This is a genomic window from Burkholderia reimsis (assembly GCF_003294055.1).
Lineage (GTDB): Bacteria > Pseudomonadota > Gammaproteobacteria > Burkholderiales > Burkholderiaceae > Burkholderia > Burkholderia cepacia.
The window spans coordinates 57,672-112,182 of record NZ_QMFZ01000020.1 but is presented as its reverse complement, the minus strand read 5'-3'; the positions used below and the strand labels follow the sequence as shown (position 1 = coordinate 112,182).

General features: G+C 67.3%; 60 protein-coding genes and 1 riboswitch (1 of these 61 running past the window's edge). Of the genes, 31 read left to right on the top strand and 29 right to left on the bottom strand.

The window, feature by feature from the left end; genetic code table 11:
• From DPV79_RS22700 to DPV79_RS22680, 5 genes are all read right to left on the bottom strand, one after another.
• Positions 1-115: the beginning of an acetaldehyde dehydrogenase (acetylating) gene (locus DPV79_RS22700; RefSeq protein WP_113046527.1), read on the bottom strand. The gene continues 785 nt to the left of window position 1, outside the view; only the first 115 of its 900 coding nucleotides appear in the window; the start codon lies at positions 113-115; the stop codon falls past the left edge of the window.
• Positions 116-128: 13 nt separating this feature from the next.
• Entirely contained in the window at positions 129-911 is a 783-nt protein-coding gene (dmpE, locus tag DPV79_RS22695; RefSeq protein WP_021159451.1) for a 2-oxopent-4-enoate hydratase, read from the bottom strand.
• Positions 912-1,013: 102 nt separating this feature from the next.
• Complete coding sequence (locus DPV79_RS22690) at positions 1,014-2,396, bottom strand: DUF1329 domain-containing protein (RefSeq protein ID WP_113046525.1); 1,383 nt, start codon at positions 2,394-2,396, stop codon at positions 1,014-1,016.
• 38 nt (positions 2,397-2,434) lie between these two features.
• Entirely contained in the window at positions 2,435-4,000 is a 1,566-nt protein-coding gene (locus tag DPV79_RS22685; protein ID WP_113046524.1) for a DUF1302 domain-containing protein, read from the bottom strand.
• Between the two features lie 153 nt (positions 4,001-4,153).
• A complete protein-coding gene (locus DPV79_RS22680; RefSeq protein WP_113046522.1) occupies positions 4,154-4,933 on the bottom strand; it encodes an SDR family oxidoreductase in 780 nt (259 codons plus the stop codon).
• A 139-nt stretch (positions 4,934-5,072) separates the two neighbouring features.
• Here DPV79_RS22680 and DPV79_RS22675 point away from each other — a divergent pair, with 139 nt between their 5' ends.
• The 6 genes from DPV79_RS22675 (at position 5,073) to DPV79_RS22650 (ending at position 9,379) form a co-directional block, all read left to right on the top strand.
• Complete coding sequence (locus tag DPV79_RS22675) at positions 5,073-5,909, top strand: alpha/beta fold hydrolase (RefSeq protein WP_059683683.1); 837 nt, start codon at positions 5,073-5,075, stop codon at positions 5,907-5,909.
• A gap of 66 nt (positions 5,910-5,975) precedes the next feature.
• The gene (locus DPV79_RS22670) at positions 5,976-6,764 is read left to right on the top strand and encodes an SDR family NAD(P)-dependent oxidoreductase (protein WP_021159456.1); all 789 of its coding nucleotides are present in this window, start codon (positions 5,976-5,978) and stop codon (positions 6,762-6,764) included.
• 32 nt (positions 6,765-6,796) lie between these two features.
• Entirely contained in the window at positions 6,797-7,546 is a 750-nt protein-coding gene (locus DPV79_RS22665) for an electron transfer flavoprotein subunit beta/FixA family protein (RefSeq protein WP_059484851.1), read from the top strand.
• 16 nt (positions 7,547-7,562) lie between these two features.
• Positions 7,563-8,507 carry an electron transfer flavoprotein subunit alpha/FixB family protein gene (locus DPV79_RS22660; protein ID WP_113046520.1) on the top strand — a complete coding sequence of 315 codons (945 nt, stop codon included), beginning with the start codon at positions 7,563-7,565 and terminating at the stop codon, positions 8,505-8,507.
• A 2-nt stretch (positions 8,508-8,509) separates the two neighbouring features.
• On the top strand, positions 8,510-9,037 hold the full coding sequence (locus DPV79_RS22655) for an acyltransferase (RefSeq protein WP_059484853.1): 528 nt from the start codon (positions 8,510-8,512) through the stop codon (positions 9,035-9,037).
• A gap of 93 nt (positions 9,038-9,130) precedes the next feature.
• Complete coding sequence (locus tag DPV79_RS22650) at positions 9,131-9,379, top strand: hypothetical protein (RefSeq protein ID WP_113046519.1); 249 nt, start codon at positions 9,131-9,133, stop codon at positions 9,377-9,379.
• 35 nt (positions 9,380-9,414) lie between these two features.
• On the opposite strand, the gene DPV79_RS42740 is transcribed toward DPV79_RS22650, so the two are convergent.
• Complete coding sequence (locus tag DPV79_RS42740) at positions 9,415-9,675, bottom strand: hypothetical protein (protein ID WP_165843549.1); 261 nt, start codon at positions 9,673-9,675, stop codon at positions 9,415-9,417.
• Between DPV79_RS42740 and DPV79_RS22640 the strand changes: the two genes are divergently transcribed.
• From DPV79_RS22640 to DPV79_RS22620, 5 genes are all read left to right on the top strand, one after another.
• Entirely contained in the window at positions 9,608-9,907 is a 300-nt protein-coding gene (locus tag DPV79_RS22640; RefSeq protein WP_021164379.1) for a hypothetical protein, read from the top strand. The genes DPV79_RS42740 and DPV79_RS22640 overlap by 68 nt on opposite strands.
• A gap of 178 nt (positions 9,908-10,085) precedes the next feature.
• Entirely contained in the window at positions 10,086-10,730 is a 645-nt protein-coding gene (locus DPV79_RS22635; RefSeq protein WP_059588880.1) for a DUF1326 domain-containing protein, read from the top strand.
• Positions 10,727-11,518: a DUF2182 domain-containing protein gene (locus tag DPV79_RS22630; protein ID WP_113046517.1), complete on the top strand. Its 792-nt coding sequence runs from the start codon at positions 10,727-10,729 to the stop codon at positions 11,516-11,518. The genes DPV79_RS22635 and DPV79_RS22630 overlap by 4 nt, the downstream gene beginning before the upstream one ends.
• Positions 11,519-11,584: 66 nt before the next feature.
• Entirely contained in the window at positions 11,585-11,932 is a 348-nt protein-coding gene (locus DPV79_RS22625; RefSeq protein ID WP_113046516.1) for a copper-binding protein, read from the top strand.
• A 281-nt stretch (positions 11,933-12,213) separates the two neighbouring features.
• Positions 12,214-13,635, top strand: coding sequence for a collagen-like triple helix repeat-containing protein (locus DPV79_RS22620; RefSeq protein ID WP_208866740.1), 1,422 nt, complete (start codon positions 12,214-12,216; stop codon positions 13,633-13,635).
• A 121-nt stretch (positions 13,636-13,756) separates the two neighbouring features.
• On the opposite strand, the gene DPV79_RS22615 is transcribed toward DPV79_RS22620, so the two are convergent.
• Complete coding sequence (locus tag DPV79_RS22615) at positions 13,757-14,218, bottom strand: Lrp/AsnC family transcriptional regulator (protein WP_027791696.1); 462 nt, start codon at positions 14,216-14,218, stop codon at positions 13,757-13,759.
• Between the two features lie 116 nt (positions 14,219-14,334).
• On the opposite strand from DPV79_RS22615, the gene DPV79_RS22610 reads away from it, so the two are divergent.
• The gene (locus tag DPV79_RS22610) at positions 14,335-14,967 is read left to right on the top strand and encodes a LysE family translocator (RefSeq protein ID WP_059707437.1); all 633 of its coding nucleotides are present in this window, start codon (positions 14,335-14,337) and stop codon (positions 14,965-14,967) included.
• Here DPV79_RS22610 and DPV79_RS22605 read toward each other — a convergent pair.
• From DPV79_RS22605 to DPV79_RS22575, 7 genes are all read right to left on the bottom strand, one after another.
• Entirely contained in the window at positions 14,964-15,389 is a 426-nt protein-coding gene (locus DPV79_RS22605; protein ID WP_059588872.1) for a DUF6331 family protein, read from the bottom strand. The two genes, DPV79_RS22610 and DPV79_RS22605, sit on opposite strands and share 4 nt — an antisense overlap.
• A 19-nt stretch (positions 15,390-15,408) precedes the next feature.
• Positions 15,409-16,404: an alpha/beta hydrolase gene (locus DPV79_RS22600; protein WP_113046515.1), complete on the bottom strand. Its 996-nt coding sequence runs from the start codon at positions 16,402-16,404 to the stop codon at positions 15,409-15,411.
• Positions 16,405-16,426: 22 nt separating this feature from the next.
• Positions 16,427-16,999 (bottom strand): TetR/AcrR family transcriptional regulator, encoded by a 573-nt coding sequence (locus DPV79_RS22595; protein WP_021164256.1) that lies wholly within the window; start codon positions 16,997-16,999, stop codon positions 16,427-16,429.
• Positions 17,000-17,401: 402 nt separating this feature from the next.
• Positions 17,402-18,247 carry a GNAT family N-acetyltransferase gene (locus tag DPV79_RS22590; protein ID WP_113046514.1) on the bottom strand — a complete coding sequence of 282 codons (846 nt, stop codon included), beginning with the start codon at positions 18,245-18,247 and terminating at the stop codon, positions 17,402-17,404.
• Between the two features lie 205 nt (positions 18,248-18,452).
• A complete protein-coding gene (locus DPV79_RS22585) occupies positions 18,453-19,022 on the bottom strand; it encodes a YdeI/OmpD-associated family protein (protein ID WP_111940004.1) in 570 nt (189 codons plus the stop codon).
• A 235-nt stretch (positions 19,023-19,257) separates the two neighbouring features.
• On the bottom strand, positions 19,258-21,186 hold the full coding sequence (locus DPV79_RS22580) for a TonB-dependent receptor domain-containing protein (RefSeq protein WP_059677557.1): 1,929 nt from the start codon (positions 21,184-21,186) through the stop codon (positions 19,258-19,260).
• A gap of 342 nt (positions 21,187-21,528) precedes the next feature.
• Positions 21,529-21,721, bottom strand: a riboswitch (cobalamin riboswitch).
• Positions 21,722-21,810: 89 nt separating this feature from the next.
• Entirely contained in the window at positions 21,811-22,869 is a 1,059-nt protein-coding gene (locus DPV79_RS22575) for a helix-turn-helix domain-containing protein (protein WP_113046513.1), read from the bottom strand.
• Between the two features lie 177 nt (positions 22,870-23,046).
• On the opposite strand from DPV79_RS22575, the gene DPV79_RS22570 reads away from it, so the two are divergent.
• Genes DPV79_RS22570 through DPV79_RS22550 form a run of 5 tightly spaced genes read left to right on the top strand, consistent with a single transcriptional unit; the run spans position 23,047 to position 26,823 of the window.
• Complete coding sequence (locus DPV79_RS22570) at positions 23,047-23,391, top strand: hypothetical protein (protein WP_060277331.1); 345 nt, start codon at positions 23,047-23,049, stop codon at positions 23,389-23,391.
• Positions 23,381-24,049, top strand: coding sequence for a Dabb family protein (locus DPV79_RS22565; RefSeq protein WP_113046512.1), 669 nt, complete (start codon positions 23,381-23,383; stop codon positions 24,047-24,049). Before DPV79_RS22570 ends, DPV79_RS22565 begins: the two co-directional genes overlap by 11 nt.
• Before the next feature lie 44 nt (positions 24,050-24,093).
• A complete protein-coding gene (locus DPV79_RS22560) occupies positions 24,094-25,086 on the top strand; it encodes an NADP-dependent oxidoreductase (protein WP_113046511.1) in 993 nt (330 codons plus the stop codon).
• Between the two features lie 31 nt (positions 25,087-25,117).
• Positions 25,118-25,993 carry an SDR family NAD(P)-dependent oxidoreductase gene (locus tag DPV79_RS22555; protein WP_113046510.1) on the top strand — a complete coding sequence of 292 codons (876 nt, stop codon included), beginning with the start codon at positions 25,118-25,120 and terminating at the stop codon, positions 25,991-25,993.
• A gap of 5 nt (positions 25,994-25,998) precedes the next feature.
• On the top strand, positions 25,999-26,823 hold the full coding sequence (locus DPV79_RS22550; protein WP_113046509.1) for an SDR family NAD(P)-dependent oxidoreductase: 825 nt from the start codon (positions 25,999-26,001) through the stop codon (positions 26,821-26,823).
• A gap of 33 nt (positions 26,824-26,856) precedes the next feature.
• Here DPV79_RS22550 and DPV79_RS22545 read toward each other — a convergent pair whose 3' ends face one another.
• From DPV79_RS22545 to DPV79_RS43665, 5 genes are all read right to left on the bottom strand, one after another.
• The gene (locus DPV79_RS22545) at positions 26,857-27,105 is read right to left on the bottom strand and encodes a hypothetical protein (RefSeq protein WP_113046508.1); all 249 of its coding nucleotides are present in this window, start codon (positions 27,103-27,105) and stop codon (positions 26,857-26,859) included.
• Positions 27,106-27,232: 127 nt separating this feature from the next.
• The gene (locus tag DPV79_RS22540) at positions 27,233-28,207 is read right to left on the bottom strand and encodes a threo-3-hydroxy-L-aspartate ammonia-lyase (protein ID WP_059484867.1); all 975 of its coding nucleotides are present in this window, start codon (positions 28,205-28,207) and stop codon (positions 27,233-27,235) included.
• A 66-nt stretch (positions 28,208-28,273) separates the two neighbouring features.
• Positions 28,274-28,912, bottom strand: a complete 639-nt coding sequence (locus DPV79_RS22535; RefSeq protein ID WP_021162168.1) for a helix-turn-helix transcriptional regulator — start codon at positions 28,910-28,912, stop codon at positions 28,274-28,276.
• Positions 28,913-28,995: 83 nt separating this feature from the next.
• Positions 28,996-29,499, bottom strand: coding sequence for a YbaK/prolyl-tRNA synthetase associated domain-containing protein (locus tag DPV79_RS22530; protein WP_021162167.1), 504 nt, complete (start codon positions 29,497-29,499; stop codon positions 28,996-28,998).
• A gap of 317 nt (positions 29,500-29,816) precedes the next feature.
• Positions 29,817-29,951, bottom strand: coding sequence for a hypothetical protein (locus DPV79_RS43665; RefSeq protein WP_256626316.1), 135 nt, complete (start codon positions 29,949-29,951; stop codon positions 29,817-29,819).
• A gap of 131 nt (positions 29,952-30,082) precedes the next feature.
• Between DPV79_RS43665 and DPV79_RS22520 the strand changes: the two genes are divergently transcribed.
• The 3 genes from DPV79_RS22520 (at position 30,083) to DPV79_RS22510 (ending at position 32,696) form a co-directional block, all read left to right on the top strand.
• Positions 30,083-30,484: a TetR family transcriptional regulator C-terminal domain-containing protein gene (locus DPV79_RS22520; RefSeq protein ID WP_059683644.1), complete on the top strand. Its 402-nt coding sequence runs from the start codon at positions 30,083-30,085 to the stop codon at positions 30,482-30,484.
• A gap of 141 nt (positions 30,485-30,625) precedes the next feature.
• A complete protein-coding gene (locus tag DPV79_RS22515) occupies positions 30,626-31,495 on the top strand; it encodes a hypothetical protein (RefSeq protein WP_113046507.1) in 870 nt (289 codons plus the stop codon).
• A gap of 175 nt (positions 31,496-31,670) precedes the next feature.
• A complete protein-coding gene (locus DPV79_RS22510; RefSeq protein ID WP_244321799.1) occupies positions 31,671-32,696 on the top strand; it encodes an alpha/beta hydrolase in 1,026 nt (341 codons plus the stop codon).
• 128 nt (positions 32,697-32,824) lie between these two features.
• Here DPV79_RS22510 and DPV79_RS22505 read toward each other — a convergent pair whose 3' ends face one another.
• Positions 32,825-33,244, bottom strand: coding sequence for an NUDIX hydrolase (locus DPV79_RS22505; RefSeq protein WP_113046506.1), 420 nt, complete (start codon positions 33,242-33,244; stop codon positions 32,825-32,827).
• Between the two features lie 156 nt (positions 33,245-33,400).
• On the opposite strand from DPV79_RS22505, the gene DPV79_RS22500 reads away from it, so the two are divergent.
• Complete coding sequence (locus DPV79_RS22500; RefSeq protein WP_113046505.1) at positions 33,401-34,165, top strand: alpha/beta fold hydrolase; 765 nt, start codon at positions 33,401-33,403, stop codon at positions 34,163-34,165.
• Positions 34,166-34,289: 124 nt separating this feature from the next.
• The gene (locus tag DPV79_RS22495; protein WP_060061700.1) at positions 34,290-34,655 is read left to right on the top strand and encodes a hypothetical protein; all 366 of its coding nucleotides are present in this window, start codon (positions 34,290-34,292) and stop codon (positions 34,653-34,655) included.
• 83 nt (positions 34,656-34,738) lie between these two features.
• Here the strand turns inward: DPV79_RS22495 and DPV79_RS22490 are convergent, their stop codons facing one another.
• Complete coding sequence (locus tag DPV79_RS22490) at positions 34,739-35,455, bottom strand: EthD domain-containing protein (RefSeq protein ID WP_113046504.1); 717 nt, start codon at positions 35,453-35,455, stop codon at positions 34,739-34,741.
• A gap of 51 nt (positions 35,456-35,506) precedes the next feature.
• On the bottom strand, positions 35,507-36,019 hold the full coding sequence (locus tag DPV79_RS22485; RefSeq protein ID WP_021162156.1) for a nuclear transport factor 2 family protein: 513 nt from the start codon (positions 36,017-36,019) through the stop codon (positions 35,507-35,509).
• A 212-nt stretch (positions 36,020-36,231) separates the two neighbouring features.
• Between DPV79_RS22485 and DPV79_RS22480 the strand changes: the two genes are divergently transcribed.
• From DPV79_RS22480 to DPV79_RS22455, 5 genes are all read left to right on the top strand, one after another.
• Entirely contained in the window at positions 36,232-36,732 is a 501-nt protein-coding gene (locus DPV79_RS22480) for a nuclear transport factor 2 family protein (protein WP_113046503.1), read from the top strand.
• Between the two features lie 50 nt (positions 36,733-36,782).
• Positions 36,783-37,649, top strand: a complete 867-nt coding sequence (locus DPV79_RS22475; RefSeq protein ID WP_113046502.1) for an SDR family NAD(P)-dependent oxidoreductase — start codon at positions 36,783-36,785, stop codon at positions 37,647-37,649.
• 9 nt (positions 37,650-37,658) lie between these two features.
• A complete protein-coding gene (locus tag DPV79_RS22470) occupies positions 37,659-38,414 on the top strand; it encodes an SDR family NAD(P)-dependent oxidoreductase (RefSeq protein WP_113046501.1) in 756 nt (251 codons plus the stop codon).
• A 115-nt stretch (positions 38,415-38,529) separates the two neighbouring features.
• Positions 38,530-39,306 carry a glucose 1-dehydrogenase gene (locus DPV79_RS22465; protein WP_048025179.1) on the top strand — a complete coding sequence of 259 codons (777 nt, stop codon included), beginning with the start codon at positions 38,530-38,532 and terminating at the stop codon, positions 39,304-39,306.
• A gap of 526 nt (positions 39,307-39,832) precedes the next feature.
• Positions 39,833-41,698: a phosphoenolpyruvate carboxykinase (GTP) gene (locus DPV79_RS22455; RefSeq protein WP_113046500.1), complete on the top strand. Its 1,866-nt coding sequence runs from the start codon at positions 39,833-39,835 to the stop codon at positions 41,696-41,698.
• 97 nt (positions 41,699-41,795) lie between these two features.
• On the opposite strand, the gene DPV79_RS22450 is transcribed toward DPV79_RS22455, so the two are convergent.
• Genes DPV79_RS22450 through DPV79_RS22430 form a run of 5 tightly spaced genes read right to left on the bottom strand, consistent with a single transcriptional unit; the run spans position 41,796 to position 45,713 of the window.
• On the bottom strand, positions 41,796-42,704 hold the full coding sequence (locus DPV79_RS22450) for an NAD-dependent epimerase/dehydratase family protein (protein ID WP_060319411.1): 909 nt from the start codon (positions 42,702-42,704) through the stop codon (positions 41,796-41,798).
• 58 nt (positions 42,705-42,762) lie between these two features.
• Complete coding sequence (locus tag DPV79_RS22445; protein ID WP_113046499.1) at positions 42,763-43,599, bottom strand: SDR family NAD(P)-dependent oxidoreductase; 837 nt, start codon at positions 43,597-43,599, stop codon at positions 42,763-42,765.
• 37 nt (positions 43,600-43,636) lie between these two features.
• Positions 43,637-44,395, bottom strand: a complete 759-nt coding sequence (locus DPV79_RS22440) for an SDR family oxidoreductase (protein WP_027791663.1) — start codon at positions 44,393-44,395, stop codon at positions 43,637-43,639.
• Between the two features lie 40 nt (positions 44,396-44,435).
• The gene (locus DPV79_RS22435) at positions 44,436-45,293 is read right to left on the bottom strand and encodes an SDR family NAD(P)-dependent oxidoreductase (protein WP_113046498.1); all 858 of its coding nucleotides are present in this window, start codon (positions 45,291-45,293) and stop codon (positions 44,436-44,438) included.
• Between the two features lie 3 nt (positions 45,294-45,296).
• Complete coding sequence (locus tag DPV79_RS22430) at positions 45,297-45,713, bottom strand: nuclear transport factor 2 family protein (RefSeq protein ID WP_113046497.1); 417 nt, start codon at positions 45,711-45,713, stop codon at positions 45,297-45,299.
• Positions 45,714-46,173: 460 nt separating this feature from the next.
• Here DPV79_RS22430 and DPV79_RS22425 point away from each other — a divergent pair, with 460 nt between their 5' ends.
• Positions 46,174-46,383: a hypothetical protein gene (locus tag DPV79_RS22425; protein WP_027791660.1), complete on the top strand. Its 210-nt coding sequence runs from the start codon at positions 46,174-46,176 to the stop codon at positions 46,381-46,383.
• 291 nt (positions 46,384-46,674) lie between these two features.
• Positions 46,675-48,171: an FAD-dependent oxidoreductase gene (locus DPV79_RS22420; protein ID WP_113046496.1), complete on the top strand. Its 1,497-nt coding sequence runs from the start codon at positions 46,675-46,677 to the stop codon at positions 48,169-48,171.
• A 129-nt stretch (positions 48,172-48,300) separates the two neighbouring features.
• Here the strand turns inward: DPV79_RS22420 and DPV79_RS22415 are convergent, their stop codons facing one another.
• Positions 48,301-49,959: an acid phosphatase gene (locus tag DPV79_RS22415; protein WP_059588828.1), complete on the bottom strand. Its 1,659-nt coding sequence runs from the start codon at positions 49,957-49,959 to the stop codon at positions 48,301-48,303.
• A gap of 481 nt (positions 49,960-50,440) precedes the next feature.
• Between DPV79_RS22415 and ftsH the strand changes: the two genes are divergently transcribed.
• Together ftsH and DPV79_RS22400 are read left to right on the top strand one after the other, a co-directional pair.
• Complete coding sequence (ftsH, locus tag DPV79_RS22405) at positions 50,441-52,423, top strand: ATP-dependent zinc metalloprotease FtsH (protein WP_113046495.1); 1,983 nt, start codon at positions 50,441-50,443, stop codon at positions 52,421-52,423.
• An 82-nt stretch (positions 52,424-52,505) separates the two neighbouring features.
• Positions 52,506-52,973 carry an OsmC family protein gene (locus DPV79_RS22400; RefSeq protein ID WP_113046494.1) on the top strand — a complete coding sequence of 156 codons (468 nt, stop codon included), beginning with the start codon at positions 52,506-52,508 and terminating at the stop codon, positions 52,971-52,973.
• Between the two features lie 7 nt (positions 52,974-52,980).
• On the opposite strand, the gene otsA is transcribed toward DPV79_RS22400, so the two are convergent.
• Positions 52,981-54,387, bottom strand: a complete 1,407-nt coding sequence (otsA, locus tag DPV79_RS22395; RefSeq protein ID WP_113046493.1) for an alpha,alpha-trehalose-phosphate synthase (UDP-forming) — start codon at positions 54,385-54,387, stop codon at positions 52,981-52,983.
• Positions 54,388-54,511 lie beyond the last annotated feature (124 nt).

Genomic DNA, 54,511 nt, shown 5'->3' with positions numbered 1-54,511 from the left:
CCGGATCGATGCCGACCATCCACACGGGTTCGAGCACCGGCGAGCGGCGCAGCTTGACCAACAGGTCGGTGCCGATGTTGCCGGGCCCGATCAGTGCGCATTTGATTTTCTTCATCAGGATGGTTCCTTTAGATAAAGCGGACGTCGCAACTGCCGATGCCGGAGATATGCATCGACAGTGCGTCGCCGGCCGTGACCGGAATCAGTTTCGCCAGCGAGCCGGACAGCACGATCTCGCCGGCGAGCAGCGGTACGTCGTACGCGGCGAGCGTGTTCGCGAGCCACGCGACCGCGTCGGCGGGATGGCCGAGCGCCGCGTCGCCGCGGCCTTGCGCGACGGGCTCGCCGTTCTTCTCGATCGTCATTTCGCACGCGGCGAGATCGAGCGTGCGCGGGTCGACGCGCGTTTCGCCGAGCACGTACACGCCGCACGACGCGTTGTCGGCGACGGTGTCCTCGATGCGGATCGCCCAGTCGCGGATGCGCGAGTCGACGATCTCGAAGCAGGGCGCGACGGCGGCCGTCGCGGCGATCACGTCGGTGCGGTCGATGCCGGGGCCGCGCAGGTCGCGCGCGAGGATGAACGCGATCTCGCCCTCGGCGCGCGGGGCGATCAGCGAATCGGCGGCGATCGCTTCGCCGGCCGCGTAGTGCATGCCCGACAGCAGGATGCCGAAATCGGGCTGGCGCACGTTCAGCATGTCCTGCACGGCCTGGCTCGTCACGCCGATCTTCTTGCCGACGACCGCCTCGCCGTGTTCGACGCGGCGTTCGATGAAGCGCTGCTGGATGCGGTACGCGTCGTCGAGCGACAGGCGGCGCGCCCGGCCCGACAGCGGCGCGACCGGTGCGCGCGCGTGCCATGCGGCGTACAGCTCGTCGCCGAGCGTCGTATGCAGGCGGGAAGACATGAAAGGGCCCTCGAATGGAAATGGCCGCCGTCACGGGCGGCGTGGTGCGCCGGAGCGGGGCTCCGGCGCGTGGGTCACGGGCATGCCGCGTCGGTCGGTCGATCAGTTGCCCGAGCTGCGGATCGCGTCAGGCGAGAAATACGCCTCGTTGAACTGCGGGCTGTTGTCGAGCTTCGGCATCGGGCCTTCGTTCGTCAGGCGGTCGGCCATGTACGCGCCGGAGATCAGGTCGTGGAAGAACACCGCGCTCGGGTAGAACACCTTCGCGTCGTAGGCGTACAGCGACGTCGCGACGTTGGTGCGCCACAGCTGGCCGCGCGCGTCGTAGTTGTCCGCGAGCAGCGATTGCCACGAATCCTCGTCGATGTACAGCACGCGCTTCGCGTACTGGTGACGGTAACCGCTCTTCAGCGTGGCCTGCAGCACCCACACGCGATGCAGCTCGTAGCGGATGTAGCTCGGGTTCTCGTGGCCCTTGGTCAGCAGTTCGCCGTACTTCACCGCGCTGTCCATCACCTTGTAGTTGTTGTACGGCACGTAGATCTCGCGCTTGCCGACGATCTTCCAGTCGTAGCGATCGCCGGGGCCGTTGTACAGGCGGTCGTCGTCGACCGTGCGGAAGCCGCCCGGGCCCTGCGGCTGGTCGTAGCCGTATTCGGGCGCCTGACGCACGCGCCGCGTGCCGGGGTTGTACATCCACGTGCGCGACGAGTTGTCCGCGCCGGCCTTGTCCCAGTTCGTGAAGCCGACGATCAGCGAGCCGCGGTCGGACAGCGGCAGCTCCGTCGCGTTGCGGTAGTACGTGCGGTTGTTCAGGTCGCTCTTCACGTCGTACTTGCCGACGTTGCGCGGCGAGTAGATGTCGTAGCGCACCTTGCCCCACGCGATGTTGCCGTCGGAGTAGACGACCGCCTGGTCGTAGGTGGCCTGCTCGGTACCGATCGACGACGAGAAGCGCTGGTTCCACAGCAATTCGGCGGCGGTCTTCGGGATCGGATAGGGCACCGTCGGCGGCGCGTTCGTGAGGCCGTTCGCGTCGGGCGTCATCGTCGAGTCCGGCGCATAAGTGCGAATGTCTTTGTAGACGGAATCCGGGTAGCGGAAGTCGCGGTGGGTCGGGTAGACGTTGATCTTGAACGTGGCCGGATAGCGCTTGAACATCGCCTTCTGGCCGTCGGTCAGGTGCTCCGCGTACTGCGCCATGTTCTCCGCGGTGATCGTCGCGACCGGCTTCTCGCTTGCGTACGGATCGGGGTAACGGCTGCCGCGCTTGTACTGCACGTCCGGCGGCGTGCCGAGCCACTTGCCCGACCACTCGGGCACGCCGCTGTCCTTGCTCGCGGCGCGCACGGCGCCCATCGGGGTCAACTGGCCGTCGAGCGCCTTCAGGTCGTCCGGCGTGACCTTCGGGTACGACGCCGTCGCGGCGAGTGCGCACGCGGCGATCACCGACGCGCGCAGGAGGGGGAGACGAATTCGCTTCATGACAAATCCTCTTGCTGAGTGACGAGCGGCCGGGCCGCTCAGAAGTGATAGGTCGCCGTGGCCAGCACGTAGTCGCGATCCGCGAGCGGGCGCGTGACCGGGTTCGGCGAGCCGAGGAACTTCGCGTAGACGAGCGACAGCTCCAGGTTGCTCAGGCGCGTGAACGTCACGCCGGCCGTCACGCGGTGGTCGCCCTGGCCCGTCAGCGAGCCGAGCGCGCCGGCGAGCGGCGACGTGCCCGTCAGGTCGTGCGTGTAGGTCAGCGGCACGTCGAGATCCCAGCCGTTGAACACGTTCTTGTAGCTGAGCGTCCACGCGATCTCCATCGCGAGCGCGTTGCGCGAATTCGCGAGCGTGGTCGACCCGCCTTGCTCCGAGATGCTGCCCGCGTGCACGTACGTGAGTTCGCCGATCAGCGACTGCGAATTCGCGAGGAAGCTCGGCCCGATCGAGTAGATGCCGGACAGGTTGGTCTGCAGCACGTTCGCGCGCGTCGACTGCGGGCCCATCGCGGTATTGACGAGCACGGCCGCGCCCTGGCGGTACGACACTTCGCCCGCGACGTTCACGGGGCCGACCTGCGTCGAGAAGCTCGCACCGGTCAGCTTGATGTTGTTGAAGTAGGTCTGCTGGTACTGGAGCGTCGGGAAGTACGTCGTGACGACACTCGGGTTCATGTCGTTGTAGTGCAGGTGATACACGCCCAGCTCCGTGTCGCCGAACACGCGGAAGCGCGCGCCGATCCCCCACTGGTTTCGGGCGCTCGGCTTGTCGTCGGCGCCGCGCGGAATGATCATCCCGCCCGGGCCGATGATGAACTGCGCGCCCGGGCCAACGACGTCCGAATAGCTCCAGTAGGTGCCCGGCGCGGTGAGGCGGTTCTCCTTGAACGCGAACTGGTAGTACGCGAGCAGGCTGAAGTTCGGCGTGATCTGCCATTGCGTCGAGATCTGCGGCACCGGCAGCAGGATGTCCTTCACCTCGGCGCCGGCCATGTACGACTTGGTCGCGTCGGCGGGGCCCTGCGCGCCCGCGATGTTCGGGAAGAACAGGCTTTCGCCCCACGCGACCACTTGATCGCCGACCTTCACGTTCAGGCTCGTCGAGCCGATGTGGAACGTGTTGTACGCATACGCGGCGAGCAGCGTCGTGTGGCCGCCCGACCAGTAGCGCGCATCGCTCGTGAAATTGTTGTACTGGCCCGACTGGTTCACGGTGCCCGGCGCGTCGTTGTAGTTCGGGCGGTGGTACGCCTGGTCGTAGAACGTGTCGGCCCGCACGAACACACCCCAGTCGTCGTGCTTCAGGTTCACTTCGCCGAGCAGGCTGACCTGGTTCTCGATCAGCTTGTTCTTCGCAAAGTTGCGATCGCCGTCGTCGCCGTTGATGTTCGCCGGCGTGAGGAGATTGCCGCTCGGTGCGCGGGTGCGCATGCCGAGGCCGTAACTGAGCGTGAACGTGTAGTCCAGCGTCGTGTCGGCGCCCAGCTCGATCGTGCTGCCGGCGTGCGCGTTGGGAACGGCGCACGTCAGCAGCGCGGCGGCCAGCGTCGACAGCGTGGCGGTTGCCCGCTTGTCGGTACGGCGCGAAATCCGTTGATGCATGGTGTCTCCTCTTGGGGGTATCGACGACGGTCGACTATGTGTTGTCGTGAGAGGCAGAGTAGGGAGATCGCGGTAGCAGGGAATCGTCAAAATGAACTAGATGACTTCCCTAGGACTGGCAACGATCGCGCGATGCCGCGTGCGCGACGCGTGTCATCGCGCGTTGGCCTGTGCCGCCGACAGGAACGCGGGCCGTTCGCCGCCGCCGTCGAGCCGCAGGTTCGCGCCCGACGTGTACGACGCGTCGGGCGACGCGAGAAAGAGGCATGCGGAGGCAACGTCGTCGGGTGTCGCGAGGCGGCCGGCGGGAATCGTCGCGCGGATCGCGTCGAGCGCATCGTCGTCGCCATAGTGGCCTTGGGTGGCCGATTCCGTCTGCACGAGGCTCGGGCTGATCGCACACACGCGCACCCGCGGCGCCCACTCGACCGCGAGCGACGTGACCGCATTGACGAGGCCCGCTTTCGCGGCGCCGTACGCGGCCGTGCCGGGCGACGGCCGTGACGCGCTGACGCTCGCGATGAACAGCATCACGCCGCCTTCGGGCTGCGGCTGCATGATCGCGTTCACGCGCTGCGCGAGCTGCAGCGGCGCGATCAGGTTCAGCCGCACGATCGATTCGGTGAAGCGCGGCGACGCATCGGCCGCAAGCGCGAACGGCGAGCCGCCCGCGTTGTTGACGAGCACGTCGAGGCCGCCGGCCTCCGCGCGGATCGTCGCGAGCATCGCGTCGACCTGCTCGATGTCGCGCAGGTCGGCGGCGACGAATGCCGCCGTGCGGCCGCCGGCCGCGGGCGGCGTGTCGGGCGCGCTGCGTCCGCAGACGAACACGCGCGCCCCCGCCGCGAGAAACCGTTCGGCGATGCGCCGCCCGATGCCCTTGGTGCCGCCCGTCACGAGCACTGTCTTGCCGCTGTAGTCGAATCCGTTCATCGTCTGCCTCCGTTTCGGTGGGCCGATGATAGGAAGAAGCGCGCGCGGCTTCGTAGTCTGAAAGGATGATGCCGGCCGGCGCCGGCGACGCAATCATCGTGGTCAGGCATCCATCGAACGACGAAGGAGACAACCCGCGATGACGATCCCCACGACGCCGCCGGCCGGCATCTTCACCGACGTGCCGGGCGGCCTGCGCCTGCACCATTACGAGGCGGGCGAAGGCCGGCCCGTGGTGTTCATCCACGGCAGCGGCCCGGGCGCCAGCGGTTTCAGCAACTTCAAGCACAACGTGCCCGCGTTCGCGGCGGCCGGCCATCGCGCGATCGTCGTCGACCTGCCGGGCTACGGGCAGTCGTCGAAGCCGTCCGACGTCGCCTATACGCTCGATTTCTTCGTCGGCGCGCTGCATGCGCAACTGGATGCGCTCGGGATCGGGCCGGCCGTGCTGCTCGGCAACTCGCTCGGCGGCGCGATCGCGCTCAAGTACGCGCTCGATTACCCGGACGAAGTCGACGGGCTGATCATGATGGCGCCGGGCGGCGTCGAGGATCGCGACACCTATTTCCGGATGGAAGGCATCCAGCGGATGGTGAAGCTGTTCACCAATCGCCAGATGAATGACGACACGATGCGCGAGCTGCTGACGCTGCTCGTGCACGATCCGGCGATCGTCACCGACGCGCTCGTGGCCGAGCGGATGAAGGTGTGCGTCGAGCAGCCGACCGAAGTGCTCTCGACGATGAGCGTGCCGAACCTGACCGGTGCGCTCGGCGACCTGCGCTGCCCGGTGCTGGGTTTCTGGGGAACGGACGACCGTTTCAATCCGGTCGGCGGCGCGCTGAAGTTCCTCGAACGCTGCCGCGACGCGCGTTTCGTGCTGATGAACCGGTGCGGCCACTGGGTGATGGTGGAACACGCCGACTATTTCAATCGGGAATGCCTCGATTTTCTTGCGGCGCGGAATACGCGATAACGCCGGATGCCCGCGAGGGCCTGCCCCGATGCGGGCGGGCCGTCTGATCACATACATGGAGACGACATGAAGCTCATCGAAGACCTGTTCGACCTGCGCGGCAAGGTGGCCGCGATCACCGGCGGCGCGCGCGGCATCGGCGCGGAGACCGCGCGCACGCTGGCCGCGGCCGGTGCGAGCGTCGCGATTCTCGACGTGCTGTCGCAACCGGCGGAAGCGCTCGTCGAGGAAATCCGCGCGCAGGGCGGCCAGGCCGCGTTCTGGGCGCTCGACGTGACGCAGGAAGCCGACGTGGCACGCGTGTTCGGCGAGATCGTCGCGCGCTTCGGGCGCCTCGACGTGCTCGTGAACAACGCGGGCATCGAAGGCCACAACGTGCCGACGCACGAACTCACGCTCGCGCAATGGCAGCGCGTGCAGGACGTGAACGTGAACGGCGTGTTCCTGTGCACGCGTGCCGCGATTCCGCATATCGACGCGGCCGGCGGCGGGTCGATCGTGAACCTGTCGTCGATGTACGGGATCGTCGGCGGCCCCGACGTGCCCGCGTATCACGCGTCGAAGGCCGCGGTGCGGATGATGGCGAAGGTCGACGCGATGCTGTACGCGGCGAAGAACATCCGCGCGAACTCGGTACACCCCGGCTATATCCGCACGCCGATGCTCGAGGACGCGTTCCGCCAGATGGGGCAGGACCCGGACAACGTGTTCGGCTACCTGCAGACGCACGTGCCGATGGCGAAGATCGGCAGCCCGCGCGACATCGCGGCCGGCATCCTGTATCTAGTGTCGCCGGCCGGCCGTTATGTGACGGGCGCGGAGCTCGTGATCGACGGCGGTTATACCGCGCGCTGACGCGGCGATCGCACCACAAGGGAGACGCGCAGTTGAAAGTGCTCGTGGCAGTGAAACGCGTGGTCGACGCGAACGTGAAGGTCGGCGTGAAATCCGACCGGACGGGCGTCGACATCGCGAACGTGAAGATGTCGATGAACCCGTTCGACGAGATCGCGGTGGAAGAGGCCGTGCGGTTGAAGGAGGCCGGTGTCGTGACCGAAGTGGTCGCGGTGTCGGTCGGCGTCGCGCAGGCGCAGGAAACGCTGCGCACGGCGCTCGCGATCGGCGCGGATCGCGCGATCCTCGTCGAATCGAACGACAGCGTAGAACCGCTGGGTGTCGCGAAGGTGTTGAAGGCGCTGGTCGACAAGGAGCAGCCGTCGCTCGTGATCCTCGGCAAGCAGGCGATCGACGACGATTCGAACCAGACCGGGCAGATGCTGGCCGCGCTGGCGGGTTTGCCGCAGGCGACGTTTGCATCGAAGGTGGTGGTGGCCGACGGGCGTGCGACGGTTGCACGCGAAGTCGACGGCGGCGCGGAAACGCTGTCGCTTCGACTGCCGGCCGTGGTGACCACCGATCTGCGTTTGAACGAGCCGCGCTACGTGACCTTGCCGAACATCATGAAGGCGAAGAAGAAGCCGCTCGAGATTGTGCAGCCCGGCGACCTTGGCGTGGATGTGACGCCGCGTTTGAAAGTGCTCAACGTGAACGAGCCGCCGAAGCGCGCAGCCGGCATGAAGGTGCCGGACGTGCAGACGCTGGTCGCGAAGCTGAAGACCGAAGCCAGGGTGCTGTAACAGGGAACGCAACGAAATGACGATTCTGGTAATTGCGGAACACGACAACGCATCGATCAAGGCCGCGACGCTCAATGCGGTGGCGGCTGCGCAGGCGCTCGGCGCGGCAGGCGGCGGTGACGTGCATGTTCTGGTCGCGGGCCACGACGCGCAAGCGGCGGCCGACGCGGCAGCGAAGATCGCCGGGGTATCGAAGGTGCTGCTGGCCGATGCGCCACAACTCGAAGCGGGCCTCGCGGAAAACGTCGAAGCGACCGCGCTGAACATCGCGAAGGACTATTCGCACATCCTCGCGCCGGCGACTGCATACGGCAAGAACATCGCGCCGCGTATCGCCGCGAAGCTGGACGTCGCGCAGGTCTCCGAGATCACGGCGGTCGTGTCGGTCGACACGTTCGAGCGCCCGATCTACGCGGGCAACGCGATTGCGACGGTGCAGTCGGGCGACCCGGTCAAGGTCATCACGGTGCGTGCGACCGGCTTCGATCCGGTTGCAGCGGAAGGCGGCAGCGCGGTGGTCGAGAAGATCGAGGCGGCGGCAGACACAGGCAAGTCGCGGTTCGTCAGCCGTGAAGTGACGAAGCTGGACCGTCCAGAACTCACGAGCGCAAGCATCATCGTGTCGGGCGGCCGTGGTCTGGGCAGCGGCGAGAACTACACGAAGGTGCTGGAGCCGCTGGCGGACAAGTTGAGCGCAGCGCTCGGCGCCTCGCGCGCGGCAGTCGACGCCGGCTACGTGCCGAACGACTACCAGGTCGGCCAGACCGGCAAGATCGTCGCACCGCAGCTGTACATCGCGGTCGGTATCTCGGGTGCGATCCAGCATCTGGCCGGGATGAAGGATTCGAAGGTGATCGTCGCGATCAACAAGGATCCGGAAGCGCCGATCTTCAGCGTGGCCGACTACGGCCTCGTCGGCGACCTGTTCGCGCTCGTGCCGGAAGCGGTCGCGGCGCTCTGACGATGCCGCTGTTCGAATTCAACGGGATGCGGCCGCGCGTCGATCCGTCCGCGTACGTCGACCCGAGCGCGGTCGTGATCGGCGACGTGACGATCGGCGCGCGCTGCTACATCGGCCCGCATGCGAGCCTGCGCGGCGACTTCGGTGCGATCGTCGTCGAGGACGGCAGCAACGTGCAGGATGGCTGCGTGCTGCACGTCGGGATCGGCGAGACGTGCCGGCTCGGCGTCAACAGCCACATCGGTCACGGCGCGATCGTGCATGGCGCGACGCTCGAACCCGACACGATGATCGGAATGAATGCGGTCGTGATGGACGGCGCGACCATCGGCTCCACGACGATCGTTGCCGCGTGCGCATTCGTGAAGGCCGGCTATGACGTGCCGCGCGGCGTGCTGCTCGCGGGCATGCCGGGGCGGGTCGTGCGTCGGCTGAGCGGCGCGGAGATCGACGCGAAGGCGAACGGCACGCGGATTTATCAGCAGCTGGCAGCGGATTGCCTGAGGACGATCAGGCGGATCGACGCGTGAGCGGAAGGAATCCGGGGCAGGATGCGACGGATTGCCGGGCAGGTTGCCGTTGCCGTAAGATCGGCACTGGCTTTCCACCGGCATTCGCGTCACATGAAAAAGAACGTCCGTTTGCGGCTTACGGTCATCGCGTCGGCTTTTGCCGTCTACAGCGTTTATATGCACGTCCAGCAGCTCATCAGCGGCTGCGTGTGGGTCAGGGGCCATCAGCGCTGCAGCTTCGAAAACAGCGCGAATTTCGAAGGCTGGATGGATCTCGACCTGATGATCGCCTGTTGCTGGGTCGCCGCGGCGGTGGTGGGCTGGATTTCCGTCGTGCAGGCCACGAAGAAGCCGGGTTGAAGGCGGGTAGTTCTGTCGCGCGAATCCGGTTTCTGTCAATCCGTGACAACGATCATCGGCGCCGCGCCGTCCGCGATCGACACGCATCTGCGGCTGCTCGAGGAGGCGACCGGCGTATCGTTGCTCGAGCGCGCGCCGCGCGGGCTGCGGCCGGCCGGCGTTGTGCTTTTCCCCTCCGCGCCGGGATAATGATCCGGCGTCGCACACGCTGCGCGAGGGGAGGCTCCCATGCAATTTCCGACGGGATCGGTGGTCGCGCTCAGTTCGGCCGCCGCGACGATGTTTTCGATGGGCATGCTGTTTCTCGGCTACTGGGGATTGCACGAGCCGTTGCCCTGGCGGTTCGGCGATTACGTCGTGATCGTGCTCGCGCTCGCGGGTTTCGCGTGCCTCGCCAGCGTGCCTTTTCTCGCGACTTCGCCGATGAAGACCGCCGGCGACGAGTCGCGGATGCTCGTCGCGCGGCGCGTGTTTCTGTGCGGCGCAAGTGCCGTGTGGTGTGCGATCGTCGCGTCGCTGGTCGTGTGACGTGCGGGCGTGACGTCTGGATCTGAGCGGCCGTCCGCGAGCCGGTCGGCGCGCCATGCGCGCCACCGGAATTCGAGGGTTTCTCCCGTCGTATCGGTCATCCGTTCCAGCTTTGATTTCCCCGATGCCGTGCACTAGATTCGAAGCGTTCATGTGTTACAGCGCGCGAGGTGAAGCCATGACGCCGTGGGAGATTCAGGGCACCGAAATGATGAGCTGCAATTGCTCATACGGATGTCCTTGCCAGTTCAATGCACCGCCGACCCACGGCGGATGCGAAGCAATGGGTGCGATTTCGATCGACAGCGGCCACCATGGCGACGTGGTGCTCGACGGCGTCAGGATCGCGGTCGTGTTTCAGTGGCCGGGGGCGGTCCACGAAGGCCGTGGCAAGTGTCAGCCGATCGTCGACGAGCGCGCGAGTCCGGCGCAGCGCGAAGCGGTGCTGAAGATCATGACCGGTCAGGATACCGATCCGTTTGCGACGATGTTCGCGGTATTCGCGTCGACGCTCGAGCACGCGTTCGAGCCGATCTTCACGAAGATCGATTTCGACGTCGATGTCGATGCGCGGCACGGCCGGATTCATGTCGACGGCGTGTTCGACGTCGCGGGCGATCCGATCCGCAACCCGGTGACGGGTGCCGAGCATCGCGCGCGGATCGACCTGCCGAACGGTTTCGAGTACGAACTCGCCGAGATCGGTTCGGGCACCGGGCGCTCGCAAGGCAACATCGTGCTGAACCTCGACGGAACCTATGCGCAGTTCGCGCGGCTGCACCTGAACAACCACGGGCTGATCCGGCATCGCGCGGCGGCATGACCCCGTTCGACACCTGGCTCGGGCGCGAGCGCGTCGTCACGCTGCTCGGCATGGCCGCGCTCGTCGGCGTGTGCTGGTTCTACCTGTGGACCGGCGCGGGCACCGGCATGTCGGCGCTGCAGATGACGGCGATCGCGCTCTTTCCGCATCGGCTGACGGGCGACATGGGCAGCATGGATCCGTCGCTGCCGACCGTGATCGCGATGTGGTGGGTGATGATGATCGCGATGATGACGCCCAGCGCGGCGCCGCTCGTGATGCTGTACCGGCGCGTGCTCAGACATCGCGGCGCGGACGGCTCGGCGGCTGCGTTGACGTCGCTGTCGCTGCTGGCCGGCTATCTGGCCGCGTGGTTCGCGTTCTCGGTCGGCGCGGCGTTGCTCCAGCAACTGCTGCAGCCGGCCGGGCTGATCTCCGCGATGATGCTGTGGTCGAAGAGTGCGGTGCTTTCCGCGGCCGTGCTCGCGCTGGCCGGGCTCTATCAATTCTCGCCGCTGAAACGTGCATGCCTTCGGCAATGCCGCGCGCCGGCGGCCTTTCTGGTTGCGCACTGGCGTCCGGGCATCGCCGGCAGTTTCCTGCTCGGTGCGCGACACGGGATGTATTGCGTCGGGTGCTGCGGGTTGCTGATGGCGCTGCTGTTCGTCGGCGGCGTGATGAACGTCGTGTGGATCGCCGCGCTGTCGGTGTTCGTGTTCGCGGAAAAAGTCCTGCCCGGCGGCGAGCGCGCCGGGCGCGTGCTGGGCGTCGTGCTGATCGCATGGGCCGGTGCGACGTTGTTCGTTTGAGCCGGGCATCCGCGTCGCGGCTTCGATGAACAACGGAAATGTCTTCGGGGCTGCGGGGGACGATCGATGAAGACCTGCTTTCACGCTTTCGCCGCGTGGTGCGCGGCGGCAGTCGTCGCGATGCCGGCGTTCGCGGGCAGCGACATGCCTGCGATGAGCATGGGGCGTTCGAAGATGTCGGTGCCGGATGCGGCGCTGACCTATGCCGAGGTCAAGGAGATCGATGCCGGGCGCGGGCTGGTCATGTTGAAGCATGGCGCGCTCGACAACGTCGGGATGCCGCCGATGACGATGGCGTTCAAGGTCGAGGATGCTGCGATGCTGACGTCGCTTCATGTCGACGACAAGGTCAGGGTGCGCGTCGAAAGCGTGAACGGCACGCTTACGATTGTGAAGATCGTGAAGCGTCCGTGACGACGCGTGGCATGTGCAATGTGCCGGGACCGGCGGTGTGCGGTCCCGGCCGTTTTTTTGGGAGTCGTGCTACGTAACGCCGGATCGGTGTTACGTCGATGCTGCCGGAACGCACGGCCGGATTGAACGCCGCGGGTGGAGGCGCGGGCGATGTGCTGCGCGGGAGTATGGCGTCGGCAGGGGCGCTGCGGTGCGGCGGCGGGATCGTTACCGGAACCGACGGGCATGGCACGGTAGATGCTTGCAGGAAGGATCGCGCTGAATTGCAGACGGGGGCTTCCATGCAAAATCATTTCATCAAGGCGAACGTTGCGCTCGCCGCGATTGCCGCGGCGTGTGCGCTGGCGGCGTGCGGCGGCAGCGATGTCACGGCGCCGAAGCCGGGTGGCAACAACATCGGAACGAGTACGAGCGGGACGGGTGGGACCAGCGGGACGAGTGGGACGAGTGGCACGAGTGGTACGAGTGGTACGAGTGGAACCAGCGGGACGAGTGGGACCAGTGGCACGAGCGGAACCAGCGGCACGAGTGGGACCAGTGGCACGAGCGGAACCAGCGGCACGAGTGGGACCAGCGGCACGAGCGGAACCAGCGGCACGAGTGGGACCAGCGGAACGAGTGGGACCAGCGGCACGAGCGGGACCAGCGGAACAAGCGGGACCAGCGGAACAAGGGGGACCAGCGGAACGAGTGGGACTAGCGGAACGAGTGGGACTAGCGGAACGAGTGGGACCAGCGGAACCAGTGGCACGAGCGGAACCAGTGGCACGAGTGGAACCAGCGGCACGAGCGGAACCAGCGGCACGAGCGGAACCGGCGGCACAAGCGGCACCAGCGGAACCCCCGGCACGAACGGCATCATCAGTTCCGTCGGGGCGGTCGTCATGGCCGCCGGCGCCACGATCAGTGAAGCGAATCCGCCGGGAGTGGGCAACGGCGTGACCACCGGCCTCGGCAACACGGTCACGGGTGTGGGCACGATCATCCGCGACACGTCGAACGCTGTGAGCAACGGCATCGGCCAGACCGGTTTCACGGCGAACCCCGTCGGCACGACGGTCGCCGGGCTCGGCTCCATCGTCGGCTCGGTCGGCAATCCGGTCGCCGGCCTCGGCGACACGGTGAAGGCGCTCGGCACCGGCCCGCTGTCGCCATTGGCGCCGCTCACAACCCCGGTCGGCGGCCTGCTCGACACCGTGTCCGGCGGCATCAAGACGGGCGGCACCATGCTCGGCTCGGCCCTGTCGTCGGCCCCGGTCCAGCAGACGACGCAGGCGATCAGCACCGCGATCACGCCGCTCGTCACGACCGTCGGCCAGATCACGCAGCAGGTCGGCACGGCGACCGGCCTCGGGCAGCCGGTCGCGGGCCTGCTCGGACAGATCGGCGGCGCGATCACGTCGGCGGGATGGAAGGTGACGTCCACGTCGCCCCAGCCGCTGGTCGGCGGCGTCGGCGGGCTCGTTCGCGCGGTCGGCAACACCGTGACCAATGTGGGCGGCCTCGTGAACCCGAGCGGCGCGAACGGCGCGGTGCCGGTGGCGGGCCTGGTGACGAGCGTGGTCGGCGGCATGCCGGCGACCGTTCACAACGGTTCCGCGACCGGCGCGGACGGCGGCTCGCCGCTGGGTGCGCTCGCCAATCCGCTCGCGCCCATTACGGGGCTGGTGGGCGGCCTGCTTGGCGGCGTGGCCGGCAAGTAGCCGATCGGTCCGGATCGTCACGGCGGTAACCGGCCAGATGAAGAGTGGCCGCCGGTTACCGCCGGCCGGGTTTCTTGATGGTCTCCCGCGGAAAGCGGACCGGGCGGGGCCGCTCGATGCGTCAATCGCGAACGATGTCGCGCGGCGACGGCGGCCGCGCCAATCCGCGTGCGGGCAGCGGCGTTGACATCACGATCGACGTGCGTGTTTCGCCGTACAGGTTGATGCGTTCGATCAGTTGTTCGAGATGGGTCATGCTGATCGCGACGAGTCGCATCACATACGAGTCCGCGCCCGTCACGTGATGGCATTCGACGACTTCGGGAATCGTCTCCAGCAACCGGAGGAATTTCGCTTTCGCCGGTTGCGGCACCGTGATGCCGATCAGCGCGCTGACCGGATAGCCGGCGGCGGCAGGATTGATCCGCGCGGTGTAGCCCTCGACGACGCCGGCCGCTTCGAGGCGCTTCACGCGCTCCGTCACCGCCGGCACCGACAGGTGCACCTGGCGCGCCAGTTCCGTGTAGCTGATGCGGCCGTTGGCCTGCAGCAGCGCCAGTACCTTCCAGTCCAGATCGTCCATCGCGGTGGAATTTTTTAAGGTGGAGTCGCCATTTTTCCTTAAAAACCGCATTCAGCGATGACCGGACTTTCCCTACGATGCCTGTTCAACGCGTCACAAGTCGCAAGGAGCAGGCGATGCTGTTCATCAAGTCCGTCGTCATGGGGCTGTCGATCGCGGTGCCGGTCGGCCCGATCGGCATGCTGTGCATCCAGCGCAGCCTGAGCCGCGGTTTTCAGGCGGGATTCGCGACGGGCGTCGGCGCCGCGTGCGCCGATGCGATCTATGGCCTGCTCGGTGCGCTCGGCATCGCGGGTATCGTCACGGCGTTCCCGATGCTGACCGTCGGGTTGAAAATCGCCGGTGGCGCATTTCTCGTGTGGCTGGCTTGGACCATCGCGCGCCAGGCGCCGGCCGCGTCGACGGCGCAACGCGACCTGCCGCGCACGACCGTCCTGCGCGACTTCCTGACGACGTTCGGCCTGACGCTGTCGAACCCGATGACGATCCTGTCGTTCGTCGGGATCTTCGCGGCGCTCGGCCCGCTGACGGGAGCGCGGGAAGGCGCGATGTGGCCGGCCGTGGCGCTGATGGTCGCCGGTGTGTTCATCGGCTCCGCGACGTGGTGGCTGTGCCTGAGCGGTACGACCGCCGCGCTGCGCACGCGGATGTCGTTCGCGTTCATGCACGGGCTGTCGCGCGTGTCGGCCGCGGTCGTCGCGGTGTTCGGCGTGATTCAGGTGGTTGCGGGCGTGCGCGCCGTCATTTAGGCCGAGGCGTCGCGCGCATCGCGCTGCGACCGGATCGCGTCGATAGTCGTCCGGATATGCGCGAGCAACTCGACTAACACCGCCTTCCTGAAAAACTGGTTCATCCGCGTGCTGACGACGAGATCGGCCGGCAACGCGTCGATCGCACGCTGAACCGACAGCAGATCGTCGGCGAGCCGTGCCAGCGCGGCGCGATCGAGCGTACTCACGGCAACCGCGATCTCGTCCGGCCAGAAACCGAATGCGTCGATGCCGCAGCATTCGGCGACACAGTCCGTCTCCAGTGCATCGATCAACGACATGACCCCGGCCAGACAGGGATCGATCGCGACCGCCTGCGCCTGCCCGCCCGACAGATCGCCGAATTCGATCCAGCGATCCGGGCCGATGCCGATGTCGTCCTTGTGGGGTTTGCCGTTCATCGTCCGACGCTCGACGGATTCAATTCAATGCAGGCAAATGCGCGCGCACGAAGCGCTCGATTTCCTGGCCCAGTTCCATGTCCTCGGGCGCGCCCATGAACCCGCCATGCGGCATGCCTTCGAACAGGTGAAGCTCGGTCGGCACCTGCGCGCGCCGCAATGCGCGGTGCAGGCGGACCGCGTTCGACAGGAACAGGTCGCGCGTGCCGCTCTGGATGAAGGTCGGCGGGAAACCGGCAGCGAAATCGCCGAACAGCGGCGACAGATACGGATGCGCGAGATCGGCGCCGTTCGCGTAGAGCAGGTTGTTCGGCATCAGCGACGTCGGCAACACCACGTCGACGAGGCGGTTGGTTTCGAAGCTGTCGCCGGATTCGGTCAGGTCGACTTCCGGCGACAGCAGTACCAGCGCGGCCGGCAGCGGCAGCCCTTCGTCGCGGGCGCGCAGCACCATCGCGGCGGCGAGGTTGCCGCCCGCCGAGCGCCCGCCGATGACGATGTTTTCCGGTGCGTAGCGCTCCAGCACGTACGCATACGCGGCGATGCAATCGTCGAGTGCGGCCGGATACGGATGTTCGGGCGGCAGGCGATAGTCGACGCCGTAGCATCGAATGCCGAGCCGGTCGGCTTGCATCTGCGCGCCGGCACGGCATGCGGCGCCGCCGCCGAGAACCAGCGCACCGCCATGCAGGTCGATGTACGCGCATTCGCCGGAAGCCATTGCCTCGGGCGTGGCGACGTGCACGTCCGCAGCGCCGGCCCGGATCGTCTCCACGCTTGAACGCAGATGACCGCCGAGCTGCTCGACGGCCGCCGCGTAGTGCGCGTCGGCGGCCGCCTTCACGCGCATCCATGCGTCGAAATCGTCCGGGGCAGGCATCACGTGCAGCGCGTTCAGCGGCACGCCGTCGCTGCCGACCAGCCGTTGCAACGCGGCTCGCGCCTCGTCGCTGATCGAGGCCGGGAAGGGGACGACACGGCTCGGCAGGACCACGCCGTCGGGTTGGTCTTTCATCGATTCAGCTCCGTCGGGCGAGTCATGCGGCGCAAGGCCAGTGGCGCAGCATCACGTCCAGCGCATCGAGACTGCGCAACCACGACGCGTCGGAAGCCGGTGCGCTGTGCGAGAACCCGCCGGCGCTTTCGAGTGTGACGTAGCCCATGAAAAAGCCGCCGAGCAGGCGGATCGCATGTGGCTGCTCGGCTTCCGGCATGTCGTAGCTGCGCAGCACGGCCGAGGTCATCCTCACGAGCCGGCCGCCGGCGCTTTCAGTGGCGCGCTCGACGCTCAGCGGGTGGCGCGCGGCTGCAAAACGGCCGGGGTGCTCGCGCGCGTAGTCGCGATAGACGTTGGCGAGCGCTGTCAGCGCGTCCTTGGCGGTACGGCCGGCCAGTGCTTCGGTTGCGCGATCGGCGAGTTCCCGCAGCGCGAAGAGTGCGATCCGGCTCTTGAGATCGTCGAAACTCGGGACATGGGAGTACAGGCTGGCGAGCTTGACGTCGAAGTGACGCGCGAGCGCTGCGCCGGTCAGGTGCTCGAAGCCGGTCTCATCGGCGAGCTGTGCGCCGGCTTCGACGAGTTTGTCCAGGGTGATGCCGGCGCGTGCCATGACGGATGCTACTCAAGTTAGTCAAAAGGCTAATTGTATTAGGTTCGGTGGGGATGTCAATTTTCCGGGCGTGCCGGTTCTGCCTGTGCGTCATTGGGGTGACGTGTTCCGCTGCGTCGAAGCGCTATGGCTTCATGTGATCGGGGATGGCCGCTTTGGTCGGGTGTCGTGTGTCAGGAAGCGGAGACAAACACGTGCCGGGCATGTAAGCCATATCCACCCGGCTGTCGCGGCGATCGGGATCTGCGTCGTCTGCGCATCACCCGTTCCGACGGGTGGCCCGTTGATGCCCGCACGATGCCCGTACCTGCCGTACAAGGGCCGTAGAGGGCGGAATTACCCAGCCACGCTTGCTGACGTTGCATCGCGTAGCGACTTGGGCGCCAGCCCTGTTCGTGACGATTACCCCAGCTCGAACGACGTCACCCCAAACACGCGATCGATTGCAATCGGCGGCGCGTCTTTCGTGTACATCCGCGCGGTTTCGAAGACGCTCGTCATGCCGTGCCGTTCCGCCAGCGCGACGGCTGCGGGGTTCGTTTCCGGCACGTCGAGCACGATGACCTCGCCGGGCATGCGCGCGGCCAGCGCGCGAAACAGCCCGGTGGCAACGCCTGCGTCGTCGGCGAACAGCGGGCCGACCTTGCAGCCCGCCTTGCAGCGTCGCACGACACCGTATCCGGCGATACGGCCGGCGTCGACGGTCACGAGCGCCACGGCATCCGGCTGCGCGATCCACGCGGAGACGAAACGTGCGCGTGCCGCTGGAAAGCACTGGCGGTCGTAGGCGAGCAACTGCTCGAACGGCACGTCGGCCGCGGCGGTCACGTGCGCGCACCCGATGCCGTCCACGCGCCCCTGATAGCGGATGTTGCGGTACGCGAGCGCGAATCCGGACTTCCGGTAGTTCGCCTGCTGGGCCACGACACCATCGAGCCCGATGTTGCGATCGGCGAGGTAACGCATGCCGTGCTGCCAGATTCGGATGCCGAAGCCCTTGCCGCGAAACCCGGGTTTCACGATGTAGAGGCCGATGAAACCAAAGCGTTCGTCGTAGGCGACGGCGGCGAGGCACGCGACGGGCTCGCCACGCCAGACGCCGACGAAGAACCCGGCCGGGTCCGCTTCCCGGAAACAGGAAGGATCATGCAGGCCCGGGTTCCAGCCTTCCGCCGCTGCCCATTCGATCGACATGGCTACCTCGTCGGCCGACATGGTGCGCACGATGAAGTCTTCGTGTTGATCCATGATTCACCCCGGTCGCTGCGCTCGGGAATGCGCGTTGCGTTACGTGAAATGCATCGAGGAAGCGTGGGCCGGCAGCCCCGTGGCTGTCGGCCGGATCATCATAGTCCGAAGAATGGAACGAGTGTGTGATGACCGATGCCGAGCCGAAGCGGCCGAGATGGGATATATCCCCCCACGTTCGGGAAAATCTCCGTCGGTGAAAAATTCATGGATGGAAGGTTTCGCCACGCAGCAGCATGTCGATGAACTCCCCGATTTTGCGCGCCCTTGTTTCGGGCTTTTTGGCATTCTGTATGCGATACAGGATCGCGTAGCGGTTGCGGCTGTTCAGGGTTGCGAAGAATTTTCCGGCTCCGGGGTTGGCGTCCAGAGCCGCCTGCAGGTCGTCCGGCACCGTCGAGTTGCTGGCCGACGTATAAGCAGCGTTCCAGCGGCCGTCCTTCCTGGCCTTCTCGATTTCGCCCATGCCGGGCGGGCGCATTCTGCCTGCGGCGATCAGTGCTTCAGCCCGGTCCTTGTTGAGTTGCGACCACAGGCTTTTGGCAGTGCGTGGGGTGAAACGTTGTAACCAGTATTGGTCGTTCCCGGCCCGCTTTTGACCATCGATCCAGCCATGGCAGAGGGCGCTTTCCAGCGCCTGTTCGTAGGTGACGGTTCGCTGCCCGGTGCCTTTTTTCGCGAGACGCAGCCATGCGCCGGTTGACGTGCTGCCGTTTTCCCCTAACCAGCTTTCCCATTCGATCTGACTGGCAAACGTGAGCGTGCATTCGGTCATGTCGATGTCCTGAATGGTGAGTACATCTACGGGGAAGGCGTCCGCAGTCTAACAGTGTTGATACGGACATTGACGCCCGTGGCGCGACCGAAAGACCGGCAGATCCGCAGTCACCAGCCCGTCGACGGGTTTGGGGCGGAATACCGTTTCCCATACCCGGTGACGGAAGCATCGAACTCTGCTTCCCGACGGGAGACCTTGCCGCCCACCGCGCCAAGGCCTCCTCATTCACCCGTCAGAACGTGTAACTCACCTTCCCGAACGCCGTCCGGCCAAGCGTGTTGTATCCATACGCGGTCATGTACTGCCGGTCGAACAGGTTCGACACCGTCGCCGACACCGTCAGGTGCGAATTGATCCGGTACGACGCGCGCAGGCCCACCGTCAGGTACGACGGCAGATAGGTCGAGTTGGCCGGATCGTCGAACGTCGTGCCGCCGTAAAGCAGCGACGCCCCCGTGCTCAACGCATGCAGGTGGAGTTCATCCCACGTGTGATCGATGTTGATGCTGACCGTCTGGCGCGGACGGCGGCTGAGCCAGGAGTCGTTGGTCTCGTCCTGCGGATTCAGGATCCCGACCGCGACGCTCACCGGCGTCGAGCGGCCGATCGTCCCCTTGTACGACAGGTCGATGCCGCGAATATGCGCGCGACCGATGTTCATCGGCGAGAACGTCGCCGGGTTGTACGCGATCAGGTTGGTGACCCGCGTGTCGTAGATCGCGGCCGTGAACGTACCGTACGACGTGTTCGCATCGACCGCGGCCTCGACCGACGTGTTGCGTTCCGGGCTGAGATCCGGATTGCCGTAGCCGGGGTAGTACAGGTCGTTGAACGTCGGCAGCTTGAACGCATTGCCGTACGACACGCGCGCCGTATACACCGGCGTGATCGCCCACGACAGCGCCGCGTTACCCGTATTCACCGACTGCCCGGCGATGATTTCATGGCGCCCCGCGAGGAACATCGTCACGCTGCCGAGCGTCGCCGACTGATGCAGCGAGAACGCGGAATCGTTGCGCGTCGGTATGCCGCCCGGCATATCGACCGGCAGGAACGCCTGCTCGCGCGTGAAGTCGTACGCGAGCTTGGTCTCGCCCGACAGCGGCAGCCCGAACAGGTGGAACCCGCGTTCCTGATGCGTCAACGACGTCGACGTGCTGATGCGCTGCGAATTGATCTGGTCGGTCGGGATGGCCGGATCGCTCGCGTAGAGGAACTGGCGATCGTTCGCATAACCGAACGACTGGTCGAACTGCGTGTCGGGTGTGATGTCGAGATGGAACGCGATACCGGTCGTCAGCTGATGATCGAGCTGGCGGTTCGCATAACCGCTGTTGTCGTAGGACAGATCGGACCGGTGATACAGCGCGAACGTCGAGATCGACCAGTTGTCGCGCGCGTAGCCGAGGCGCGCATCGAGATCCTGCGCGTGGTACGGGTTGCGGCCGGCCTCATGGTACGGCAGCACGGGCCGCGTCGAGTCGATGCCGGCCGTGTTGTACGAGCGCAGGCCGAGCGAGTAGGTGAGCCCGCCGAGCGCGGCGAGCGGCCCGGTCGACGGCACCGTGCCCGACGTGCGGAGCTGCGTGTCGAACGTCTTGTTCGACCCGCCGCCGAACGACACGGTCGTCTGGTTCGGCTGGTTGGCGGCGCGGCGCGTGAAGAGCTGCACGACGCCGCCCATCGCATTGGCGCCGAACGACGCGGCAGCCGGCCCCGAAATCACTTCCACGCGTTCGAACGCTTCGGTCGGCAAGTCGGCCCACGGCGCGATGCCGGTGGTCGGCGAGCCGATCCGGATGCCGTCGATGAACACGGCGACCTGGTTGGCCGACGAGCCGCGGATGCTGACCGACGCGGACGAACCGGGGCCGCCGTTCTGCGAGACGGTCACGCCGGGCAGCGTCGCAAGCGCCTGCGTGATGCTCGGGTCGCTCGGCGACAGCCGGTCGAGATCGGTGCGCGTGAGCACCTGGGTCGTCGCATAACGCTGGTCGAACGACTCGGGCAGGCGCCGCGTGTCGGTCACGTTGATCGTCGGCAGGTCGGTGCCTTCGGCGGCCGGGGCCGGTTGCGAAACCGCGGTGTCGCTAGCGGCGTGGGCGAGGGGCGAGAGGAGCGCGGTCGCGGCGGACGTGGCAAGGAGGTGTCGAATCTTCATGAGGCTGTCGTTGTCGTCGGGCTGCGCTGGCGTCGATCGTGAACGGGCGGCGGGCAGCACCGGTCTTGTTATCGGTGATCGGGTTATCGCGCGACCGGGCCGGGCAGGCCGGTTTCACGGGCGTCGGCGCGGCGCACGCCAGCAGACGCAGTCGATGGGGGACGGCACGCGCGTGCGTGCGGGCCGTGCAGGCCGGCGGCGTGCCGGCGCGGCGCTTCCGGTGCGGAAGCGGATGCGGTAACGATGGACATCGGGCGGATCCTGAGGTCGGGCCGTCCATGCAGCGGGCGACCGCCAACGGCGGTGCCTGGCGCGCCGGGACACCCCGCCCGGTGCGGCTGCCTGGACCTCGGGTCGATGGCAGGTCTCCTGGCTCGCGGGTCGTCATTCGTGCGGGCCTTCCCGGTTTCCCAGTGGCACGCAGTGGCACGAATTCACCGCTCACAGTTGCGGGGGCAGCCGCAGATTCGAGGCATGGCCTCTCCTGCGTTCCCTTTTGATCCCGTCTCCGGGCACCATCAGCGCGCAAGGGTAATGGCGTGCGCGCCGCTACGTCAAATATCCGGCGACGCAGGGATGCGAAAAAACGTCATTGCCGGGCAAATCCTTTCGAAATCCTTTCTTTCATGCGTCGGCGCTGCGTTTCATGTCTGATGAAACAGGGTGGTTCGAAGCCGTGCGATCGCGCCTGAACCGGCTCGGCGCGACTCCTGTCCACCGGACGAACGCGCGGCGAAACGCCTCCTCGCCGCCGAACCCGAGATGCGCGGCAATCCGCGCGACCGGCCAGTCCGATTCACGCAGGCAGCGTTGCGCGGCTTCGGCGAGACATTGCTCCTTCAGCGCGTGATAACCGGTGTGCTCGGCCGTCAGCCGCCGCCGCATCGTCGCCTCGCTGACGCCGAGCCACGCGGCCAGTTCGGCGAGCATCGGCAACGCCTGTTCATGCGCGAGTGCCGCATCGAGGAAACCGCGCACCTGCTGCGTCCACGACACGACGGCCGGTGCCGCATCGATCAGGCGAAACGGAAAATCGACGAGAAACGCGTCGAGCTCGGCCGGCTGCCGGATCACGTGGCACGCGAGTCGCGCCGCATCGAACGCGAAACCGTAGGTCTTGCGGCCCACTTCAACCGGCGCATTGAACAGTCCGAGCAACGGCATCGCGTCGTCGCGGCGCGGATGGCCGAGCCACACGTCGGTCGGCCGCAACGGCTGCCCGATCAGCCAGCCGAACAACTGCAGGTAGCAGAACAGCCCGGTCAGGTCGACCAGGCACGCGGCCGGGCTGCGCGTACGCCGCAGCGAATCCATCCGGAACAGCGCACGCCCGTCGCGCACCGCAAGCGTCAGGTGACCGGCGCGCGGCTGCAGCATTTCGCAGAACTCGGCCGCACAGCGGATCGCGTCGGCGAGCGTCGCGCAACTCAGCAGGCAGCGGCACATCAGGTCGACTTCGCGCTTGCGCATCGGCGGGTGACCGTCGCCGCGCGCGACCCGCGCCTCGAGCCGCTCGATCGCGTCGCGGTACAGCGCGACGAAATCGCCCGGTGTCGTCGCCGGTCGAGGTGGCTGCGCATCGCGGTCGGCCGGCTGCGCGCCGCTGCGCGTGAGTTCGCTCAGCAGGCGCGCGCCGAGGCCCGGCAGGATACGGCCGCGGGCCGGCATGGCGCGCTGTTTCATGAGTTTCCCGATCTGATCGTTGCGACAGGGGCCGGTGAGCGGGCCGGTAGGGGCCCGCTCATCGCCGCCACGCAAGAATGCTATCCACGCCGGCCGCCCGCGGCCTCGCCGGAACGGCGTAGGCCGGCCGCCGATCCCCGTCACGAACGACCACGAACGACCACGAACGACACGCGAATGATCCAGATCGTAGACGAAATCACGCTCGCGCCCGAGCGCATTCCCGACGTGCTTGCACTGCTGCGCGACCGCTACCTGCCGGGCCACGCGGCACGCGGGCTGACGGCGGCTGGCCACTGGGTGTCGCCGCCCGTCGCGGTGCCGGGGCAGCCGAGCACGCTGTGGCTGACCTGGCACGTGGCCGATGCGCCGGCCTACTACCGGATGCGCGCGCTGACGGATGCCGGCGTGGTGAGTTTCTGGATGGCGGTCGACGCGCTGTGCGACGTGCGCCGCCGCCATGTGATGGCGGACGCCGATGCACCGCTGCCCGCGCTGACGGAGGTCGATCATGCGGCATGACACGGCACAGGTGTTCGTGTCGGCGGATTGCGACGCCGGTGGCATCGAACGTGCGTTGCATGAAGCCGCGCACGCGCTGGCCGGCGCGAAACGCGTGGCGCTGGCGCGCAACCAGGACGGCAGTTGGGGCGCGGGCGCCTACACGCTCGACGTGCTGCGCGACGATTCGGCGGCCAATGGCACCGCCAACTGCGTGGCCGACTGCGCGGCCGACGGCACGGCGGATTTCGCCGCGCTCGCGCAACTGCCGGGCATCGTGCGCATCGACGGCGCCGTGTGTCGCGCGATCGGCGGCGGCCTGCGCGAACCCGCGCTGCGCGACGGCGTGTGGCGCACGCTGATGCTGCGCGTGCGGCCGCAGGCCGGCGCCGAGCAGGTCACCGCGCTCGAACGCGAACTGCTGCGCATGCCCGCGTTCATGCCCGGCATCCGCAACTGGCGCCTGAGCCGGATCGCGACCCCGGGCGCATGGACACACGTGTGGCAGCAGGAATTCGCGCACGTCGGCGATCTGCTCGGCGAATACCTGATGCATCCGTATCACTGGGGCTGGGTCGACCGCCGGTTCGATGCCGAAAGCCCCGACTGGACCGTCGATGCGATCTCGCATGCGTTCTGTCCGCTCGCGTCGAGCCTGCTGGCCGAGACGGCGGCGTGATGCGGCGCGAACGTCAAGCCGACAACACCCCTGGAGACACGAAGATGCGAGCCCTGTTGATCGACCGCGCCGGTCATTCCGACGCGTTGCGGATGGCCGACGTGCCGGCACCGACGCCGGGCCCCGGCGACGTGCTGATCCGCGTTGCCTTTGCGGGCGTCAATCCCGCCGACTGGAAATGCCGCGAAGGCTACCTCGGCGCATTCATGCAGTACACGTTTCCGTTCGTGATCGGCTTCGACGCGGCGGGCGTGGTCGAAGCGGTCGGCGACGGCGTCGACGGTTTCGCGCCCGGCATGCGGGTGTTCGCGCAAACCGACGTCGGCGCGGGGCGCTGGGGCGCGTATGCGGAATACGTGGCGGTGCGTCACGACTCGGTCGTGCGCGTGCCTGACGCGGTGAGCCTCGCGGAAGCCGCCACGGTGCCGACCCCCGCGCTTGCCGCGTGGGCCGGCCTGTTCGACGACGGCGGGCTGAAGGCCGGACAGACCGTGCTGGTGCACGGCGGCGCGGGCGCGGTCGGCACGTTCGCGATCCAGCTCGCGGTGCAGGCCGGCGCGCGGGTCTCGGCGACGTGTTCCGCGCGCAACCGCAAGACGGTCGAATCGCTGGGCGCCGCGACAAGCATCGACTATCGCGCGCAGGACATCGCGGCGGCGCTGCGCGCATGGGCGCCCGGCGGGGTCGACCTCGTGCTCGACGCGGTCGGCGGCGACACGCTGCCCGACGCGCTCGACCTGCTGGCACCGGGCGGCACGCTGGTGAACATCATGACGCTCGCACCGGGCGATGCGCAGCGGCTGGCCGCGACGGCCGCCGAAGCCGCCCGGCGCGGCCTGCGCACCGCGATGACCTACAGCCGGATGCCGAGCGGCGCCACGCTCGGCCGGATCGCGGCGCAACTCGAGCGGCGCGCACTGCGCGTGCCGCGCTTCGACCGATTTCCGCTCGAACAGGCGGCCCATGCCCTCGATCTCGTTCAAACGGGCGAGGCGAAAACGAAGCTGGTGCTTCATGTTGCGGATATCGCCGGTTGAGCGGCCCGCACGCCCATCACAGGAGACAACGATGACCGATACCCGAACCGGCGTACTGGCCGGCAAGTGCGCGCTCGTGACCGGCGCAAGCCGCGGCATTGGCCGTGCGATCGCGCAGCGCCTGGCATCCGAAGGCGCGACCGTCGTCGTGACGGCACGCAGCCTCGCGCAATCGGCCACGACCGCCGGCACGCTCGCCGAAACGGTCGCGCTGATCGAGGAGGGGGGCGGTCGCGCGATCGCGCTCGCGGCCGACCTGTCGAACGCGGCCGAGCGCGACGCGCTCGTCGGGCGCGCGGCGCAGGCGGTCGGCGGCCTCGACATCCTCGTCAACAACGCAGGTGTGGCGGATTATGCGTGCGTCGACGCGATGCCGATGACGATGTTCGACACGACGATCGAACACTATCTGCGGATTCCGTTCGCGCTGGCGCAGGCCGCGATCCCGCTGATGCGTGCGCGCGGCGCCGGCTGGATCGTGAACGTCGGCTCGGTGACGGCGCTGCCGCCGCTGCGCCCGTTCGACGATTTCTCGCGTGCGGGCGGCGCGACCGTCTACGCGGCGGCGAAGGCGGCGCTGTCGCGCTTCACGCAGGGGCTCGCGGCCGAACTCGAAGCCGACGGCATCGCGGTGAATCTCGTCGCGCCGAGCACGGCGATCCGCACGCCGGGCGCCGCGCGCTACATCCCCGAAGGCTATCCGACCGAGGATGTCGCGTATCTCGCGGAAACCGCGCTCGCGCTGTGCAGCCTGCCGGCGCGCGAACGCACCGGCCTCGTCACGCACAGCCTGCATTTCCCGCTCGCGCAGCAGCTCGCGGTGCATTCGCTCGACGGCCGCACGGTGCTGCCGCCGCCGGTGATTCCCGCATATGCGCATCCCCACATCGACCCGACAGGACTCTGATCGACATGACGAACCCGATTCGCTTCGACGGCGGCACCGCCGTGATCACCGGCGCGGCCAGCGGCATCGGCAGCGGGCTTGCACGCCATGCTGCCGGGCTCGGCATGCGCGTCGTGCTGGCCGATCTCGACCCGGCGAAGCTCGACGCATTCGCCGCGACGCTCGACGCCGACGTGCTGTGCGTGCCGACCGACGTCAGCCGGCCGGAAGCCGTCGACGCGCTGGCGGAAGCCGCGTGGCAGCGCTTCGGCGGCGTCGACCTGCTGTTCAACAACGCGGGCGTGATGGCGACCGGCTTCAGCTGGGAAATTACGCCGGAGCGCTTCGAGCGCAGCTTCGCGATCAACGTGCACGGCGTGCTGAACGGGATCCGCAGCTTCGTGCCGCGGATGCTCGAACGCAACGTGCCGGCGCGCATCGTGAATACCGCGTCGGTGGGCGGGTTCCTGCCGAGCCCGCTGATGTCGCCTTATTCGGCGACGAAATTCGCGGTGGTCGCGCTGACCGAATCGCTGTACGGAGAACTGAAGATGCTCGGTGCGCCGGTCGGCGTGTCGTTGCTTGCGCCTGGCCCCGTGCAATCGGGCATCTTCAACGACCCGTTCGGCGCGGTGCACGACCGGCCCGAAGTGCGCGGCTTCGTCGACACGATGCGCTCGATGCTGAACGCGCACGGGCTCACGCCCGACGCGTTCGCCGAGCGGGTGTTCGACGGCATCCGTGCCGGGCGCTACTGGCTGATTCCGCAACCGGAGACGATCGACGGCGCGCTGCAGCGGCGCACCGACGACATTCTGGCCGCGCGCGATCCGTCGTTGCCGTCGTTCTGAGGGCCGGGCGGCAGCGGCGTCCGGCGCGGGCCGTCACATGTGCGTGCCGGAATGCGTGCGACCGCTCGGGTCGCCGCCGCGATCGGGGGGCGTATTGTTCTGATCGATCTTCGCGAGGATGAAGCCGGCGTGCGGCAACGCGGCGGGCGAGCGGTGCGTCGCTTGCGCGACGGCGTCGTGCGGCGACTCGGCGGGAAAACCGGATGACGTCACGCCCGGTTGAGCGAACGCCGAAAGGGAAGCGGCCGCCAGGGCGGCGGCGACGATCGCATGCGTTTTCATGGTGGCTCCTTCACGACTGACTGCGGGACAACGTAATCAGTCTAGGGCGCGAAACTTAACGCGGCGTGAAGGAGCGATGCGGCGGGATGCGGCGCGGATCACGGCATGGTCATGCGCGCCGCGATGGTCAGGCCGACGCCGACACCAGCGTGCAGAAGTTCTCGAGATCGACGTTGCCGCCGCTGATCACCACGCCGACGCGCTTGCCCTGCAGCGCATCCTTCATCCGTCGCACGGCGGCGAACGACAGGCAGCCGGTCGGCTCGACCACAATCTTCATACGCGTGGCGAAGAAACGCATGCAGTCGACCAGTTCCGCGTCGGTCGCGGTGAGGATGTCGTCGACGTCGCGGCGGATGATCGGGAACGTCAGGTTGCCGAGGTGCTGCGTCTGCGCACCGTCGGCGATCGTGCGCGGCGTGTCGATATGCACGATCGCGCCGGAGCGGAACGATTGCTGGCCGTCGTTGCCGGCTTCCGGCTCGACGCCGTACAGCGTCGCGTTCGGCGACAGCGCGCGCGTGGCGAGCGCCGTGCCCGACAGCAACCCGCCGCCGCCGAGCGGCGTGAATACCGCGTCGAGCGGGCCGACTTCGTCGAACAGTTCCTTGGCCGCCGTGCCCTGGCCCGCGATCACGTCCGGGTGGTCGTAGGGCGGGATCAGCGTGAGCCCGTGTCGCGCCGCGAGATCGCGCCCGATCTGCTCGCGATCCTCGGTGTAGCGGTCGTAGGTCACGACCTTGCCGCCGTAGCCGCGCGTCGCGGCGATCTTCGCGGCCGGCGCGTCCTGCGGCATCACGATCGTCGCGGGAATGCCGAGGATGCGCGCCGACAGCGCGATCGCCTGCGCATGGTTGCCGGACGAGAACGCGACGACGCCGTTGCGGCGCTGCTCCGCGTCGAAGCGCGACAGCGCGTTGAACGCGCCGCGGAACTTGAACGCGCCCATGCGCTGCAGGTTCTCGCACTTGAAGAACACCTGCGCGCCGAGCGCTTCGTCGATCGTCCGCGACGTCATCACCGGCGTGCGGTGCGCATGGCCTTCGAGCCGGGCCGCGGCGGCGGCAACGTCGTCGTACGTGGGGAGAGTCGGAGCGTTCATGGTCGTTTGGGGTCGGAAAGGTCAGTCAACAGGGACGCCGCGCGCACGGCGCGCCGGAATCCGGAATCATTTCGCATCGTTGTAGACGGTCGCGCGCGAGACGCCGAGATGCTGCGACACGATTTCCATCGCGCGGCGCACTTCGAGGAAACCGTCGGCCTTCAGCGCCTGCATCAGCTCGCGGCGCTGGTCGGTCTTCAGTTCGCGCGGCGTCGTCGCGAGGCGCATCGCGAATGCGTCGATGCGTTGCCGGATCGCGTCCGCGCCGGCCGGGTCGAGCGTTTCGGCGACGGCTTCGCCGTCCGTGCTGCAGAACTGGTTCAGCATGCCCTGGAAGCCGCGGAACAGCGTGGTGTCGGCGTTCAGGCACAGCGCGGCCACGTAGCGGCCGGTCGAATCCTTGATGCCGATCGACGTGCTTTTCGCGGTGCGGCCGTCGGCGAAGCGGTTCGGGTAGTTCGCGAGCACTTGCGGGAAATCGTCATCCGCGATGCGGGCGAGGCCGAGCTCGGTCGCGGGATCGCCGACTGCGCGTCCCGACAGGTTGTTGTGGATCGCGAGAATCGCGTGCTTCGGCGTGCGCAGGTCGTGAACCACGACCTCGGTGAACGGCGCGAACATCGCGCCGAGCCCTTCGGCAATGCGCTGCACCTGTTCGATCAGCGATGCCTGCTCGGACGGCGCCTTGTTCCGGGTGGTGGTCATGGTGGTTTCGCGTTTGGTGTTCGGATCGATGCGAGGGTGCCGGGAAACGGGCGACCGGCGGCGGGCGACCGGCGGCCGGCGGGTTACTCGCCGTCCGCCGCTTGCGGCCGCGTGATGTCGGCGAGCAGCGGCTGCGCGATCCGCACGTAGTCGGCCGAGTCGAGTACGACGGAGCGGTCGAGGCGGCCCGCGTTGAATGCAATCTCGGTGTTCTGTTCGACCAGTGCGGGATCGACGACGAGCGTCACGCCGGCGTCGAACACGAACGGCGGCACGGCGCCCATCACGCAGCGCGTGACGGCGGCCGCGAGATCGGGCGATGCGAGTGTCGCCTTGCGACGGCCGACCGCATCGGCGACCTTGCGGAAATCGATCTTCAGGTGGCCGGGAATCACCGCGAGCGCAGTGGCGTCGCCGCCGTCCTTGAACGTGCACAGCATCGCCTTCGCGCCCTGTTCGGGCCGTGTGCCGCGCAGCGCGGCGATCGCGTCGGATTTTCCTTCGGCCGGATGTTCCAGCACGCGGAATCGTGCGCCGGACGTGTTCAGCAGATCGCAAAGCGTGTCGAAAACGGGGTAGTCGCTCATGTCGTTCCGGGCAGGCGGGGCCGGGGAATCGAGGCGCGCCAGGGGCGAATGCTTCGGCGCGCCAGTCGATGGATTGTCCAATTATAGACGTTTTGTCATGGGCGTGGCAAAGGTGCGCGCGAGTGGGGCGTGGAGGGCGCGGCGGGTGGAAAGGGGATCGACAAACAGTTGCGTTGCGCAATGTTGATGAGCGCCGGGGAATTGCCGGCGCGCGGCCCGTTGAAGAATGAGGATTTCGGGTGAGGGGAATCGCGACGGGGGGGCCGGCGCCAGCGTCATGCCGCCGGCCAGGGCGGGAACGCGCGGATCCCCCGCGGTTACTTCGTCAATCCTCGCTCCTCCCATCGGTCCCAGGTCTTCAGGGCTTGACGGGCCGCCCTGCCGAACAGGAACGACAGCGTGTCGCTCTTCATCGACATCGATTTGCGGTTCACGATCCAGAAGTCCGTCAAGGCCGTTTGCTTCCCGCTCAGCATGTCCGCGATCGTCCGGCCGTTGAGGTGCGTCAGGGCGACGCCGTGACCGAAACATCCACCCGAGTAGATGATGCGTTCGTCGTCGATGAAACCGATTTTCCGCGACGATGGAGGCCTACGCCAATACGTACGACAGTGTCAGCGCGGACACGTCGCTGACAGCCGAGGGCCGCCTGGAGAAAGTGGTCAGGTTGTTGCTCGAGGACGGCAAGCAGCCCCGGACGCAAAGCCTGTTCGTGAACTTCTGGGCACTGGCGCAGACTCAGGAGTTCGCGCGGAAAATGCTCGAAGAGGGATACGGGTTTCAACGGCGCGTGATCGCCGGATTCATCGAGGCCGTGAACCCGGCGCTGTCGCAAGCCGCGCTCGCGAGGCGAGCCGCGCTGGTTACCGCGCAGATCGAGGGGCTCATCGTGTTGATACCGCAAAGAAACCGGTTCCCGTCTGATATCAAGGGAATCGAGGACGATGCGGTGATGGCCGTTCTGGCTTTAGCCAAGGCGCCATGAATTGAATCGCTGCGATGCGGTTCGACGTCTCCGGCATCGGCTCGAGTGGTCGAAGCCCGTCGAGTCGGGCGCAGAGACGTTGATGCGACGAAACTTGCTTGCAACTGGCTGGAAACAGGATCTATAAGGAGAACACGGGCAATGTCGATCGGCATGCAGGAAGCGCGCGGAGATGATTCATCCTTTGGGCGGCGAGACTCACGCGCCCGAAGAAGCAGGAAACTCGACTTTTCCATCCAGACGGTGCTGACGCTCGTCCTGGCGCTGGTTGCGCACTGCGCGTTTGCGTCGAGCAACGTGACCGACGACGAGCAGCAACAAGCGGCGTTGCGTACCCTGATGGGCACGGACCCGGCCCCGGCGGACAGTGTCAAGGGTGTCGCGCTGTCACCATGGGCGCATGGTCCATCGGCTTCCGGGCCGCTTTGGGTCGTGGCCGCATTGGTCCAGCGCCCGAGCGAGACCGTCGACGCGGAGTTGTGGACAGGTGTGCTGACCCGCGACGGGCAAGGGTTCCGCCTGCTCGCGAGCGATCGGAGCGAGCGCGTCGATACGTCGCCGATGTTATGGAGTGCCTTCCTGGCCATGGACGTCATTCCCTACCGCATCAGCGCGCAGGAAACCGCCTTCGGCGTGCTCTTTGGCAACAACTACACGTCGACCGCACATAGCGATTCGACCGGGATACTGAACCTGTACCGTTATCGCGATGGTCGCGTGACGCCCGTCTTCTCCGCGCTTACCGACTGGTCGACCTATGACAAGGACGGGGCGGCGGAATGTGAGGAGAAGAATGACGGAAAACGCGGGAAGCCGGGCGATGCACAGCAGGATTCCTGTGATGCGGAAAATACGACGGAGACGCATTACGTGCTGTCGTTCAGTCCTCACATGACGAACGGGCACTACGACCTCCTTGTGCGCCCCAAGGGAAAGGCCGGGTCGGGCAAGTCCGCGCGTTTTACCTGGAACGGGAAGACGTATCAGCCGCGCCGGTTCACGGGTGACTGACGGGCAAGAACGGGGCGGCCTCGGTCAATTGCATCCGACAGGCGTCGGCCAGGTACGACGGCTTGAACGAGCCGCTTCCGTCGTTGGCAATTGATCGCCGTGTTGCCAGGACGTCGTGGCTATCCCAGGAAGACGTCGAGGGCTTCATGCGCGGCCGGGGCCGATGGTGACGGCGATGTTCGCAAGCATCACAATGGCTTTCGCCCTTCATTCGAGAGATCCTTTAAATACCATGCAGACGGAAATCGAAGCGCCGGGCCCGGCCGGCCCGTTGAAAGGCACGCTGTTATCCCCGGGTTCCGGCGATGCCCCGGTGGTGCTGATCGTGCCGGGCTCGGGCCCGACCGACAGGAACGGTAACGCGCCGAACGGGATTCAGGCGTCAACCTACCGATTGCTCGCGGAAGGATTGCGCGATAAAGGAATCGCGTCGGTTCGAATCGACAAGCGCGGCCTGTACGGCAGCGCGTCGGCGATACCGGATGCCGATGACGTCACGATCGACGAGTACGCGGCCGACGTCCGTTCGTGGGTCGCCGCCATTCGCGCGCGGACGGGAGCTTCCCGCGTGTGGCTGTTGGGGCATAGCGAGGGCGGATGGGTGGCGTTGTCGGCTGCCCGGCAAATGGACGACATCGACGGCCTGATCCTGGTATCGACGGCAGGGCGCCCGCTAGGGCCCGTGTTGAGGCAACAACTGCAATCGAACCCGGCAAATGCGCCGATTCTTGCCAATGCAATGTCGATCCTCGAATCCCTGGAGGCAGGTGAACGGGTAGACGCGGCCAGGATCGACCCGGCACTCATGCCGTTGTTCAGGCCGCAAGTCCAGCGCTTCCTGATGAGCGAGTTGACCCTCGATCCGGCAGCGCTGGCGGCCGGTTACATGAAGCCCGTGCTTATCGTGCAGGGGGCGCGGGATATCCAGGTCGTCGTACAGGACGCGGAACTTCTGAAGCAGGCCAATCCGCGGGCCGAAATGGCGCTGATCGCCGACGCCAATCATGCGCTCAAGACGGTTCGCACGTCGGCGCTGCAGGAAAACCTCGCCGCTTATTCGAACCCGGATCTGCCGCTGGCGGATGGCGTGGTGGCGGCAATTTCGGCGTTCGTGCATGCGGCGACGAACCGGTGCCAGTTCCAATCGAATCCGGTTGATCCGTCAGGGCGGCCTTTATCGAAGCAGGCACCGGTCAAATGACGTCGAGTGTCTGCTGACGGGAAGCGGGCATGGTCACGTCAGCCAGCTTCGGTCGTACGCATCGATCGGGCGTTCGCCAGCACGCGACATTCGACGGACAAACGTCAATCGCCGGCAATCGTGCGCCGTCAACGATTCAGATAATCCGTCACGCGCGCCTGCAAATGCGTGATCGCATCAGTGAGCTGCAGATACGCGTCGACATCCATCAGCGTCCATTCCTGGCCTTCATTGCCGAAACGGATCGCGGCGATTTCCGTGGAGCTCAGCCAACCGGCGAAGAACCAGTGTGGCAGGCGGTCGGGCCGGCTCGACGGATAGACCCTGGACCAACCTATCCGGCTGCCCGGTATCGTCAATCCGAATTCCTCATGGAGTTCACGCAACACGCATGCTTCGGGCGTCTCGTTACCTTCCCTGCCTCCGCCGGGCAAGTCCCACAGGCCGGGAAACGGGATGTCGGGCTTGTCGTCACGTCGATAGACGAGGATGTCCCGGTCCTTGAAGAGCGCAATCTTCGAACCACTGAAGGGGGCAGGCGATTCCATGCATGATCCATATCGTGGAAGCAGGGCTGTCAGTGTAGATTCTCGGGTATCGACGCGTACGCTCGATTTGATATAAGCATCCGTGTGGCACGACAGCGATGTCAGGGCGCGGTACGGCCGATACGGCCGTTGAACGTTGAAAGTTGGAAATCGAACATGAAGACTTTTGCTGTAAGGAACGGCCAATGGGGACTCCGGTATCACGATCTCCCCGGGCAAGGGATACCGACATTCTTCGTTCACGGATTGGGGTGCGCGTCCTCCTGCGATTATCCGGGTGTCATGGCACAGCCTGCTTTGTCGGGGCATCGGGCGGTGCTGGTCGATCTGCCTGGATTCGGGTTCAGCGATCGGCCCGTGGACTTTTCCTACACCATTCAAGACCATGCCGGAACGATCGTGGCACTCGCCGATCATCTGGCGCTGTCGTCGCTCAACCTGTTCGGTCACAGCATGGGGGGCGCAGTGGCGATCGCCGCATCGATGCAGCTCGGTGAGCGGGTGCGACATCTCGTGCTGGGTGAGCCCAATCTGGCGCCTGGAGGCGGCTTTTTCAGCAGGAAAATCGCGGCGATGACAGAGGTGGAATATGTGCAAGCCGGGCACGCCGCACTGATCGCCGAATCCGCCGCCGACGGCAGCGATATCTGGGCTGCTTCGATGTCGGCCAGTGCTCCGTATGCAGTTCATCGAAGTGCCGTGTCGCTCATCGAGGGCAGTCATCCAAGCTGGCGCGAGCAGCTCTGTGCGATGAAGATGCCGAGAACCGTTTTGTTTGGCGCACGCTCGCTGCCCGACGTCGACACCGAACGTCTTCCCGCGGAAGGGGTGAACGTCGGCATCGTGGAAAACGCGGGTCATTCGATGGCCTGGGAGAATCCGGCCGGGCTCGCCTTGGCGATCCGGCAGGCGCTCGGGTAACCGGAAAACCGGCGTCGGCAAGTGTGCCGTCATCGACGCGACCAATGCCCGTTCGGCGTGTCCGCTTTCGTAACCGGCTGCGAGCAGTCGATCGATACCGGGCCACGACAACAGAAAACGAGCCATGACAAACCTGATTCGATTCCGTGTTCGACCGGTATTTCACGGCAGTGATCTGCTGGTCGAGGTACTCGATGATCATCGTGCAGCGGATTTCCCGAGCATCGCCGCGATCCTGCAGGATGCGCTGCATGCTGTCGAGGTTCCGCATCCGCACGGCCTTGATGAACCCGTGGTCGCAATGTTTCACGACCGCTACTTCAGCTATTGGACCTACGCGCGGGGCCACTATGAAATTGACGACGATATCTGGGGACTGTTCGTGACGGCGTCGATCGACAACTCATCCGTTATCGCGGACATCGAAAGCGCCCTCCTGTCGACGGGGAAGTTCGTCAAGGAATACGTGGATTTCCGCAAGTTCGAGTGAGTTGAAGGGGCCGGGAAAGCCTGTTCGGCAATATCGAACGACAACTCCCGGCGCCGGCAAGGATCGCCCCACGCCCCCCGATCTCACCCCCGCACTGCCTTCACCACATACTGGCTCGTCGGCACCACATCGATCTTGTCGAAGTCGATGAAGCGTCCACAGCTGTCCATCATCTCGGCCACATTGCGCTGGAATTTTTCGTCATCGCCGACCGCATCGAAAAACGCATGCGGATCGGTCATCGCCGCGGCGGGAAAGCATTCCTCGACGATCGCGTCGTAACCGGGCGCCGCATGCGTGAGCGCGCGCACGACGACGTTCTGCACATACAGGAAATTGTCCTGCGTATCGATCGCGACGCGCGTGTGATGTCCGTGCCACACGTCGAGCCATGCTTCGTGCGTGAGGCGCGGCGGCCGCTTCAGGAACGCGAGCTGCGAGAAGCCCATGGTGCGCTCGCCCGGCCGTGCTGGAAAGCGCGTATTCGGAATCGGTTGCGACTCCGTGACGAGATACGCAGCCATGTGCGGGACGACCGCACGCACCGCGTCGTCGAACGGCTGCCGAAACATCGCGTTCGCGCTATCGACCCACACCGCGACGATCCCGTCGATGCCCGGGTGCGTGTTGGTCTGCTTCAGGCCGGCGGCCGGCGCGACGTCCGCATCCGCTACGTTCACCTGCACGCCGTGCGCACCGAGCGACAGCAGCTTGTCGGCGAGTGGCGCGCGCACCGAGCGGCTCCACTGATCGGGCGCAGCCTGCGCGTCGCGCCACAACACGTAAATGACTTTCTCCATTGCTCCGGCTCCAGAGGGTAATGACGGGATCGGCGGCGTTGCCGCCGGGGTTCAGGAAGCGATTTCAGGCGATCCGGCCGACGGGTGTGCGTCCGGCGCGAACCGGTTCGCGGTCAGCGTGAACGACGGCGGAATCGGCGACGTGACGGTTTCGAACAGGCGTTCGTGGCGCGTCGCGTGAATGCGCCACGCGCCATCGCGTTTCACGTACTGGTCGTCGTAGAACGCAGTGCCGTGCAGCAGGTAGTTGTCCTCGAGATTGATCGCGTGGTCCTCGAGAAACCACACGCCGCACGCATGATCGGCCGAGACCAGCGTGAGCTCGGGGTGATGGCCGTGATGCATCGTCAGGAAAGTCGGCTTGCCGATCAGCTCGCGCAGACTCGACACGAACGCGTCGCGGCCGTCGTACACGTAGCGGCCGCCGTACAGGCGGGCCTCGCAGTCTTCGGTCAGGCAATCCGCGAGCAGCGCCCAGTCGTGCGTGTCGACCGCGCGGAAATACCGGTACTTCAACTGTCGGATCTGCTCGTACTCATGGAGCGTGCGGGTCGTGTCGTCCATCGCCGGGTCTCGTGGTGGTGTCGTTCGATGGTAGGAACGAAGCCGACTGCATCACATCGTCTGTTCGGACGAACGCGCCGTCCGCATGCGCCCCGCGCTGCGAGGACGAATCGCCGGTTTCATCCGAACGGGTGATGGCCGACGCATCGCGCGGCGGTAACGTGGCATCGACGCGGCCATCGAACCGCGCCGGCACCGAACAAGGAGACAGGATGACCCTCATCGAATCGCTGGAAGCGCGTGTGCGCCGGCTCGAGGATGCCGACGCGATCCGCCGGCTGAAGGCGCGCTACTTCATGTGCTGCGACCGCAAGGATTCCCAAGGGATGCGCGACTGCTTCGCGCCCGGCCACGTGCACATCGACTACGGCCGCATCGGCACGTTCGACACGCGCGACGCGCTCGTCGACGTATTCGCGCAACTCGGCTGCCATCCGCACATCGTCGAGATGCATCACGGCGTGAATCCCGAGATCGACGTGCTCGACGACGTGCATGCGCGCGGCACGTGGGGCCTGCACTACCAGGTGATCGACACGAACGCGCGAACGCTCACGCAGCTCGGCGCGTACTACGACGACGAATACCGGAAGGTCGACGGCGAATGGAAGATCGCGGGCACGCGCTGCGTCGTCACGTCGACGCTGTCGGCCCGTTACGAAGGCGATGCGCCGGGCGTGCTGTTCGCCGGTGCACAGCCGCCGGCCGCCTGACGCACGCCAGCGCCATGCACATGACGCACATTCCACAGGAGACATCGAACATGACACAGAACCACGATGCGCCGGTCGCCGTCGTGACGGGCGCATCGCGCGGCGCGGGCAAGGGCGTCGCGCGCGCGCTCGGTGCGGCCGGCATGACCGTCTACGTCACGGGCCGCTCGCAGAACGAAGGCGATGCGCCGCTGCCCGGCACGATTCACGAGACCGCACGCGAGATCGATGCGCTCGGCGGCCGCGGAATCGCGGTGGCGTGCGACCACGCGGACGACGCGCAGGTGAAGGCGCTGTTCGAGCGCGTCGAACGTGAAAGCGGGCGGCTCGACATTCTCGTCAACAACGCGACCTACCTGCACGATCAACTGATCCTGCCGGGCCCGTTCTGGGAGAAGTCGCTCGACCTCGTCAACATCCTCGATGTCGGGCTGCGCTCGGCCTATGTCGCGAGCTGGCACGCGGCGGCGCTGATGGTGAAGCGTCGCAGCGGGCTGATCGCGTTCACGTCGTCGTTCGGCGCGAGCTGTTACATGCACGGGGCGGCCTACGGCGCGCAGAAATCAGGTGTCGACAAGTTCGCGAAGGACATGGCCGTCGACCTGAAGCCGTTCGACGTCGCGGCCGTGTCGATCTGGATGGGCCCGCTGCGCACCGAGCGCACGACGCGCGTGTGGGAAGAACACCCGGATCTGTACAAGGAATTCTCGCTCGTCGCGGAAAGTCCGGAATTCACGGGCCGCGTGATTCACGCGATCCATGGCGATCCGCAGCGCATGGGGTTGTCGGGGCAGGTGCTCGTCGGCGCGGAAGCCGCGCTGCAATACGGCATCGCCGATCTCGACGGCAAGCAGCCGCCGTCGTACCGCGAACTGCTCGGCGGGCCCGTGCAGGCCCATCCGGCGATCGTCGCCTGAGGAGCGCACATGGGCATCCTGAAAGGCAAGATCGCGCTCGTGACGGGCGCGGGGCAGGGCGTCGGCCAGGGCGTCGCGCAGGCGCTCGCGTCGGAAGGCGCGCACGTTGCGGTGGTCGGTCGTACCCGCGACAAGCTGCTCGCGACCTGCGAGGCGATTCGCGCGCGTGGCGGCGTGGCCGAGCCGTTCGTGTGCGACGTGATGAACGCCGCGCAGATCGTGACGTGCGTCGACAGCGTCGTTGCGCGCTTCGGCGGCGTGCAGATCCTGATCAACAACGCGCAGGTCGTGCCGCTCGGCTGCCTGCTCGACGTCACCGATGCGGATTTCCTCGCGGGGCTCGAGTCGGGGCCGATCGCGACGCTGCGCATGATGCGCGCGTGCCATCCGCATCTGAAGGGCGACGGCGTGATCGTCAATTTCGCTTCGTCGGCCGCGGTGCGCTGGGATGCGTCCGGCTACGGCGCGTACGCGGCGACCAAGGAGGCGATTCGTGCGCTGACGCGCGCGGCTGCCTGCGAGTGGGGCGGGGACGGGATCCGCGTGAACGCGGTCGCACCGCATGCGTTGTCGCCGGGCCTGAAAGGCTGGGTCGACGCGAACCCGCAGGAAGCCGCCGCGTTTTTCCGCACGATTCCGCTCGGCCGCGTAGGCGACTGCGAGCAGGACATCGGGCGCGCGATCGTGTTTCTGGCGAGCCGCGACGCGGCGTACCTGACGGGCGCGACGCTGCCGCTCGACGGCGGGCAGGCGTACTGGGGCTGACGGCGGCGGCTGACGGCGGAGGCGCGCGGCACCGGCCGCGTGCCAATCATGATCCGGCAAGCGCGTGCACGCCTGCGCGCGGCGACCGGCAAACCGTAATCGAAGAGAGGACGACATGGGTCGACTGGAAGGAAAGGTAGCGATCGTCACGGGCGGTGCGCGTGGCATGGGCGCGGCGACGTGCCGGCTGTTCGTCGCGGAGGGCGCGCGCGTCGTGATCGGCGACGTGCTCGATGCGGAAGGCGAAGCGCTCGCGCGCGAGCTCGGCGATGCGGCGCGCTTCATGCGGCTCGACGTCGCCGACGAAGCGAGCTGGGTGCGCGTGACCGAAGCGACGGTCGAGCAGTTCGGCCGTATCGACGTGCTGGTGAACAATGCGGCCGTGCTGACGTTCGGCGGCATCACCGAGCTGTCGAAACGCGATTTCGAGCGTGCGGTGTCGATCAACCTCGTCGGCACGTTCGTCGGGATCCGGACGATCGCGCCGCGCATGATCGCGCAGAAAAGCGGGTCGATCGTCAACATCTCGTCGGTGGACGGGCTGCGCGGCGTGAACGCACTGGCCGCGTATGTGTCGAGCAAGTGGGGCGTGCGCGGGCTGACGAAGGTCGCGGCGCTCGAACTCGGCCATCAGGGCGTGCGCGTGAATTCGATCCATCCGGGCGGCGTGAACACCGCGATGTCGAACCCGACCGGCGCGCCGCTCGAGGAAATCAACAAGCACTATGCGAACGTGCCGCTGCAACGCGTCGGCCTGCCCGATGAAATCGCGCGCGCGACGCTGTTCCTCGCGAGCGACGAAGCGTCGTACTGCAACGGCGCCGAACTGGCCGTCGACGGCGGGATGGCGGCAGGCGCGTATTACCCCGGATTGCCGGGCGCGCCGTTTTGAGCGGGTGGGCCTGCCGCACGTTCTCGTCGGATGTTTGTGTACGCAACCTAATTCAGGGTTTGCCTGACTAGCGAAAACGTGAATTCGCACGGCCCGCGCGCTCGCTGGCCAAACGCGGGCGCGGCGGGCCGGATTTGCCGCTTCCGCGAAACCCTTGTTGGACGGCCGTCCTGGCCGTTTTCACCGCAGAAACGCGCGCAATGGCGTTGTAAAAATAATTCACAGGCAACCGGCGTGCCGGATCGCCGACATAGTTGTTTCTTGTTGCAACGCAACGTTTGCCGAATAACGGCGATGGTATGCTGGTCGCCATGGAGTTGTACGGCAGGTTGCTTGCATGGCGAAACTCGCGTTCGCACCTTCTAACGAGACGTCACCTTCTCTCGCACGCATCGCGGCATCGACACGCGCTCCGCTCGCGTGTCCCGTCCTGCGCGCCGCCGCACCCTGCGCTCCAATCGCATCCCACATCTCGCGGGCTCGCCCCGCATCCCCCATCCTCGCCCAATAATCTGGAGACACCCTCATGTCGCAAAACAATCTGGCCGAAGCAACACACGGCCCGCTGATCGCTCCGCCGGCTTTCGTCAAACATCGCAAGCTGATCGACTGGGTGTCGCGCATCGCGGCGCTCACGGAGCCCGAGCGTGTCGTGTGGTGTGACGGTTCGCAGGAAGAAAACGACGCGCTGTGCCAGGCGATGGTCGACCAGGGCACGCTCAAACGGCTGAACCCGGCGAAGCGCCCGAACTCGTATCTCGCGCAATCCGATCCGTCCGACGTCGCGCGCGTCGAGGATCGCACGTTCATCTGCGCGGCATCGCGCGACGACGTCGGCCCGACCAACAACTGGATCGCGCCCGCCGAAATGCGCGAGACGCTCAACGGCCTGTTCCGCGGCTCGATGCGCGGCCGCACGCTGTACGTCGTGCCGTTCTCGATGGGCCCGCTCGGCTCGCCGATCGCGCACGTCGGCGTCGAGCTGTCCGACAGCCCGTACGTCGCCGTGAACATGCGGATCATGACGCGCATGGGCCGCGAGGTGTATGACGTGCTGGGCGAGGACGGCGATTTCGTGCCGTGCGTGCACAGCGTCGGCCATCCGCTCGAAGCCGGCCAGCAGGACGTGCCGTGGCCGTGCAACCCGGTCAAGTACATCGTGCATTTCCCCGAGACGCGCGAGATCTGGAGTTTCGGTTCGGGCTACGGCGGCAACGCGCTGCTCGGCAAGAAGTGTTTCGCGCTGCGTATCGCATCGACGATGGGGCGCGACCAGGGCTGGCTCGCCGAACACATGCTGATCCTCGGCGTGACGTCGCCGGCCGGCAAGAAGTATCACGTCGCGGCCGCATTCCCGTCCGCGTGCGGCAAGACGAACTTCGCGATGCTGATTCCGCCGCAGGGCTTCGATGGCTGGAAGGTCACGACGATCGGCGACGACATCGCGTGGCTGAAGCCGGGCCGCGACGGCCGACTGTATGCGATCAACCCGGAAGCCGGCTTCTTCGGTGTCGCGCCGGGCACGGGCGTGAAGACCAACCCGAACGCAATCTCGACGCTCACGGAAAACGTGATCTTCACGAATGTCGCGCTGACGGAAGACGGCGACGTGTGGTGGGAAGGGCTGACCGACACGCCGCCCGCGAAGCTGACCGACTGGCAGGGCAACCCGTGGACGCCGGAGATCGGCAAGGAGACGGGCCGCAAGGCGGCGCATCCTAATTCGCGCTTCACGGCGCCGGCCGCGCAGTGCCCGTCGATCGACGACGACTGGGAGAACCCGGCCGGCGTGCCGATCGACGCGTTCATCTTCGGTGGCCGCCGTTCGACGACCGTGCCGCTGGTGACCGAAGCACGCGACTGGGTCGAAGGCGTGTACATGGCTGCGACGATGGGCTCGGAGACGACCGCCGCGGCGGTCGGCCAGCAGGGCATCGTGCGCCGCGATCCGTTCGCGATGCTGCCGTTCTGTGGTTACAACGTCAGCGATTATTTCGCGCACTGGCTGAAGCTCGGCAAGCAGCTCGAAGGCGCCGGCGCGAAACTGCCGAAGATCTACTGCGTGAACTGGTTCCGCAAGGATGCGAACGGCAAGTTCGTGTGGCCGGGCTTCGGCGAGAACATGCGCGTGCTGAAGTGGATGCTCGACCGTCTCGAAGGCACGGGCGGCGGCGGCGAGCATGCGTTCGGCGTGTCGCCGGCGTATGAGGACCTGCACTGGGACGGCCTCGATTTCACGCGCGAGCAGTTCGACGCGGTGACGTCGATGAACGCCGACGAATGGCGTGAGGAGCTGAAACTGCATGCGGCGCTGTTCGACATGCTGAAGCTGCGCCTGCCGGCTGAAATGACCGACACGATGAAGAAGATCGAGCAGCGTATCGGCGCCTGACGGCCCGCATCGACGTTGTCGCTCCGACGTCCCGCCGCCGGCATTCGTTGCCGGCGGCGGGACGTTTTTGCATCCGCGCCGCACACGCGCCGTTTGCCTACTGCGCGCGGCAATGCGCAACGACTTCATCGACCGCACGCTGCACATCGCCGCGCCGGTAGCGCAGCAGCGCGCTGTCGGCGGGATCGGGCTCGTACGACACGACGTTGCCGCGCCCCGTGTAGATCGCGATGTCGGGCAACAGCGGATGCTCCTGGTCGAGCGACGGGACGTCCCGCGGATTGCCCGCCGCGCGGAAGAAGGCCGCGAAGTAGTCGGCGAAGCTGAGGTTCTCGTCGCCGACGAGGTAGGCCTTGCCTGCTTCGCCGCGCTGCAGCGCGCCCCAGATCGCTTCCGACAGCGATTGCGTCGAGATGAAGTTGCTGCCGCCGGCCGGCCCGAACACGGGCAGCCCCGCGAACTGGCCTTGCGCATAGCCGGTGTAGGCAGCGAACATCTCGTTGCGCAGCCCCGGCACCGACCCGACGACGAACGGCGCGTTGACGCTGCAGACGGCGAACGACTGCGTCGCGAGCGCGCGGACACGTTCGTCGGCGAGATGGCGCGAGCGCACGTACGGCACCGTGTCGACGAGCGCCGGCGCGACCTGCGGATAGAAGCTGCCGACCAGCACCGCGCGCTTCACGCCCGCGTCGCGCGCGAGCGCGAAAAAGCGCGGCACCGCGTCGACGTTCGCGCGCTCCCAGTGCGCGGCTTCGTCGGTGCCGGGCGGCAGGTGGCGGATGTCGTTGCCGGCCGCGAACACCACCGCGTCGAACGGCGCGAGATCGTCGCGCGTGAAGTTGCCGGCCACGTAGTCGCGCAGCAGCACGTCGAACTGCGCGAGTGCGCTGCCGGGGGCGGGTGGCTTGCGTGCGGCGAGCGTGACGGGATTGCCCTGCGCGTGCAGGTGCAGCGCGGCATGGCCGCCGATGAGGCCGGTGCCGCCGACGATCAGGATCTTCATGGTGTCTCCGGTAGCGGCGCTGTCGTGCCGCGTGAAATGAACAGGCGGGCGGTGCCGCTCAGAAATTGAAGCCGTTGCCCGTGACGACGGGCATGTTGGTCCAGAAGCCGTTCGGGTCGCGATACCAGCCGGCCGCCGCGAGCGCGCCGCCGTCGACATGCAGCGTCGTGCCGGTGACCCACGCGGCGAGCGGGCTCGCGAGGTACAGCGCGGCCCCCGCGATATCGCCGGCCGTGCCGAAGCGCCCGAGCGGGATCCAGCGCGGGATGTGCTCGCGATGCTCGGCCGCGACCATCGCGCTGACGGGCACCTGCGGCGTCTCGGTGGTTTCGGGGGCGATCTGGTTCACGCGAATACCGGCCGGCCCGAGTTCGAGCGCGAGGCTTTTCGTGAAGCCGGTCAGCGCGGCCTTGAACGACGCGTACACGGTGCAGTTCGGAATGGCGCGAAAGCCTTCGATCGACGACACGCCGACGATGCTGCCGCCCGCGCCGCGCTTGCGCAGCAACGGCAGCATCGCGCGCGTGACGACGAACACCTGGCGCAGGTTCGCGTCGAACAGCCGCGCGATGTCGTCGTCGGTGCAGTCGTCGAACGGTTTCGCGATCTGCAGGAAGTCGCCCACATTGTTGACGAGCACGTCGAGGCCGCCGAAGCGCGCGTCGACGGTTCGTGCGAACGCATCGACCTGGTCGCGGTGCGTGACGTCGACGGTGCCGACGAGCGCGTCGACGCCCGCCGCCTCGAGCGCCTGGCGCACGTCCTGTGCGCGGGCCGGGTCGATCTCGGCTACCGCGACGCGCGCGCCGGCCGCGCCGAACGCTTCCGCACATGCGCGGCCGATGCCCGCGCCGCCGCCGGTGACCAGCACGGTCTTGCCGTTGAATGAAATCATCGATGAACTCCTTTGAACGGGAGGGCAGTGCGTCGCGTCACAGCGACGACACCAGTTGCGCGTTGTCGATCCGCAGCTCCGCACCGTTCACGAAACGCGATTCGTCGGACGCGAGGAACAGCACGAGATTCGCGACGTCCCGCGGGTCGCACATGCGTGCCATCGGATCGCTGCCGATGCCGAGCGCGGCCGGGTCGAGATCGGGCATCAGCGCCTGCGTCATCGGCGTCCAGATCCCGTCCGGATGGATCGAGTTGCAGCGGATGCGGTAACCGCTGCGCTTGCAGTGCACGGCGACGCTGCGCGCAAGCGCCGTCACCGCGCCTTTCGACCCGGTGTATGCGCACATCATCGGCAGCCCGCCGAGCGCGGCGACCGACGACATCATCACGATCGAACCCGGCGTGTCGTTGCCCTTCATCGCGCCGATCGCATATTTGCAGCCGAGGAAATAGCCGTCGGCGTTGGTGCGCATTACGCGGCGCCACGTGTCGAGGCTCGTGTCCTCGATCGAGCCGACCGGGCAGATCGCCGCGTTGTTGACGAGCACGTCGAGGCGGCCGAAACGGTCGAGCGTCGATGCGATCGCCTGTCGCCAGCCGTCCTCGTCGGCGATGTCGTGGCGGACGAACAGTGCGGCGTCGCCGATCTCGCGTGCGAGCGCGCGGCCGGCATCCTCGTCGATGTCGGTCAGCACGACACGCGCGCCTTCGGCGGCGAGCAGCAGCGCATCCGCGCGGCCGACGCCGCTTGCCGCACCGGTGACCAGCGCGACCTTGTTTGCGACTCGATTCATGGTCGGTCGTTTTCCCTTGACGTTGAAAGAAGGCGGGCGCTCACGCGGCGCCCGGTGCGCAGCCGGCCTTGATCGCGTCGAGCGCGGCAGTGCCGTAGATCTGCGCGATCGTGTCGTCGACGCGCGGGTTGGTGCGCAGTTCGTGGCCGCCGTCGACCGCGAAACTCTGGCCGGTCACCCAGCCCGACTCGGGGCCCGCGAGATAGCGCACCGCATGCGCGATCGCTTCCGGTTCGCCGAGCGTGCCGAGCGGGATCTGCTCGAGAAAGCTGTCGACGAGCGCGCGGTTGTCGAACATCGGCGCCGTTGCTTCGGAGCGCGTGAGGCCCGGGCGCACCGCGTTCACGCGGATCTTCGCGCCGGCCAGTTCCTCGGCCGCGCCGCGCACGAGCGCTTCGAGCGCAGCTTTCGCGGTGCAGTACGCGGACAGCCAGCGGAAGTTGATTCGCGCGGCCGTCGACGAGATGCAGACGATCGCGCCGCCGCCGCTGTCGGCGAGCCGCGGCGCGGCATGACGGATCGCGGCGAACGCGCTGTGCAGGTTCAGGTCGATTTCGGCGCGGAAGGTGTCGGCGTCGTGCAGCAGCAGCGGCCGGAAACCTGCACCGCCAACCGTCGGCACGACGATGTCGAGGCGATGGTCGAGCGCCCACGCGCAGTCGAGCGCGGCCTGCAGGTCGCCTTCGTCGCAGGCGTCGCCCGCGTGGATCGCGACGCGGCTGCCGGGCACCGCGTCGGTCAGTTGCCGTTGCGTGCGTTCGAGCGCGTCGCGGCGGCGGCCCATCAGCACGACGGCCGCGCCGTCGGCGACGAGCGCGTGCGCGCAGGCCGCGCCGATGCCGCCGGCGCCGCCCGTGACGAGTGCGGTGCGGCCGTCGAGGGGAGCAGCGGTGCGCATCGTTCAGCCCTCCAGCGGCAGGTCTTGCGACCAGTCGACGTGCAGCATGCGCGCGGCGAAACGCCACGTGCCGCCGTCGAACACGCAGCGGTCGCGATAGCGCAGCCCCCAGTCGAGCTTGCGTTTCACGCCGTCGCGCACGTAGACGTGGCAGGCGACGCCATAGGTCTCGACGTCGGCCTCGCCGCCGTCGAGCGTCACGAGCTGGTTGTGCACGTGATGCTGGGTCGCTTCGTAGCGCTCGATCACGCGCATGCCCGTCACGATCGCGTCGCGATCGTCGAAGCGGAAGCCGGGGCCGGCGAGCTGCGCGTCGGGCGTGAAGAGGGCGGTGAGTCGCGGCCAGTCGCGCCGGTCGACGGCTTGCGCGTAGCGGCACGCCAGTTCGTACAGCGCGTGGCGGGGATTCGAATCGGTCATGCAGTGCTCCCGTGGAAGAACGGAAAGAGTCGGCCGCGCCGCGAGTGCGGACGCGGCGGCATTGCGACGTCGAGGCGAAGGTTCGCATCGGAGCGATGGCGACTCATCATCCATTCGGAGCAGGGCGAGGGTCGGGGAAAACACCGGGGCCGGGCGCCGCGTGCCGCGCGATCGCGCCCGGATGGTGCGGCGCAGCGACCGGCGTGCGACAGGCGTCTGACGATTGGCGTGGCCGGCCGCGACTGGCGCGCAACGCGCCGCGTCTCCTCCGCGTGTGCGAAGCCATCGCGCACGATGCTGCGATGCGACACGCCGTGCGCCCGCCGCTCAGCGTTTGCCCCTAGTCGAAATGGACGATGGCCGGCGGCCGGGCGCTGGCTACCGTGCAGTCATCCGGTGCCGCATGCGATGCACGCCGGACACGAACCGCACCAGCGGACAACCGGAGGGGACGACGATCATGAGACTGACGACTCGCAAGCTATGCGTACTGGCGATGGGCACGTTCGCTGCCATGGCGATGGCGCGATACGGCGCCGATCAGGTTCCGTCGCCGCCGTATGCGGCCGGCATCCTGCAATGCCGCTCGGTCGACGCGAACGGGCTGCCGGCCGGCTGCGTGCCGATCGATCCGTCGCACTTCGGTTTCGCCGCGCTGCGCGGCATGTGACGTCCGCGCGGCTACGCGCCGCGCAGGCCGGCAGCCGTGGCGGCGCGATGGCGTACCAACGCCCTTCGCCCGACCACGTCGTAATCATCGCGCGGGCCGATCCCGTTTGATGCGGGTCGCGGCTTCAACCGGGCACGGGACGCGTGCGTCGTGCACGCGCACCGTCGCACGCCCGATCCGGCATTCAGGCATTGCGGCGGCAACGTCGGCAACGGGCCGCCTGTCGGCCCTCACCGCGTCCGCGGCTTTCCATCGCTTCCCTCAGGTTTCCTACACGCTGACCCATTCCTCATGTCATCCGACTATTCCCTGACTCACCCCCTGAACATTCGCGACGTGCATCGCTGGGATGCCGAACACGATGTCGTGATCGTCGGCTTCGGCGCGGCCGGCGCCTGTGCGGCGATCGAAGCCGCGCGCGCCGGCGCCGACACGCTGATCGTCGAGCGCGCGTCGAGCTACGGCGGCACGAGCGCGCTGTCGGGCGGCGAGATCTACCTCGGCGGCAGCGGCGGCACGCCCGCACAGCGGCAGGCCGGCTTTACCGACGACACCGAGGATCTGTACCGCTACCTGATGCTGGCCGGCGGGCGCGACGCCGACGAGGCGAAGGTGCGGCTCTACGCGAACGAAAGCCTGGCGCATCACGACTGGCTCGTCGCGCAGGGCCTCACGTACAAGAACACGTTCATTGCCGAGCGGATCGTCGAACCGGAGACCGACGATTGCCTGATCTGGTCGGGCAGCGAGGAAGCCTGGCCGTTCAGCGAGGCCGCGAAGCCGTGCCCGCGCGGGCACACGCCGCAATGGCCGGGCTGGGGCGGCGGGCAGATGCTGATGCGGGTGCTGGCCGAACGCGTGGCGGCGCTCGGCGTCGCGACGCGTTACGACACGCGCGCGCTCGCATTGATCGTCGACGACGATGGCGCGGTGCGAGGCGTCGTGCTGCGCGCGTATGGCGAGACGGCATGCGTGCGTGCGCGTCGCGCGGTGATCCTGTGCGCGGGCGGTTTCGCGATGAATCGCGACATGGTGCGCCGCCATGCGCCGCAGTTCCTGCGCTCGGATGAGCCGATCGGCAGCCCCGGCGACGACGGCTCGGGCATCCTGCTCGGCCAGAGCGCGGGCGGCGCGGCGATCCACATGGACCAGGGCTTCGTCAGCCTGCCGTTCTATGCACCCGAATCGCTGATCCGGGGAATCTTCGTGAACGCGCGCGGCCAGCGCTTCATCAACGAGGACGGTTATCACGGCCGCACGGGTCATCACGCGTTCCACCAGGCCGGCGACCGCATCTACCTGCTCGTCGACCAGGCGACGTACCGCGAGCCGCCCGCGATTGCGCGGATCGGCATCGCGGCGGCCGGCGAAACGTGGGAGGAAGTCGAACGCGACCTGCAGATGCCGGCCGGCACGCTGACGGCGACTGTCAACGTCTACAACCGCCATGCTGCCGAAGGCGCCGATCCGCTGTTCCACAAGGCGGAGAAATGGCTGCAGCCGCTGATCGAGCCGCCGTTCGTCGCGCTCGATTGCCGGATCGACTACGCGTTCTATCCGCATTTCACGCTCGGCGGGCTCGACACGCTGCCGACCGGGCAGGTGGTCGACGCGACGCGCGCGCCGGTGCCGGGGCTCTATGCGGCCGGCCGCACGACCTGCGGGCTGCCGCGCTGGGGCGCCGGGTACAGCTCGGGGTTGTCGCTGGCCGACGCGACGTTCTTCGGCCGGCAGGCCGGCCGTCACGCCGCGCAGGCGGGGTGCGACGCGCTGCGCAACGCCGCGTAGCGTTGGCAGGGTGGAAATGAACGACGCCCCGGGCAATCGTCTTGCCCGGGGCGTCGTCGTTTCGGGTACCCAAGTGCCCAGGTGCTTGAGCGGTTCAGCCGCTCAGCCGCCAACCAGGCCAACCCGCCGTCAGCCGAGGTCGAGCGCGTTCGTGAGGTCGCCCGGCGGCGTCGCGCCGCGCGCGGCGAACGCCTTGTTGCGCGCGACCACGCCGTCGAGCGGCGCGAGCCCGTGCACGCGGCTGATGAAGCGCAGGATCGAGTTCGTGTCGTACAGCGTGTGATCGACGAAACCCTTCTTCGCGAACGGCGAGATCACGAGCGCCGGAATCCGTGAACCGGGGCCCCAGCGGTCGCCCACCGGCGGCGCGACGTGATCCCACCAGCCGCCGTTCTCGTCGTGCGTCATCACGATCACGGTGTTGTCCCATTGCGGTCCGCGCCGGATATGGTCGATCACCGTCGCGATGTGACGGTCGCCGGATTCGATGTCCGCATAACCCGCATGCATGTTCAGGTTACCCTGCGGCTTGTAGAACGTGACGGCCGGCAGTCGGCCCGCGTCGATGTCGGCGATGAAGTGGTTGGTCGACGGCTCGTCGCCGAGCCCGGCGTCGCGCAGGTGCTTGCTGCGCGCCTCGGTGCCGGGCGCGTAGTTCGCGAAATAGTTGAACGGCTGGTGGTGGTACTGGAAATCGGGCACGGTGCCCGTGTCGCGATGCTCGAGCGCGTACTGCCATGCGCCGCTGTACCACGCCCAGTCGATGTTCTTTTCCGACAGGCGATCGCCGATCGTCGCATAACCCTGCGGCGGCATCACGCGATGGTCGGCCGGGTCCGCATACGCGGCGTTGCCCGGGTCAGGCGGCGGCACGTAGCTCGGCTGGTACGGCGGCGCCATCGTGTTCACGCCATAGCCGTCCGGCGTCAGCGGGCCGTCGCCCGCGAACTTCGGCGGGCCGTCGAGCGCGGACGCGGGCGAATCGTCGGCGAGCTTCAGGCGCGTACCGGCCGGATCGTCGCCTTCGACCTTCGACAGCAGTTTCGCCGCATGCGGATGCTTGTGCGCGTCCGGATACAGCGGCGGCTGCGCGGAGATCAGGAACATGTGGTTCATCCACGAACCGCCGAAGGCCGCCATGAAGAAGTTGTCGCACAGCGTGTATTGCCGCGCGAGGTTCCACAGCCGCAGCGTGTCGGCCGAATTGCGGTAATGGCCCATCACGAGACCGCCCGAATCGGCCCACGCGGCGAACTGGTCGTTGCGGCCGCCCGCGATCTGCATCTGGTTCTGGTAGAAGCGGTGCCACAGGTCGCGCGTGATCACGCCGTTCGGCAGCGGCTTGCCCTGCGCGTCCGTGATCCGGAACGGCGCGTTCGGCAGCTTGTCGATGTCGCGCTCGGCGATCGCGTAGCGCTTGCCGTCCACTTCCTGCGCCTGCGGCACGAGCCCGCCCCAGATCTTCGGCAGCACGGGCAACGGCGTCTTGCCGTCGCGATCGAGCTGCTGCGCGTGCTCGGGCCGCACCTCGCTCAGCGGATGGCTTACGCCCGGGAAATCGCCGTACAGGTTCGCGAAGCTGCGGTTTTCCGCGTAGATCACGACGATGTGCCGCACGCGCTGGCGCAACGCTTCGTCGACGCGCAGATCGGCGGCGGAACGCGGCGCGCCGGTGGTTTCGCAGCCGCTGAGCGCGACACCCGCACCGAGCGCGGCAAGGCCGCCGAGCACGCGGCGGCGGTCGGGATCGGCAGGAAGGTCGTCGGGGCGATCGGGGGTGTCGTTCACGTCGTGGGTTCCTCGAATGGGCGGGTGGACGGGGCGTGATGCACGGCGGTGCCGCACCGGCTGCCGTGCCCAACGATGGAAGGCAACGGCCCGTATGGCGTATCGGCGCGTGCGATGCATCTGTCACAAAAATGTCACGAACGCGACTATAACGCGGCAACGGGGGCGGATGAAAGGTGTTTGTCGGACGATTCCCGTCGCGCCGCGAGCGATGCGCGACGCACTCGCGCGAACTAGACTTGATTCAGGGGCGGCGCGTCGCGGCGTGCCGCCCGGGCGAGGATTGCCCGGCGATGCCGGCCGACGGCGTTGTCGCGGCATCGTTGATGCGCAGGAGCGAGGCGAGATGGCACGCATGACTACCGCTGCCGCATGGCCGCCGACGCCGCGCGCGGGCTGCGCGCACTGCGCGCACAGCCACGCACGTCCGCCGTGCCGCGGCAGCGCAGCGTAGCGTCGCGCGCACGTCCGGCCGGATGCCATGGACAGGAAATTCGACTACCCGGGATTGCTGATCGCGGCGGGCTTCTTCGTGCTGTTCGCCGCGCAGTTGCTGATGCTGCGTCCGTCGTCGGCGTCGATCGCGTACAGCGATTTCCACCGGCTCGTCGCCGCACGGCTCGTCGACGATCTCGAAGTCGGCCCCGCATCGATCACGGGCACGCTGAAGATGCCGCAGGCCGGCGCGATGCTGCCGGCGTCCGACGCCTCGGCCGTGCAGCAGGCCGGCGCGCCGTGGCGGTTCACGACCAACCGCGTGAGCGACGAACACCTGACCGACACGCTGACCGCGGCCGGCATCCGCTATCACGGCGCGCCCGACACGAGCTGGATGGCATCGCTTGCCTCGTGGCTGCTGCCGCTCGTGCTGTTCGTGTTCATCTGGAACATGATGCTGCGCAAGCGCGGCGGGCTGCAGGATTTCACCGGGATGGGCAAGAGCCGCGCGCGCGTGTACGTGCAGCAGGAAACCGGCATCACGTTCGACGATATCGCGGGCATCGACGAAGCCAAGGCCGAACTGCAGCAGATCGTCGCGTTCCTGCGCAACCCCGAACGCTACCAGCGGCTCGGCGGCAAGATCCCGAAGGGCGTGCTGATCGTCGGCGCGCCCGGCACCGGCAAGACGCTGCTCGCGCGCGCGGTGGCCGGCGAGGCGGCCGTGCCGTTCTTTTCGATCAGCGGCTCGGCGTTCGTCGAGATGTTCGTCGGCGTCGGCGCGGCGCGCGTGCGCGACCTGTTCGAGCAGGCGCAGCAGAAGGCGCCGTGCATCGTGTTCGTCGACGAGCTCGACGCGCTCGGCAAGGTGCGCGGCGTCGGCCCGATGTCGGGCAACGACGAACGCGAGCAGACGCTCAACCAGTTGCTCGTCGAGATGGACGGCTTCCAGGCCGGCTCCGGCGTGATCATCATGGCCGCGACGAACCGGCCGGAGATCCTCGATCCCGCGCTGCTGCGGCCGGGCCGCTTCGATCGCCACATCGCGATCGACCGGCCCGACGTGAACGGCCGCCGGCAGATTCTCGGCGTGCATGTGAAGCGCGTGAAGCTCGCGGCGGACGTCGATCTCGGCGAGCTGGCATCGCGCACGCCGGGCTTCGTCGGTGCCGATCTCGCGAACGTCGTCAACGAGGCCGCGCTGCATGCGGCCGAACTCGGCAAGCCGGCGATCGGGATGGCCGACTTCGACGAGGCGATCGATCGCGCGCTGACGGGCCTCGAACGCAAGAGCCGCGTGATGAACGCGCAGGAGAAGCTGACCATCGCGTATCACGAGGCCGGCCATGCGCTCGTCGCGGAAAGCCGCGCGCATTGCGACCCGGTGAAGAAGGTGTCGATCATTCCGCGCGGCGTGGCGGCGCTCGGTTATACGCAGCAGGTGCCGACCGAGGATCGCTACGTGTTGCGCCGGAGCGAACTGCTCGACCGGATCGATGCCTTGCTCGGCGGGCGCGTTGCCGAGGAGCTCGTGTTCGGCGACGTGTCGACGGGCGCGCAGAACGATCTCGAACGCGCGACCGCGATGGCGCGCCACATGGTCATGCAGTACGGGATGAGCGAGAAGATCGGGCTCGCGACGTTCGACGACGGCGATGTGCGCCAGGGCATGCCCGGCGCGTGGCATGCGGGCGACGGGCGCTGCAGCGAGCACACCGCGCGGATGATCGACGACGAGGTGCGCACGCTGCTCGCCGACGCGCATGCGCGGGTCGCGATGACGCTCGGCGAACGCCGCGATGCGCTCGAACGCATCGCGCGACGGCTGCTGCAATCCGAGGTGCTCGAGCGCGAAGCGCTGCAGGCGCTGATCGACGGGCGCGTCGAACCGTCGTCCGCGGCGCCGGCTGCACCGGCACCGGACGATGAAGCCGGCGCACGCGGCGGCGCGATCGAAACGGAGCACGCGTCCGCAGTCGAGCGCGATTTCGTCGCATACGGGCCGCCACGCGAACCCGAGCGCTGAAGGTGCCGCGACCTGCGGGCGGCGCGCATCGATGCGACTGCGTGCCGGCATTCCTTTCCCAGTTGATCCGCGCGGAGTCGCCATGAGCGAGGCGCACATATCGGTCGATGTCGCGCAGCAGGCGCGCTTCTGTTTCGAAGTGGTGTTTCCCGGCACGACGCTGTCGCCGGTGCTCACCGACGAACCGCCGCCGCTCGGCGAAGGACGCGGGCCGAACCCGATCCGGTTGCTGGCCGCGGCGGTCGCGACCTGTCTCGCGGCGAGCCTGCTGTTCGCGCTGGAAAAGCAGCATGTCGATCCGCAGCCGATTGCCGCACACATCGATGTCGACATGGTGCAGAACGAAGCGGGCAGGGTGCGCGTGGGCGCGATGTCGGTACGGCTGTCGATCGGCAGGACGTGGGCCGATCTCGCGGCGGCGACGCGCGTGCTCGATCAGTTCGATGCGTACTGCGTGCTGACGGAGAGCCTGCGAGAAGGCATTCCGGTGTCGGTCGACCTGTGCGATGTGAGCGGCGCGGCGCTCGAATACGCGGCGACGGACGCGTGAGCGCGCGTCAGGATTCGGCCGCGGCCGCGACTTCGGCCGCTTCGGCGAGCGCGTCGAGAAAGCGCGTGCGCCACCAGTGCACGTCGGTCTTGCGCAAGATCGTCATCAGCGCCGCATGACGCTGGCGGCGCTCCTCGAGCGGCATTGCGAGCGCACGCTGGATCGCCTGCGCGGTGCCTTGCGTGTCGTATGGATTGACGAGCAGCGCCGACTTCAGCTGCTCGGCCGCGCCGGCAAAACGCGACAGCACGAGCACGCCCGGATCGGCCGCGTCCTGCGCGGCGAGAAATTCTTTCGCGACGAGGTTCATCCCGTCGCGCAGCGGCGTGACGAGCGCGACGCGGCTCGCGCGATAGAGGCCCGGCAGGCGCTTGCGCGCGACGGTGCGGTGAATGTAGCGCATCGGCATCCATTCGAGTTCGCCGTAGTCGCCGTTGATCGCGCCGCACAGGCTGTCCATCTCGCGCCGCAGGTCGTCGTATGCGCCGAGATTCTCACGGCTCGGCGCGGCGATCTGGATCAGCGTCGCGCGGTCGCGGTTCTCCGGATACTGTTCGAGCAACTCGCGGAACGCATGCACGCGCTGCGGCAGCCCTTTCGTGTAATCGAGCCGGTCGACGCCGACCAGCAACTGGCGCCGCGAATATTCGTCGCGCATCCGCTCGAACATGTCGAGGCCGTCGCGGTCGCGCGCGAGCGCCTCGAATTCGTCGACGTTGATGCCGATCGGGAACGCGCCGGCCGAGAGCGTGCGGCCGAATGCACGCAGCCGGCCGTCGGGCAGCCGCGCGGCGCCGGCTTCCGCTTCGACGTAATGCTCGAAGTGGAGCAGATCCGACTCGGTCTGGAAGCCGACGAGATCGTATGCGAACAGCGAGCGCATCAGCCATTCGTGTTCCGGGATCGCGGCCATGATCGGCGGCGGCGGCATCGGGATGTGCAGGAAGAAACCGATCGGATTCGTACAGCCCATCGCGCGCAGCTCGGCGGCGAGCGGAATCAGCTGGTAGTCGTGGACCCAGATGGTGTCGTCGGGACGCAGCAGCGTGCGCAGCTTGCGCGCGAACAACTGGTTCACGCGCCGGTAGCCGTCGGCGAAGCGGCGGTCGAACTGCGCGAGATCGAGCCGGTAGTGAAACACCGGCCACAGCACGTTGTTCGAATAACCGAGGTAGTAGGCGTCGTAGTCCTGCGGGTCGAGATCGATCGTCGCGAGCTGGATGCCGCCGACGTTCTGGATCTGCACGTCGTCGCCATGCGCGGGCTGGTCGTCGCTGCCGCGCAGCTTTCCGCTCCAGCCGAACCAGACGCCGCCGGATTCCTGCAGGCTGTCTTTCACGGCAACGGCGAGCCCGCCGGCTGCGGCTTTACGGGGATCTGCAATGCGATTGGATACGACGACGAGTCGGCTCACCAGCTCTCCTGACGATTGTTGGGGGAAGGTTCGTGCGGCCGTGGCGCGAGAAGCTGACGCCGCCATCGGCACGCGGTGTGCGAAGCGATGGGGCCGCAATACGATCGGACGGGAGTCAGGGCAC

Coding starts and splice junctions, on each gene's coding strand:
- dmpE (WP_021159451.1), bottom strand. CDS start 911: ATGTCTTCCCGCCTGCATACGACGCTCGGCGACGAGCTGTACGCCGCA.
- DPV79_RS22690 (WP_113046525.1), bottom strand. CDS start 2,396: ATGAAGCGAATTCGTCTCCCCCTCCTGCGCGCGTCGGTGATCGCCGCG.
- DPV79_RS22685 (WP_113046524.1), bottom strand. CDS start 4,000: ATGCATCAACGGATTTCGCGCCGTACCGACAAGCGGGCAACCGCCACG.
- DPV79_RS22680 (WP_113046522.1), bottom strand. CDS start 4,933: ATGAACGGATTCGACTACAGCGGCAAGACAGTGCTCGTGACGGGCGGC.
- DPV79_RS22675 (WP_059683683.1), top strand. CDS start 5,073: ATGACGATCCCCACGACGCCGCCGGCCGGCATCTTCACCGACGTGCCG.
- DPV79_RS22670 (WP_021159456.1), top strand. CDS start 5,976: ATGAAGCTCATCGAAGACCTGTTCGACCTGCGCGGCAAGGTGGCCGCG.
- DPV79_RS22660 (WP_113046520.1), top strand. CDS start 7,563: ATGACGATTCTGGTAATTGCGGAACACGACAACGCATCGATCAAGGCC.
- DPV79_RS22655 (WP_059484853.1), top strand. CDS start 8,510: ATGCCGCTGTTCGAATTCAACGGGATGCGGCCGCGCGTCGATCCGTCC.
- DPV79_RS22650 (WP_113046519.1), top strand. CDS start 9,131: ATGAAAAAGAACGTCCGTTTGCGGCTTACGGTCATCGCGTCGGCTTTT.
- DPV79_RS22640 (WP_021164379.1), top strand. CDS start 9,608: ATGCAATTTCCGACGGGATCGGTGGTCGCGCTCAGTTCGGCCGCCGCG.
- DPV79_RS42740 (WP_165843549.1), bottom strand. CDS start 9,675: ATGCCCATCGAAAACATCGTCGCGGCGGCCGAACTGAGCGCGACCACC.
- DPV79_RS22635 (WP_059588880.1), top strand. CDS start 10,086: ATGACGCCGTGGGAGATTCAGGGCACCGAAATGATGAGCTGCAATTGC.
- DPV79_RS22630 (WP_113046517.1), top strand. CDS start 10,727: ATGACCCCGTTCGACACCTGGCTCGGGCGCGAGCGCGTCGTCACGCTG.
- DPV79_RS22625 (WP_113046516.1), top strand. CDS start 11,585: ATGAAGACCTGCTTTCACGCTTTCGCCGCGTGGTGCGCGGCGGCAGTC.
- DPV79_RS22620 (WP_208866740.1), top strand. CDS start 12,214: ATGCAAAATCATTTCATCAAGGCGAACGTTGCGCTCGCCGCGATTGCC.
- DPV79_RS22615 (WP_027791696.1), bottom strand. CDS start 14,218: ATGGACGATCTGGACTGGAAGGTACTGGCGCTGCTGCAGGCCAACGGC.
- DPV79_RS22610 (WP_059707437.1), top strand. CDS start 14,335: ATGCTGTTCATCAAGTCCGTCGTCATGGGGCTGTCGATCGCGGTGCCG.
- DPV79_RS22605 (WP_059588872.1), bottom strand. CDS start 15,389: ATGAACGGCAAACCCCACAAGGACGACATCGGCATCGGCCCGGATCGC.
- DPV79_RS22600 (WP_113046515.1), bottom strand. CDS start 16,404: ATGAAAGACCAACCCGACGGCGTGGTCCTGCCGAGCCGTGTCGTCCCC.
- DPV79_RS22595 (WP_021164256.1), bottom strand. CDS start 16,999: ATGGCACGCGCCGGCATCACCCTGGACAAACTCGTCGAAGCCGGCGCA.
- DPV79_RS22590 (WP_113046514.1), bottom strand. CDS start 18,247: ATGGATCAACACGAAGACTTCATCGTGCGCACCATGTCGGCCGACGAG.
- DPV79_RS22585 (WP_111940004.1), bottom strand. CDS start 19,022: ATGACCGAATGCACGCTCACGTTTGCCAGTCAGATCGAATGGGAAAGC.
- DPV79_RS22580 (WP_059677557.1), bottom strand. CDS start 21,186: ATGAAGATTCGACACCTCCTTGCCACGTCCGCCGCGACCGCGCTCCTC.
- DPV79_RS22575 (WP_113046513.1), bottom strand. CDS start 22,869: ATGAAACAGCGCGCCATGCCGGCCCGCGGCCGTATCCTGCCGGGCCTC.
- DPV79_RS22570 (WP_060277331.1), top strand. CDS start 23,047: ATGATCCAGATCGTAGACGAAATCACGCTCGCGCCCGAGCGCATTCCC.
- DPV79_RS22565 (WP_113046512.1), top strand. CDS start 23,381: ATGCGGCATGACACGGCACAGGTGTTCGTGTCGGCGGATTGCGACGCC.
- DPV79_RS22560 (WP_113046511.1), top strand. CDS start 24,094: ATGCGAGCCCTGTTGATCGACCGCGCCGGTCATTCCGACGCGTTGCGG.
- DPV79_RS22555 (WP_113046510.1), top strand. CDS start 25,118: ATGACCGATACCCGAACCGGCGTACTGGCCGGCAAGTGCGCGCTCGTG.
- DPV79_RS22550 (WP_113046509.1), top strand. CDS start 25,999: ATGACGAACCCGATTCGCTTCGACGGCGGCACCGCCGTGATCACCGGC.
- DPV79_RS22545 (WP_113046508.1), bottom strand. CDS start 27,105: ATGAAAACGCATGCGATCGTCGCCGCCGCCCTGGCGGCCGCTTCCCTT.
- DPV79_RS22540 (WP_059484867.1), bottom strand. CDS start 28,207: ATGAACGCTCCGACTCTCCCCACGTACGACGACGTTGCCGCCGCCGCG.
- DPV79_RS22535 (WP_021162168.1), bottom strand. CDS start 28,912: ATGACCACCACCCGGAACAAGGCGCCGTCCGAGCAGGCATCGCTGATC.
- DPV79_RS22530 (WP_021162167.1), bottom strand. CDS start 29,499: ATGAGCGACTACCCCGTTTTCGACACGCTTTGCGATCTGCTGAACACG.
- DPV79_RS22520 (WP_059683644.1), top strand. CDS start 30,083: ATGGAGGCCTACGCCAATACGTACGACAGTGTCAGCGCGGACACGTCG.
- DPV79_RS22515 (WP_113046507.1), top strand. CDS start 30,626: ATGTCGATCGGCATGCAGGAAGCGCGCGGAGATGATTCATCCTTTGGG.
- DPV79_RS22510 (WP_244321799.1), top strand. CDS start 31,671: ATGTTCGCAAGCATCACAATGGCTTTCGCCCTTCATTCGAGAGATCCT.
- DPV79_RS22505 (WP_113046506.1), bottom strand. CDS start 33,244: ATGGAATCGCCTGCCCCCTTCAGTGGTTCGAAGATTGCGCTCTTCAAG.
- DPV79_RS22500 (WP_113046505.1), top strand. CDS start 33,401: ATGAAGACTTTTGCTGTAAGGAACGGCCAATGGGGACTCCGGTATCAC.
- DPV79_RS22495 (WP_060061700.1), top strand. CDS start 34,290: ATGACAAACCTGATTCGATTCCGTGTTCGACCGGTATTTCACGGCAGT.
- DPV79_RS22490 (WP_113046504.1), bottom strand. CDS start 35,455: ATGGAGAAAGTCATTTACGTGTTGTGGCGCGACGCGCAGGCTGCGCCC.
- DPV79_RS22485 (WP_021162156.1), bottom strand. CDS start 36,019: ATGGACGACACGACCCGCACGCTCCATGAGTACGAGCAGATCCGACAG.
- DPV79_RS22480 (WP_113046503.1), top strand. CDS start 36,232: ATGACCCTCATCGAATCGCTGGAAGCGCGTGTGCGCCGGCTCGAGGAT.
- DPV79_RS22475 (WP_113046502.1), top strand. CDS start 36,783: ATGACACAGAACCACGATGCGCCGGTCGCCGTCGTGACGGGCGCATCG.
- DPV79_RS22470 (WP_113046501.1), top strand. CDS start 37,659: ATGGGCATCCTGAAAGGCAAGATCGCGCTCGTGACGGGCGCGGGGCAG.
- DPV79_RS22465 (WP_048025179.1), top strand. CDS start 38,530: ATGGGTCGACTGGAAGGAAAGGTAGCGATCGTCACGGGCGGTGCGCGT.
- DPV79_RS22455 (WP_113046500.1), top strand. CDS start 39,833: ATGTCGCAAAACAATCTGGCCGAAGCAACACACGGCCCGCTGATCGCT.
- DPV79_RS22450 (WP_060319411.1), bottom strand. CDS start 42,704: ATGAAGATCCTGATCGTCGGCGGCACCGGCCTCATCGGCGGCCATGCC.
- DPV79_RS22445 (WP_113046499.1), bottom strand. CDS start 43,599: ATGATTTCATTCAACGGCAAGACCGTGCTGGTCACCGGCGGCGGCGCG.
- DPV79_RS22440 (WP_027791663.1), bottom strand. CDS start 44,395: ATGAATCGAGTCGCAAACAAGGTCGCGCTGGTCACCGGTGCGGCAAGC.
- DPV79_RS22435 (WP_113046498.1), bottom strand. CDS start 45,293: ATGCGCACCGCTGCTCCCCTCGACGGCCGCACCGCACTCGTCACGGGC.
- DPV79_RS22430 (WP_113046497.1), bottom strand. CDS start 45,713: ATGACCGATTCGAATCCCCGCCACGCGCTGTACGAACTGGCGTGCCGC.
- DPV79_RS22425 (WP_027791660.1), top strand. CDS start 46,174: ATGAGACTGACGACTCGCAAGCTATGCGTACTGGCGATGGGCACGTTC.
- DPV79_RS22420 (WP_113046496.1), top strand. CDS start 46,675: ATGTCATCCGACTATTCCCTGACTCACCCCCTGAACATTCGCGACGTG.
- ftsH (WP_113046495.1), top strand. CDS start 50,441: ATGGACAGGAAATTCGACTACCCGGGATTGCTGATCGCGGCGGGCTTC.
- DPV79_RS22400 (WP_113046494.1), top strand. CDS start 52,506: ATGAGCGAGGCGCACATATCGGTCGATGTCGCGCAGCAGGCGCGCTTC.